Here is a 57,671-nt window from a genome sequence, read left to right as displayed (position 1 = left end):
ATTAAACTCTAATATCGAAATTATAATTAGCCATATAGCACCAAAACCCAAAGTTTCGATAGGGTTAAGAACAAATAAACTGTACACATTTGTATCAATATGAGTGTGATGTAGCTTATGGATAGGGTGGAACCAAGTTAATTTGTGTGCCAAAAAATGAAAGCAAAACATAAAGAAATCCATTAGGAAAATCAATAGAAGAGTATTCAGTACAATTGTGAAAAGCGAAGCAGAAAAATCTATTCTAATAATTTGATATTGATATAATTTATAACCTATTAAAGTTACTAGCGTATTACATAATAAGGTGCTAGTAACCCATTTTATATCAGAATTTTTGATTTTTGTGGCTTCTCTGTCAATTAATTTCCCAATAAGAATAGCCAGAAGCATAAGTAATAAATTTTCGATAAGAAAAAATATTATTACGGTAAATAGATTATAATAAGACAATAACTCAAGCCATTTCTGTACAATCATTTTATAGTTTTCTGTTTATTATTTTGTAGTTATTTCGGCTAGTTTTGTTTTTAATATTTCCATTCCTTTAGAAGCCACTTCGGGAATAACTTCAATTTTATTTCTCAGATTCGGAATTTTAATAGGTTTTGGATCAATATAAAAAAGCGGAGCGCTAGCAGGAGTATAAGAAATTAATCCTGCTGCAGGATATACTTGTAATGAAGTTCCTATTACGGCAAAATAATCAGCTTGTTCAGCAATGTCTATCGCTTCTTCTAGTGCAGGTACTTCTTCGCCAAACCAAACAATATGCGGGCGTAGTTGGTTTCCTTTGTCGTCTAGATGCGTCATGAATAAATCATCATTCCAGTCTAAAATGTAGTTTGGGTTTTGAGAACTACGCACTTTTAGTAATTCACCATGCAAATGTAAAACCTTAGAGCTTCCGGCACGTTCGTGCAAATCATCAACATTTTGAGTTATAATATGTACATCAAAATCTTTCTCTAATTCGGCTAAAATCTGATGTCCTAAATTAGGAGTCACTTCTTTGAGTTGTTTACGTCTTTGATTATAAAAATCAAGAACCAATTCGGGATTTTTGTACCAGCCTTCAGGTGTTGCTACTTCCATTACATCATGTCCTTCCCATAGACCATCGCTGTCGCGAAAAGTTTTTATTCCGCTTTCGGCACTAATTCCTGCACCAGTTAAAACTACCAGTTTCTTTTTCATTTTGGATTATTTCTAAAAAAATAAAAATAGTCAATTTTAGCTTAAAAACTAGCTTTGAATACTTGTTAAAATGATTTTATTAAAGTGAGTCTTTTTTAGTATTTTTACAAGTAACAATAACCAAGATAAGGATTTAGGTTACTGCTGTTTTGTGGATGAAAGTTTAAATAATGATAATTTTTAAATGATATTAATACAATTTACAGGTTTGTCGGGTTCAGGCAAAACCACATTGGCAGAAAACGTTGGACAATTATTATTGAAAAAGGGCTACAAAGTCGAAATAATTGACGGTGATGTTTATCGAAAAAGCCTTTGCAAAGACTTAGGATTTTCTAAAGACGACAGATGCGAAAATGTTCGTCGGTTGTTTAGCGTAGGGCAGGATTTTGTTAAATCAGAAATTATCGTTTTAATGTCGGTAATAAACCCTTACGAAGATTTAAGAAATGAAATTGGTCAGCATGAGTTTGTAAAAACAGTATTCCTAAATTGTTCGATTGATAATCTGATTAAACGAGATCCAAAAGGATTGTATAAAAAAGCATTATTGCCGGATAATGATAGTAATAAAATCAGCAATTTTACAGGAATAAGCGATGTTTTTGAAACTCCTTTGAAAGCAGATTTGACGCTTAAAACGGACTCAGAATCGGTATCAGTTTCTACCGATAAGCTTTATTATTTTATAATAGAAAATATACCTAATACTGCTATTTAAGTATTACTCATTTTCTATCAGGTTGTTATGTAGATTGTTTTTTGTAAAATGTATATATTTACGTTGCAATACTTTGGAAACTTAATAATAGATTTTATAAAAATGGAAAACGCAGATCATCCCCTTTTAAATTGGATTCCCTATAAATTAGTCGAAACAGATAATGATGTATATTTTGAATGGATTTATCTGGGAGATAAAAGGTATGTAGACCCTTTTTTTGAAGAAACCATTATAAAATGTAAAGTTCATTATAACAATTCAACAAGGTATAAAGTGGTGAGTAGTGCCGAAAATCTTATGGAATGGTCTGCAGGATTAGTCACAACAGAGTTAAAATCATTATTGTTTCATGTTTCCCGCTGTGGCTCTACAATGATGAGCCAGTCTTTATCCGTTTCTCCACAAAATATTGTAATTTCTGAAGCACCAATTATTGATCAAATCCTAAGAAGCAATCTTTTTGATTTTGATAAAAAAAGAGCTCTTATTAAAGCGGTAATTTCTTTATTGGGACAAAAACGTTTTCCTGAAGAAAAGAATTTAATTGTAAAATTAGATTCTTGGCACATATTCGAAGTTAATCAGTTGCGATTAATTTTTCCAGAATTACCTTTTGTATTGCTTTACAGAAATCCAACAGAAGTATTAAAATCTCATGCACAATTAAAGGGAATGCATATGGTACCTAATTTGTTGCCATCGTCTATTTTTGGAATTAGCGCTAAAGAGATTGAGGAAATTTCTTTTCATCAGTATGGAGCAGTTGTTCTGGAGAAATATTTTCAGGCGTACCTTGATTTTTATGCAACAGACAAAAATGTTTCGATGTATAATTATAAAGAAGGAATGAAATCTATTCTGGAAAGATTCTTGTCTTTTATTGATGCAGATTATTTTATTGAAGAGATTGATTTAATGTGCGAACGTTTAAATAGGCATTCTAAAAATGGAAATGTTGATTTTAAAGGTGATTCTTATGTAAATGATACTTTGGTAATCGATTTTACCAAGGCTAATGTCTTGTATGAAAAATTAGATGAGAGTTTAGCAGAACTAGCTCATAAAAATTAGATTGCTTTTTAAATCTTTCGACAGATAAGAATTTAAAGCTAACTGTTTTTCATAGCCTTAATTGTACTCTTTTTTAGTATTTTTGCCACAAATACTACTGAAATGATTAATATAGATTACCTCAATTTTCTTGAAAATATCCTAACCGAAAATCGAAAAAATAAATTTTTAAAAGTTCTCGAAAACCGTACTAAGCATTTTACTGTTGTTGTCGAAGATATTTTTCAGATGCATAATACAAGTGCTGTAATGCGTAGTTGTGAAGTTTTTGGAATCCAGGAACTTAATGTTATCGAGCAACGTTATGGTAAAAGAATCGATAAGGAAATAGCGATGGGAGCTCAAAAATGGGTTGATATTAATACATTTGATAGTATTACCAATTGTGTAGATACATTAAAAAGCAAAGGATATCAAATTATTGCTACCACACCACATGATAATGATTGTTTGCTGGAAGATTTTGATGTTACAAAACCTAGTGCTTTATTTTTTGGTACAGAAAGAGATGGCTTATCTGAAGAGATTTTGCGAAAAGCAGATGGATTTCTTAAAATTCCGATGGTAGGTTTTACAGAAAGCCTGAATATCTCTGTTTCGGCAGCGATAATTATTCAGAATCTAACAAACAGATTGCGAAATACAGATGTCGATTGGCATTTATCAGAAGATGAAATTCTAGAGAAGCGTTTGGCTTGGGCCAAAAACTCAATTAAAGATATCAAGCGCATCGAAGCCCGATATTTTGAAGAGAATTCTGAATAAAAAATCCCCCAATTAATTAGTATAATTGGGGGATTTTTTTGAGTTTTTAGTTTCAGTTTTCAGTCTCAAAATGTTAATTGAGACTGAATATACTGAGACTGTAGATTATTTAACGATAACCCATTCGCCTGAAGCGATTAAGCTTTCTGCTTTTTTAAATTTCATCGTTTCAACTGTTCCAGTAGCAACTTGTTGCACTGTAACGTTATCATTACGATTTATTTTAGGCATATCTCTAGTAATAGTTTCTGTAACTTGACGTTGCTGAGTTTCTCCAGCTTCGCGGTTGATATCTTCACTATTTTCGATTTCGTCTTTACTTAATTTATAATTTTCTTTCTGACGAACTTCTCTTGCTTCATGAATTTCCGGAACGTTTTGAGCTGGTAAATCACCTTTAAATAAGAATGAAATTACTTCTCTGTTTACGTTATCCAGCATTGCACGGAATAAATTAAAAGCTTCTAATTTATAGATAAGCAATGGATCTTTTTGCTCGTGAACGGCTAATTGAACAGATTGTTTCAATTCGTCCATTTTACGTAAGTGTTTTTTCCAAGCTTCATCAACGATAGATAAAGTGATGTTTTTCTCGAAATCAGCAATTAGTTGAGCACCTTCAGTTTCGTATGCTTTTTTAAGATCAGTAACAACATTTAATGTTTTGATACCATCTGTAAACGGAACTACGATACGCTCAAATTGATTGTTTTTCTCTTCATAAACTCCTTTAATGATAGGGAAGGCTTCTCTAGCACTACGTTCTGTTTTTTCAGTATAGAATGACAAAGCTTCTTTGTATACTTTTCCTGTGATTTCAATATCTGACAATTTGTTGAAATCTGCATCAGAAATTGGAGAAGTGATTCCGAAATAACGAATCAAATCAAACTCAAAAGTTTTGAAATCATTTGTTACTTTATTGTTGCTTACGATTAATTCGCAAGTATCGTAAAGCATGTTTGCGATATCTAGTTTTAAACGCTCTCCAAACAATGCGTGACGACGACGTTTGTAAACTACTTCACGTTGTGAGTTCATAACGTCATCATATTCTAATAAACGCTTACGAACACCAAAGTTGTTTTCTTCTACTTTTTTCTGAGCACGTTCGATAGATTTAGTCATCATAGAATGCTGAATAACTTCACCTTCTTGTAATCCCATTCTATCCATTACTTTGGCAACTCTTTCAGAACCAAATAAACGCATTAAGTTATCTTCTAGAGAAACATAGAATTGAGAACTTCCTGGGTCACCCTGACGACCAGCACGACCACGTAACTGTCTGTCAACACGACGAGAATCATGGCGTTCTGTACCAACGATTGCTAAACCTCCGGCAGCTTTAACCTCTGGAGATAATTTAATATCGGTACCACGACCAGCCATATTGGTCGCAATGGTTACTACTCCAGGTTTTCCTGCTTCTTCTACAATTTGTGCCTCTTGCTTGTGCATTTTAGCATTCAATACATTGTGTGTAACACCTCTCATTTTAAGCATACGGCTTAATAACTCAGAGATTTCTACAGATGTTGTTCCAATTAAAACTGGTCTTCCTGCTTTAGATAATTCAGTTACATCTTCGATTACTGCATTGAATTTTTCACGTGTAGTTTTATAAATGTAATCTTCTTTGTCTATTCTTGACATTGGACGATTCGTAGGAATCTCAACTACATCTAATTTATATATTTGCCATAACTCACCAGCTTCTGTTACTGCAGTACCCGTCATACCGCCTAATTTGCTGTACATTCTAAAGTAGTTCTGTAAAGTAACAGTTGCAAAAGTTTGAGTTGCAGCTTCGATTTTTACATTTTCTTTAGCTTCAATCGCTTGGTGTAATCCGTCAGAATAACGACGACCATCCATGATACGACCTGTTTGCTCATCAACAATCATAATTTTGTTGTCCATGATAACGTATTCTACATCTTTTTCAAAAAGTGCATACGCTTTTAACAGTTGAGTTAAAGTGTGGATACGCTCGCTTTTTACACCAAAATCCTGGAATAATCTTTCTTTGGCTTCAGCTTCAGCGTCTTTGTCTAATTTTTGTTTTTCAATTGCAGCGATTTCAGTTCCGATATCTGGTAATACGAAAAAGTCTGCATCTGTATCTCCTGAAAGGAATTTGATTCCATTATCAGTTAATTCAACTTGATTGTTTTTTTCTTCAATTACGAAGTATAAAGCCTCATCAACTTTATGCATTTCACGGTTGTTGTCCTGCATGTATTGATTTTCGGTTTTCTGAAGTAATTGTTTAATTCCTTCTTCACTCAAAAATTTAATTAAAGCTTTATTTCTAGGTAAACTTCTGTAAGCTCTTAATAATAAGAAACCACCATCTTTAGTATTTCCTTCTTTTATTAATTTTTTAGCTTCAGCTAAGAATCCATTTGCCAATTGACGTTGTAAACTTACTAAGTTTTCAATTTTTGGCTTTAATTCATTAAATTCATGACGGTCTCCTTGAGGAACTGGACCAGAAATGATAAGTGGTGTTCTTGCATCATCAATTAATACAGAATCGACCTCATCGACAATTGCATAATTGTGTTTTCTTTGTACCAAGTCATTTGGCGAATGCGCCATATTATCTCTTAGGTAGTCAAATCCGAATTCGTTATTTGTTCCGTAAGTAATGTCTGCATCATACGCTTTCTTTCTTTGTTCTGTACTTGGTTGGTGGTTATCGATACAATCAACAGTTAAACCGTGAAATTCGAATAAAGGTGCTTTCCATGTACTATCACGTTTTGCAAGGTAATCATTCACAGTTACTAAGTGAACTCCGTTTCCTGTCAAAGCATTTAAGTAAAGAGGAAGTGTAGCAACTAATGTTTTACCTTCACCTGTTTGCATTTCGGCAACTTTACCTTCGTGCAATACCATACCACCAATTAACTGAACATCATAATGAATCATGTCCCATGTAATTTCTTTACCAGCAGCATTCCATTTGTTAGCCCAAGTAGCTTTATCACCTTCAATAGTAACATAAGTTTTTGAACCTGAAAATTCGCGGTCTTTTGGAGTTGCAGTAACCTCGATAAAAGAATTGTCTTTAAAACGACGTGCTGTTTCTTTTACTACAGAAAACGCTTCTGGAAGAATTTCCAATAATGTTTTCTCTGAGATTTCGTAAGCTTCTTTTTCTAAAGTATCTATAGCTTCGTAAATGTCTTCTCTCTTGTCGATATCTTCAATGCTTTCTACTTCTGTTTTTAGAGAAGCGATTTTAGCATCTTTTTCGGCTCTTGCGTCCTTTATCTTTTGCTTAAAAAATACGGTCCTGGCTCTTAGCTCGTCATGAGACAAAGCGATAAGGCTAGTTTCGAAAGTTTTAATTTTGTTTAAATAAGGTTGTAAAGCTTTGACATCTTTTTGTGATTTATCACCTACAAAGACTTTAATAATACTGTTAATGAAACTCATGATCTGTTGGTATTTCTATAATTTATCTAAATGTGTAAATTTAAACAAAAAAAAAGCCTCTTTTTTGAGACTTTTTCTTTGGGGTTACTTTTTAATATTCATCCTCGTTCCAAAGATAATCTTCGTCTGTTGGATAATCCGGCCATATTTCTTCCATTGATTCATATATCTCACCCTCGTCTTCAATTGACTGCAGGTTTTCTACTACTTCTAATGGAGCTCCTGCTCTAATAGCGTAGTCTATAAGTTCGTCTTTGTTAGCAGGCCACGGTGCATCACTTAAATATGATGCTAATTCTAATGTCCAATACATGTTTTGTCAATTTAGTTTGTGCAAAAATAATTTTTTTACTGAGAAAGACAAGTAAAAAACGATTTATTTTAGTAAAATTTAAGAACGTCTCTTGTTAAAATCCAATATTTAAATTCCAAATCCCAAAAAGGGAAGGTAAAATCGCAATATTTTGAATTTTTAAACCCCAAAAATTAAATTAAAAATTCCAAAAGGAATCTAAAAATTCCAATATTTTGGAACTTTATATATGATTTAAATTCGCATAATTTTTAAATTATTTCTTTGGAATTTGGGATTTTAAAAAATTGGAATTTTAAGAAAGTTTACTTTCTCGGAATCCATTTCACTTCATCCGCTTTTAAGTCAGAAGACAACTTTCGTGCCAAGACAAAAAGGTAGTCAGAAAGTCGGTTTAAGTACTGTATTGCTATTTCCGGAACAGTCTCATTATGACTTAAATGTACTGCCAATCGTTCGGCACGACGACAAACGCAACGCGCGATGTGACAATATGACACGGTTTGATGTCCGCCTGGTAAAACAAAGTGGGTCATTTGCGGGAGCGATTCTTCCATGGTATCGATTTCATTTTCAAGCAATTCGATATCCGAAGGTACAATACCAAGATTTTTAAGACGTAATTCTCCGTTTTTTAGTACTTCTTTTTCTACCGGAGTGGCTAGAATTGCACCTACGGTAAATAAGCGGTCTTGAATTTCGATTAAAATGTTCTTATAATGCGCATTCATTTCCTGATCACGTATGAGACCTATATATGAGTTAAGTTCATCAACGGTTCCGTAACTGTCAATACGGATATGGTCTTTAGGAACGCGGGTTCCGCCAAAAAGTGCGGTAGTTCCTTTGTCTCCTGTTTTTGTATATACTTTCATTATTTTTAGGTACTGAGTTTCTAAGATTCTGAGATACTAAGTTTTTACTTTTTATTCGATTAAACAATTAACCAAATAAACAGTTAAACTATTTTTTAATAGTCGCGTCGCTTTCAACAACACCATCGCGCAAACGAATGATGCGGTGTGCATAGGCAGCAATATCCTCTTCGTGGGTAACCAGAATTACAGTATTTCCCTGTGCATGGATATCATCAAAAAGTTTCATGATTTCTACAGAGGTTTTACTATCTAAATTTCCGGTTGGTTCATCGGCAAGAATAATAGATGGTTTGTTAACCAATGCTCTTGCAATTGCTACACGTTGTCGTTGTCCTCCCGAAAGCTGATTCGGCTGATGGTCCATTCTATCGGCAAGATTTACTTGTTTTAATACTTGGGTAGCACGAACAACTCGTTCGGATTTAGAGTAGCCAGCATAAATCATAGGTAAGGCAACATTGTCTAGTGCAGTAGTTCTTGGTAAAAGGTTGAAAGTTTGGAAAACAAATCCAATTTCTTTATTTCTAATTTCTGCCAATTCATCATCTTTCATCTGGCTTACATCTTTTCCGTTAAGGATATAAGTTCCAGAAGTTGGAGTGTCTAAACATCCCAATAAGTTCATTAATGTTGATTTTCCTGAACCCGATGGTCCCATTAAAGCAACATATTCCCCTTTATTTATTTCTAAATCAATTCCTTTTAAGACATAAACAATTTCGTTTCCAAGTACAAAATTTCGTTTAATATTAGTGATTTTAATTAATGGATTTGCCATTGGAGTTTATGATTGTTGTCCCGAAGTTTCGGGATAAATTTTAGATTTTAAAAGTACAAAACGCTTTTGAATTAATCATAAGTAGTTTAAAATACATTTTTGTTACACTTGTTTATTGTTTGCAAGGTAACAGGATTGTCTTTTTTGAGTCTAAACTACAAAGCGGATAAAGTGTTTTATATAATTACTTTTTAAATTTACATAATTATCATATTTGTTTAGTTTTTGTAATTTTAATTTAATGAAATTCATAATATTTTGATAAATATTTAATTTTATTTAAAAAATGTGTTACATTTGGCAGATAACATTAACAATTGAGATTATGAAAAATACACAATTATTATTCGGAATAGCATTTGTTGCGATGGGATTTGTTTCATGTAAAGATGAAAAAGCAGCACAAGCAGAAAAAACTATTGATACCTATGTAGCGTATGTAGATTCAATAAAAAATGTAACTGTAGAAAATGCTAAAACCAATTGGAACACAATTGAAGACAAGTATAAAATAGAATCTGAGAAAGCAGAATTGGCTTTGGCAGACATCAAAGAAAATGCAAAAGCTCAGGAAAGAATTGAAGCTAGTAAAGCTAAATATGAGGCTTTTAAAGCAGAACTTACCGCCCTTACTGCCCCAAATCCAAAACAAAAAATGCGTGATGCTTTATTTGGAGAAGGAAAAATAGGAAATGACATGAATTTTGATTGGGTAAATGCCAAAAATATTCTTAGTGTTTATCAGCAATTTGTAGATACTGCCCAAAAGAATAAAGACAGTTATTCCCGAGAAGACTGGGATGAAGTTAAAATGATGTACGAAGCACTAGATAGTCGTAAAAATACTGTTGAAAAAGAAGGGCTTACGGCTGAAGATAATAGAAAAATTGCTGGGTTGAAATTGAAGTTTGCACCAATGTATACATTAAATAGAATGGGAGCAAAATCTGAAGAAACCGCTGAAGCGAAAAAGTAAGTTAATTGAGTATTTTATATTAGAATTAGGTTGAATTTTGAATTTTGAATGAAATGGCAGTCAGGAATGATTGCCATTTTTTTATGCCCTGATAATAAAATGTTCTTTTTCTTGTTCGCGTCTAAAAAATACGAATCCCCATTGAAACGTATCGATGGTAACTTTTACTCTTGGATGATCTTTTATAATTCCCCAAGCTTCTTCCATTTCTGGAGACCAATGTATGTCATCAAAAATCCAAACGGTATCATTAGTAATTGTTGGAAGTAAAAAATCAAAATAATCTAAAGTTGCTTTTTTAGAATGATTGCCATCAAAATAAACTAATTGATAATTAGTAGTTGATAATTGATAATTGTTCAGATAACTTTCAAATTCTGTTACAACCGATTCTACATTATTACAATTAAATTGTTGCAACCCGTTTCTGGCTACCAATGCTGTTGCAAAGCAACCTTCGAGTGTTGTAACTTTTGCTTTTGGAGCGCCTAAGGCTAGGGCAGAGGTTGCTAATCCTAAAGAAGTTCCTATTTCCAGAATAGTGTCAGGTTTAAAATAGGCTGTAATTCGGAATAGTAATTCGGCTCTTTTAGGTGAAATTCCAGCTGTTTTGGCAATCTTAGAGATTTGTCTGGTATTACTTTTAAAAACTCTGGAACCAGCGCCAAAGTCAGTCACTTCAAGCGTATTTTTATTTTGTAAAAAGGATTTGCGATAATTTTTAAGAATCGCATATTCGGGTTTTGTTTTTCTGTCATAAAAACATTTAGTCAATAAATTAAACACAAAAGGCGAATGCACAGCATGTTCATTTTTGGAATTCCAAAGGAATTTAAGGTATGATTTTATTTGAAATAACATAAGGGGTTTTGCAAAGTAGGTGCGAAGATACAAAAAAGTCGAAAGTCTAAAAGTCAAAGGTCATAAAGTTAGAAGTGAAAGGGGAGAAGTTGGAAATAAAAAGAGGAGACTTTATGACTTTCAAACTTTCGACTTTCAGACTATAAAAAGCCTATATTTGCGCACTTTTAAAATTGAGCTAATAGTAATACGCATTTTTTATGATGACGAAGGAAGAAATAGAAATTAAGAATACAATAACTTCGGAAGAAATAGACCGATGCATTGCTGTTTTGGCACAATTAAATACTGATACAGATCAAATATTTGATATCCCTAAAGAGCAAAGAATTTCTTTGCTTAAAGAAGCAGGTATGTTTTCCAGACCAGACAGAGGTGAGTTCTCCCGACGAATTAAAGACGGGAAGGAAGCTGCCAAACGTAAAAAGGAAAAGAAAGATAAAACGGCTCGTAAAGAAACCGGAATTCGTCATGCTCGTGAAGCGAGTATATTTGTTGCGCCAAAATTATTGGCTTATAATGATCTTGCTCATAAGGAACAATTGGAACTAGAAACGCCTAGAAATTGTTATGTATGTAAAACGGGGTTTACCAAGATGCACCATTTTTACGATACTATGTGTACCGATTGTGGCGATTTTAATTATGCCAAACGTTTCCAAACGGCAGATGTAAAAGGGCAAGTAGCTGTTATAACGGGCTCTCGTTTAAAAATTGGGTATCATATTACTTTGATGCTTTTGCGTGGTGGAGCAACTGTTATTGCAACAACCCGTTTCCCTGTAGATTCTGCCCTGCGATTTTCTAAAGAAGAAGATTTCATGGAATGGGGACATCGCTTAAAAATTCACGGATTAGATTTACGACATATTCCTAGTGTGGAGATTTTCTGTAATTTTATTGAGCAAAAGTACGAACGATTAGATATTCTTATCAATAATGCTGCGCAAACAGTGAGACGTCCGGCTGGATTTTATACACATTTAATGGAAAATGAAGAGCGTGCAATAAGTTCTTTGCCTAAACAAGCACAAGAATTATTGCTAGATCATACTAATTGTTTGGATGAATTGAAGGTATTGACTTCTGGAGCTTCTTCTAACCAGAATATGCCTGTAACCTGGCACGGACCTGAACCAGGTATTGGTTTACGTGCTTCGGCTAAATTATCTCAGATTCCTTATTCTTTTGATAATGCGCTTGTAGCAAATGAAGTTTTTCCGGAAGGGGAACTCGATGCTGATTTACAACAAGTAGATTTACGAAAAACAAATAGCTGGCGTTTAAGATTAGGACAAATAGAAACGACCGAGATGATCGAGGTTCAATTGGTGAATTCTGTTGCGCCTTTTGTTTTATGCAATCGCCTTTCGGAAGTAATGAAGAAAGATAATACGGGTAAAAAACACATTATAAATGTTTCGGCTATGGAAGGGAAGTTTCATCGCTTTTTTAAAGAAGACCGTCACCCGCATACCAATATGGCAAAAGCGGCCTTGAATATGTTAACGCATACCTCATCGGGAACATTGGCAAAACATGGTATTTTTATGAACGCTGTTGATACTGGTTGGGTAACCGACGAAGATCCTGCCGAATTAGCCAAAAAGAAACAAGAACTAGAAGATTTTCAGCCACCGCTTGATATTGTTGATGGTGCGGCACGTGTAATGGATCCTTTATTCGACGGAATCAATACAGGAAAACACTGGTGCGGAAAATTCTTAAAAGATTATAATCCGATTCCTTGGTAGAATTAGTTTTCAGTCTCGGTCACAGTCTCAGTTTTTTACTTCATAATGAAAAAGCCACAACAGAATTAAATTTTGTTGTGGCTTTTTTGCTTGAATAGATGATGCTCTCTAAATTACAATTTGTTATTTCTTGATTTCCAGTTTCATTTTTAAAATAGGATACTCTTTTCCTTCATCATCTTTGTCGGTTCTGTCGTATGGTAGAAAACCAAATTTGGAATAAAAATTAATCGCATTATGATTTTGCTCGTTAACATCCACTTTGTTAACATCAAGTTCATTGATAGCAAAATTCATCAATGTTTTGCCAAAACCTTTTCCTATATGTTCTGGAGCTAAAAATAACATCTCGATTTTATTCTCTGCAATACCAATAAAGCCAAGAACTGTATCAGCTTCTGTTAGACAAAATACGGGGAAAGAGTTAAAATCGATAGATGATACGATTTTTTTGTAATAATCAATATCAGATGGAACTAGGAAATCATGTGTGGCACGAACGGAATTTTCCCAAACAAGAATCATCTGTTCTTTAAATTTATCATTGTAAGGTTGTATTTCAGTCTTCATTTTATGTTTTTAGAATAGTTGTTTTATAAAATAAAACCACAACAGAATTAGATCTTTGTTGTGGTTTTGTTATTTAATTAAAGCTAGGCTTTTAGTATTTTTTTTCAGAGTTTAATAAATAAACAGTGAAGCAGTAACTTAGTTTATTGAAATTAATTTAATGTCAAAAATAAGTACAGAACCACCTGGGATAGAACTATAATCATTGTCTCCGTATCCTAAATGGGCAGGAACGATAAGTGTACCGCTACCTCCAGTTTTAAAATAAGGAATACCTTCTGTCCATCCTTTTATAACTTGATCTAAGCCAAAAGAAATTCCAGCGCTACTTTCGTCAAATACTTTTCCATCGATAAATGAGCCTTTATATGCTACAGTTACATTAGAGGTTGGGGTTGGCTGTGCTCCAGTTCCAGGTTCGTTAATTACATAATACAAACCAGATTCAGTTCTATGTGCATCCAATTTATTTTTAGCTACATAATCTTTGATTTGTTGCTCATTTTTGGCAACATTGTCAACAACAACATCAGTATTTTCTGTTTTTTTGTTTTTAGCACAAGAGATAAAAAGTGTTAAGGCTAATAATGCAGGTATAAGGTGTTTCATGGATTGTGTTTTTTTAAGGTGTAAAGATAACAAAATTTAGATGTTTTATTTTTTTGACTTATTTACAAATAATGTATTCATAATATGGTCTAGCTCCCATAGGCAGAACTATGAATGTACCTTTGTTAGACAATGTCATCGTAAAATAATTATCATATTCTTCATTTGTAACTGCATTATGGAATATGATTTTTCGTGTTTTTAATTTTTTAGATTGTATTTCTATGTCTCCAATTTCATAATTTTTAAAGACGAAAGGTTTATCTTTAAAGTCCCAGTAGGTAAATTCATTTTTACTAAAATCCAAATAGGACTCATTTTGGGAATCACAGAATTTCTGATGTTCTGCAATGTAGTTTTCGATATCTTTTTTGGAATCAAAAGGGATGAAAGCTGTATTAGGGTCACTATAGGCAACGTCATCTGTGTAATCATAAGACAATCCTACTAGCTTTTTCTTCTCTTTTGTAATTGCAAAATAAAAATTATAAATTCGTTTTCCCTCTACATCCATAGCTAATGCTCTGTAATTGCATTTATCTTCCAAAGCATGATGAGACTTAAAAACGCTATCCGAAAGGTTTACATAACCATTGTCAAAATCGGAAAGCTTGAACTTGTTTACATATTTTTCATAAAAAAAGCCTGTTTTTTCAAATTGGGTATCTCCTAAATATGTTGGGAATTTTTCAGAAGAAATGTTTGTATGGATTTTAGATTCAAACCATTCTATGTAATCCATTTTAGTGGTAAAAATTATTATAGGATATGGTCCGTCATATAGAAATTCGACTAGACCATCTTTTTTATCAATGAACTTATTTATCTCTTTTTCTTTATTGCTATTAAATGCTTTTATGAAGTCTTGAAAAAAGATATTTAATTCTGTTTCTGGTATTTCTTCAGGAGTTGTACTTATTTCTTTCGGAGTATTTGGTTGTGTTGTATTTGAGATAGTTTTTTTAGACGAATCACTTTTGATTAAAAAAAATAACAGAACAATGACTGCTAACGCAAAACCTATAATTATAGTTAATTTTAAAATCTTATTTTTTGATTCCATTTTTATATTATAAAGTGTTGTTAATCCTTGTTTAAGGCATTGGTATTTTGTTTTTACTTTTGCTAAAATAGGAATTTACTATTGTAAATAATTAAAAACGACTTTTGTTTTTTAGCATTATTTCTTGTTAATTTCTATTGGCTTTGAGCCAAAAAAAGAACCTCAATATTTTTAGTGTTTTTTACTAAAAAAATATTGAGGTTGTATAATATAAAATCTTGCTTTATTCCCCTTCGGGGTTAAGGAAATTACCCTTCAATCTTAGCAGAAAGTTCAAACCAGCGTTCTTCTTTTTGATCTATTTTATTAATGATGTTTTGCAACTCATTAGCTTTTTTCTCAATATCAGCGTCAGCTACTTTTCCGTCAGAGAACAATTGTTCAATTTTAGTTTTATCTATCTCTAAGTCTTTGATTTCTCTTTCTAGTTTTTGATATTCCTTTTGCTCATTAAAAGTTAGGTTTCCAGTAGGATTGTTTTGTTTCCAATCTTTCTTATCGGCTTTGTTTTCTTCTTTTTGAGCTACATCGGCACTATCTTCATACGCTCTAAAATCGGAGTAGTTTCCTGGGAAATCCTCAACAACACCTTGTCCTCTAAAAATGAATAAGTGATCTACAATTTTATCCATAAAGTATCTATCGTGAGAAACTACTAATAAACATCCAGGATAATCCAAAAGGAAACTCTCAAGAACGTTTAATGTTACGATATCCAAATCGTTTGTAGGTTCATCCAGAATAAGGAAGTTAGGATTCTGAATTAAAACAGTACATAAATACAAACGTTTTAATTCTCCACCACTTAATCTATCTACGAAATCATATTGTTTTTTTGCATCAAAAAGGAAACGCTCCAATAATTGCGAAGCCGAAATAATCTTACCTTTCATCAACGGAATGTATTCTCCGTATTCCTTAATAACATCGATAACACGTTGTCCTGGTTTTGGGTTGATTCCGCTTTGCGTATAATATCCAATCTTAATTGTTTCTCCAACAACAACTTTTCCAGAATCTAATGGAAGTGTTCCTGTCAATAAATTAAGGAAAGTCGATTTTCCAGTTCCGTTTTTACCAATAATTCCGATACGTTCTCCACGTTGGAAGTCGAAACTGAAATTATCTAAAATAACGTGATCCTTGAATTTTTTAGAAATTTTGTGAAGCTCGATGATCTTGCTTCCCATACGTTCCATATTAATTTCAAGCTCGACTTTGTTTTCGCGACGGCGACTTTGTGCTTTTTCTTTAATTACATAAAAGTCATCCTGACGAGATTTAGATTTTGTCGTTCTCGCTTTTGGCTGGCGACGCATCCATTCTAATTCTTTTACAAATAAGTTTTGGGCTTTATCTACACTTGAGTTTTCAGAAGCAATTCGTTCTTCTTTTTTCTCTAAGTAATAAGAGTAATTTCCTTTGTATTGGTATAATTTTCCGTTGTCTAATTCTATGATTTCATTACAAACACGCTCTAAGAAGAAACGGTCGTGTGTTACCATGAATAAGGTAATGTTTTCTTTAGCAAAATAACTCTCTAACCATTCGATCATTTCAAGATCTAAGTGATTGGTAGGCTCATCCAGAATTAATAAATCAGGACGGTTGATAAGAATAATGGCTAATGACAAACGTTTTTTCTGACCTCCAGAAAGACTTTTTACTTTTAGTTTAAAGTTTTCTAGTTTTAGTTTAAACAGAATTTGTTTGTATTGTGTTTCGAAATCCCACGCATTATGTTGGTCCATTCCGTCAAAAGCTTTTTGATATGCTTCTTCGTCTTCTGGATTTTCTAATGCTTTTTCGTAAGCTTCAATAACTTTTAAGGTTTCATTATCCGAAGCAAATATGCTTTCTTCGATAGTTAGTTCCTCTTGCAAATTGTTGTTTTGCGAAAGAAAAGCCATTCTGATTCCTTTTCTTAAAACTACCTGACCTGTATCTGGTTCTTCTAAACCATTGATAATACTCATGATAGTTGTTTTTCCAGAGCCATTTTTGGCAATGAAAGCAATTTTTTGATCCTTATTGATTCCAAAAGAAATGTTGTCAAATAAGGTTCTTTCGCCAAATGACTTGGATATATTTTCTACAGATAAGTAATTCATGGTGTTCTAGTGCTTTATGTCAAGCTTTTATGTTTGCTAAAATTATGAGGTCTCTAATTGAGTCTCTAATTTTAAATAGGAGTCAAAAACGACGGTGCAAAGATAGCTTTTTGAAGCAAACAAAAAAAGGCAATGAATGTTATCTACTTTGATTTAAATTTCCGAAATATGAAGAAATGGAAAATAAATGTAGATAAGAGAAATAAATATTACATGTGAAAAACAGGTAGTTTTACCTATACTATGGCTAATTCAATTAGTTACATTTGATAACGAGTTAAATGCTTTAGCTAATTAATATAATTTGTTATGTATTTGGATAAAATTGCGATTCTCTCCAGTGTTCGTTTTACCAGAATTCCGGGTTTTGATAATTCAGCAACACAAGGGGCTGATCAAATTTGCCTCGATTTGGCAAATGAGTTATCTTACGCATTTAATAATATACAACTTATTCAAAATTATACGACAAAAGAGAGGGTTTTAAATTCTTTAAAAGATGCAGCGAAAACATTGCGTCCTGGGGGATTATGCCTTTTTTACTTTCATGGACATGGAATAAGTCTTCCAAATCAATTTGATGCTGATAATGAATTAATGGATCAGGCGTTGGTATGTTACGATGGATTAATTTTTGATGACGAATTAGATCAAATACTCCGTACTTTTCACCCATCTCAAAGAATATTCACAATTATTGATAGTTGTAACTCAGAAACTATTGTTGAGTGGAACTATGAAAATACTATAGATTATCCACAAATAATACATTTAGCAGCTGCTGCAGATAATGAAATAGCACTAGCTACTGGGCTAGGAGGCTTAATGTCTTCAAAGATTCTAAATAGTATTTACGGATATGGCTATAGCAATTATACATTTTTAAGTTTTTGTAAACGAATTAAAGAATTAAATAACTCCACGGTTTTTCGATTTACAAAAGACATTAGTTCAACTTACTTAAATAGTAAATTATTCACCTAACCATCTAAATATATGAAGAAAATCTTTCTCCCATTAATTCTTGTTTCGATGATAATATTATCATGTGGAAAAAAAATGCTAGTTCAGGATAGTAAGGAAGTAGTGCCTGAAAAGTACAATAGCTTAATTACTTACAACCTCCCCAAAACACTTTTAAAAATTAAAATTCCAATTGAAATTTCGTCATTTAAAAAAGGATTAATCGATACAGTTTCTTCAGAAGAGCAGAAGATAATGAAAGATTTTGTTTTTGAAAATTATGGTTGGTTATCTTTAAAAATACCCAAAACAGACAAAATTTTTAGTATTGGAGATAAAATACAATTTATCCCAATTACAATACCCGATCCTTCAAAACAATTTACTATTTCTTACAGTGGTTCAAAAGCACTATCCAATTCGATGGGTATCACATTAAATAAGGATGGTATTATATCATCAGGTGAATTTGCGCAAGAGGATAAAACTTTTGAATATGTTACTAAAGGTCTTGAAGCGACAGCATCAATCGCTGGTAAATTTTTTGGTTTAGGCTCTACACAACAGGATTTATCTCAAATACAGAAACATACAGATTTTTCGACTCATTATAATAGATTTGTAAATCTTACCAAAGAGCTTAACTCTTTAAATCAAAGTAAAAGTGATCTTATAAAAAGTGCAACTAATGCTGTGCCAACAATAGATCCTACTAAATATAGGCTTGATCTTATTGATAAAAGAATAACCCAGATTAAAGATGAAATAATGGGCACAAATAAAAAAACAATTATCAATATTAGTCTAGTTTATGAGCCAGGCAAAACAATTTCAAAACCAAGAATATTACTGAAAATTGACCAAGAAAAAGGCTATATAATTGAAGGAGCGCAAGAAATTCCACTTTTGGAAGGTGCCTTACCAGAAAAAACAGATGGAAAATTTAAAAATCTTAGCATCTATATTGAAGAAGTTTATAAATCACAAAAAATTAAAAACGAATTTAAAACGACCGCTGAGTATGGAAAACATTTTTTAGTATATAATCTACCTGCAAAGTATAGTGTCCAGTTACTTTTTAACGGTAAAGCTTTAAAATCTTACGCTAATGCAGACGACGAAAAAGGCACTGATATTTATGAGATTTACTTTCCCCAAAAAGGAACAATGGGAGCAATGCCATTCGATTTTAAGGATTCAAAAGTTGTTTTTTATGAAGATATTGGCGCAATTAAAGAAATTAAATATGTAACTAATGCAACATTAAATAGTACAAGTATTAATCAAGGAAGTGCAGCTTTAGATTCGATTGTTTCTTTAAGAAATAAATATAAAGAAAGTAAAAAAGAAGAAGTTGCTATTGTAGAAGAAACGAAAGAGCAAGTAATTAGATTAATTATTGAACAAGCACAGCCTGTGGTAAATCCTATACCGCCGACAAATTAAATCATATTTTAATGTGTTTTTTTTAAAATTATGCAAATGATATGAAAAAAAAAGGATAGCCAGATAGCTATCCTTTTGACTGAATTTTCAATAATTCACTAACCTTGTATCTTTTTCTATTACTTAATGGTCTATATGCTTTAATTTTTCCAATATTTTCATACTTTCCCATTGTAGTTTGGCTTTTTATTCCTAAAATTTCCATTGCTTCTTTTGTACCCACATATTCGTTCATAAAAAATATTTTAACACAAGTGATTTTTTTATCCTCGTGATAATTGTATCCAAATTGGCAATATTAGTTTAGTGAAATTTTATTTTATTTAAAAAAAATATTAAACTTCAAATTATAGTATTATGGAAAACCGTAAAATCATAAATTTATTTATTAATATTTTTGAAGAGTAAATAATTGAAAATAGGAATAATTCGGATTATAAGATGTATATCTTTAAACACAGTTTATTTTATATAGATTTACGGTATAAAAAACACTATTAAAAAATAAAAAACTTGAGCGAAAAAATAATTGAAAATAGCTTATCTGTCGTGGATTTTTTTTGTGGAGCCGGTGGTTTTTCTGAAGGTTTTAGACAAATGGGATTCGAAATAACACATGGATATGATCACTGGAAGCCTGCCATCGATACGTATAATCATAATTTTAATTTAAATTGTGGAATTAAAAATATTTTGGAGTTTAAAAATTCTATTATTGAAATTAATAATATTCCAGATACTGACGTAATCATAGGGAGTCCTCCATGCGTAAGCTTTTCAAGTTCAAATAAATCTGGGAATGCAGATAAATCACTTGGAGTTGAGTTAACAGAAACATTTTTAAGAATTGTAGCTGTTAAAAAACATCAACCTAATTCTATCTTAAAAGCTTGGTATATGGAGAATGTTGTAAATTCAAAAAGATATTTGCAAACTTCATATACTTTTAAAGATTTACATCTAACAGATTGGGCGATTGAATATAGAATTAGTCCAAATCGAATAGCGATTGACTTATTAGAAAATAGTGCCATTATTAATTCTGCTGATTATGGTTCTATCCAAGCAAGAAAAAGGGTTATTTCTGGGGAAATAATTAAAAGGAGAAAATTAATTATCCCTCCTGTTTCTCATGAAGATAAGAAATTACAAGGGAAATTATCACCATACAACACTATAAAATTAATCAAATCGAATTTTCCTTCACCCTTTGAAAAGAAAAGTAAAGCTGTAGTTAAAGATATTCAATATTCAATTGAAATAGAGCAAAGTAAATTGACTGATCATTTTTATGATACTGGGGTGTATGAAAGTGAATGGAAATCTTCAAAGCACTTTAAAACAAATCATCCTTTTATGGGAAAAATGTCATTTCCGGAAAATGAAGACAAACCTAGTAGAACAATTACAGCTACAAAAATTTCAAATTCTAGAGAATCGATAATTTATATCTCGGAGATTAAAAGAAAAGGAGATGGAGAGTATCGATCTCCTACGGTTCGTGAAGCTGCTGTTATAATGGGATTTCCAATAACATATCAATTTATTGGTTCTTCTGAGGGCGCAAAATGGAGATTAGTTGGTAATGCTGTATGTTGCTCTGTAAGTCGTGCATTTGCTAAAATCACTTTAGATCAGCTAAAGATTAAAAATGATGCTAGACTGTTAGTTTGTGAGGAGCCAAAACTTACTGGTGTTAATGATTTGAATAATTATGTTTTAAAGAATTTTAACAACCCACCGATTAAAAATAAAGGATGTAGATTTAGGAGACATCCAATTAAAGATGGTAATTTGACAGTGACACTATCAAATTACGATATTGAAAGCAATTCCAAAGCAAATGGTAAATGGATAACTTCAATACAATATGGTACAGGTGAAGGATTTCCTATTCAAAAAGTTAGTGATGGTCATTATACTGATTTAGAAACATTAATATCAAAATCTGAAAAAGGAAAAAAATTTATCAAAATTATAAATAATGGGTTTTCTGAAAAAATTGCCAAGGGTAAACAGCTTCAGGAAATGTTTGAAGTTCAAAAGTCATTTGATGCTTTCCTGGAACCAACTAAGTTAATTGAAGAAGTTAAAAGAATTATTGATGAAATTGGACCAGATCAGGAACATTTTATACAAAATGAACTTGTAATATTTAAAAATAAACAAATCATTCCTACCAGGCAGTTATATGCATTATACGCAATTAACAAAATATCAACAATTGCAAATTCTTAATAAAAATGCCAGTAAAATTTTATCCAAATAATCCACTAAATGCCTTAGAATCTATAATTGTTAAGGAAGACGGATCACCTTTACATGGTGAAATCGATGTCTACAGAAAGCTAGCACAGGATCTGGATAAAAGCAATTTAGATTGGGATGTTTGGCATGACTTGAAATTACCTGAGCATTCAGACAGTTTTAATTACTATAAAAAGACAAGTTCACAAATAGATTTTTTGATTGTATGTAAACACGGGGTACTAGTTTTAGAAGTAAAAGGAGGGTCAATTTCAACCCAAGGAAATGCCTTTTATTATGGAAAAAATTTTGATACGCCGATGAAACAGAATCCTTTTAAGCAAGTTGAAGGATATAAATATACATTAAAAGATAATTTTTTAAATAATATAAAAGGCTGCTTCTTTTGTGAAGCGGTAGTTTTTCCTCATGTTGATTATCCATTTGATTCTAAGCTGATAGATACTAATTTACTTTGGACAAAGTATAAATCCGCTAGTTTCAGTGATTCAATAGAGAAGTTTTTATTAAATGTTTTTGAGTATACCAAAAATAAGCATAAAAGGCATTTTAGAAGTTATAATGATTTGTTGATAAAAGAATGTACAACAATAAAAAAAATTCTAAGTCCAATAATTGGAGATAAAAACAAATATAATACAATTGATACTTTATCATGGTTAGGTGTTCAAAATATTGAAATTTTAGATGGATTATATAAAAATCCTAGAATTATGTTAGAAGGTCCACCAGGATCAGGGAAAACAACAATTGCAAAAGCTTTTATTGATAAGCAACATAATAAAAAAGGAATTTATCTATGTTGGAATAATCTTTTAATGCATTATACTAAATCAGTATTCTTAGAAAGACAATCTTCCAGTGATATTGAAGTAACGACTTTTTTTAAATTTTTTCAAAAACTTAATCCATCGTTGAAATATGAAGACTTAAGTAAATTGGATGAAGAAGGTTTTTACTGTTTGGTTCGAGACTCCATTTCGAGAATTGATAGTGAAAAAACATATGATTTTATTGTTATCGATGAGGCGCAAGACTTATTTGACAGAGGTTTAGATTTATTTATTAATAAATTTTCAGGTTCTCAGGGTAAGGGGCTTTTAAATGGTAATTCTTTAATCATTTATGATATTGATCAAAGTTATTCATTGAGTAATAGAAGTGTTTTAGAAATAGCTGATTTAATGGCGGAATACTATTCTCATTATAAAATTAATGAGGTAAAAAGAAGTGCTCAAAATCCAGATATTAGAAAATTATCTGCTGAAATTTTGGAGGATCCTGATGTGCTCCTAGCTCAGGAATTTAGTATCTATTATTCCCAAGTGAAAATTGTAAAACATAATTCACTGCAAGAGGTAAAAAAGCATATTGTAAGTAATGTTTTAACTCCTATTAGAGAAAGTAATTCTTCCCTAATAGGACAAGATTGCATTCTTCTAATTGAGTCTACATTTCTAAAAGGAAGTTATAACGGAGATGAAGATATGAGAGAGTTATTAGTTATTAAAGATGTAGAGGAATTAACAGAGTCAAATGTAGGTCATACAGCAAATAAGTTAAGATATTCTTCAATCCTTAAGTTTAAGGGGCTCGAAAAGAAAAATGTATTTTTAATTATATCAAATCCCAGTGATTTAAATAAATACGAAATTTTTGTTGGAATCACGAGAGCAATGTTGAATTTGGAAATAAATATTGTTTTTTAATGGAATTGATTTATAATCATATTAATAACTATTTAGATTCTTTTTTGAAAGAGCCGGACTTTCAATTTAAAAGGGTAATTGACAATTTACACAATGATTTAAAATTGGAATTTTTACCGGTTTTGGAATATCTAAATGAACTATTAAAAGTTTATCCAAATATTAATGAGAAGATAGATGTTTTTCATTTACATTTTGAAAATAATTTTAATAATAATGTCAAAGAGCTTATAGCAGAATTTTTAATAGTGAAATTGTATTATGATTGTGTTGAAACAGATTTAGGAATTCAAACTGAATGCAATTTAGTACTGGCTGAAACTATTGAAAATTTAACAAAAAAGGTTAATTCAAGTTTATACTTCCCTGGTGGTATAACAAAACAAACAGAAAACAAAATTCGTCTTGAACGTAAATCTAAAAAATCCCTTCTTGCATTTTATAATAAGCTAGATAGTAATTTAAATATAATCCCAAAAAATTTATTCAATTTACAAGTAGTTTTAAATAATAATTTAAAAATATTATTTGAGTCACGACCTTTTGCAATTAAATTGGGAGACTACAATCTTAGCTATAATGTAATTAATACAAATAAATCTTTGTATGAGATTGATGAGTTTCAGAGTGAAATTATAGATAATTTACAATCTATAATACTTTTTGATTGCGGGAGAAAATCTGAAATGACGACATACTCATTTGAAGAAATACAAAAATGGAATAATGAATTTGGTACCAATTTTAGAAAATATTTGGTATTAACATTTGGCAAAGAAATTAAATCGCTTAACAATTCCCGAAGTAAAATAGAAGCGACAAAGGAGAAATTTAAAATTCCAAATAAGTCATCTTATACGATTTTTGCTTCCGAAATAGACTTTCTTTTGAATCGGAAAAAAGGAGGGAAAATTTCTAATAAATTTATAGGCCCTAAAAATTGCATTTTTTGGGATAATTTTTTGATGCAAACTAATGTTCTGGAATTATATGAACTTAGGTCAATAAAATTAATGAACATATATTCAATGTGTTTAAACGAAGAAATTAAAAATTATATTTTAGAGGATTTATTTTCAAATTCTGAGAGTTCAGAACTTATTAAAACTAAGCATGCCATACTTGAATTAAGAGAAGAAGATATTAGTCAGTTAAAAGATGCTCTTGCTGCTGTTTTAAGTTTAATTATTGATTTAGATTTTAAAACATTGATTAGTAAACATACAAACTATAAAACAGCTCTTGTTCTTGATGAGTCAATAATAAATAATCAGAGTATAAAGTCAAAAATTAATGCTGTTCTTTTCCCCTTAGGAGATACAAATAGGTTAATTTCTTGGTCAAACATTGACACATTTAAAAGTAATCCCTTACTAATACTCACCTATCGAGATCAGGGAAAATTTCCAAATTATTTTTATCCAAATATAGTTGAACCTGTGGGAGAGAATTATTTTTCAGTTTCTTCTATTAATTTAAGATTCTTTTTTGAACACCAGTATAATTGGGCAAAATACAATTTATATATTGATTTTCATTCACTTGGTGAGCATGTTGTTAGACTTGATTTTTTTCAATGGGAGTTATTAAAGTCATCCATTAAGAAAATGATTCCAGAATCTAAATTGACAATAGACTGGAATTTAGAATTTGAATATTCATATTCAGAAAACAGAGATTTATATAAGTTGAAATTAAAAAATCATAAAGCCAGATCGTTTAATGGTTCTGATTTATTTATATTTAAGGATTCACTAAGTAACAATTATAAAGTAATTAAAATATGTGATTTATTTACTTTTGAAATAACCGGTGAAAAATATTTTATTCAAAATCTTGATGATATTCAAGAAGATATTAATATTTATGAAAAAATTGTAGATATAAAGCAACAAGAAGATGAGTTAAAGGTCATTAGAAATCAGTTCAAAATAGAAAATGATGAAACTGGGAGATTATGGAAAATATTATTAAAACGTAAGGCTGAGACCAAGGGTGAAGAAAACTTTTATAACGAACTCAAGGCATATTTAGAAAGCAAGAAACTTAAAATTGTTTCTTCATTTCATTTTAAGAATAGCTGGATTAACCCACTTAGTGAATCTATTGCACCTCTTAACAAAAAAGTGTTTGTAGCGGTATGTGAATATCTTCAAATTCCCAAAATATATTTTGCAATAATTCAAAGAATAAAAAATACTTCAAAGCAATCAAGTCGTCAAAGTACAAGGCAAATGAATCAATTATTAAAAGATTTATTTAATGATGGCTGCTTTGATAGCGAGTTAAATACTAGAGATATTATAACAAATAGACTGTCGTTTTATAAGAAAAACCATCCTCTTGATGAACTGGGAATTGATGAGAATTATCTTCTTGATAGTTTGGTTACGTTAACAGAATTAATCCAGCCAGAATTAAAGCTTTTAGAAGTTGAATCTATTGAAAAAATAAATAATGAGTAAAAAAATACTAGATAAAAGAAATTCACTTGAAAGATTTATCAGGGAACAAACATTAGGACCAGGAATTAATGGTTATCGATATGTTGATTTGGAAGATGAATCTTTGGTAACTAAGAATCTTAGAACTGAACCAGCTATTGATTACTCTGCAGAAATTTTAGATATAGTGCCCGCCGCAATTTATAGCACTGGTATTTTATTTCCAGAAGATGCAAGTGGAAGTTGTATTGAAGGATTGGTGTTAGATAATAATGATCAAATCGAAAAAAAAGATGGTGAAGAAGGTGAAGATTTTCAAAATAAAAGTGAAGATGATTTTGATAATACTGATACTGTAGAATTAAATCAAATATTTCCAAGAACAATGGGTTTAACGTGTTGTCTTGACGAAAAATATTTGGATGAAGGAACTATAGAGTTTAAAGTAAAGCTACGATACTACAAGAAATTAAAACAAGATAAGGAGGGGAAGTTTAATGAAAGGATTGGTCTTTTGTGCGAAGTTAATAATTATAATTTTAGTGATTTTTTAAATCAAAATCATTTATTGGATTTTTCATTGCGAGTTATAAACCAGAACGCTTTTGTACTTCTTGCTAAATTAAAACAAGAAGAAATAACCAGTTTAAAAACAAGAATAAAGGAAATACAAAAACAGCACGCCGAAAGGTTATTTGATAAAATGTGTGGAATTATTTCAATTCCTAAACTTACTAAGGCTTCTTGTTATTTGAGTAACTTAAAATCATCATTGTATTACGAGTTAAAGAACGAAATTACCGATGAAGATATTAGGTTTAAGATATATGAAATAACTCAAGAAATAGAATTAATTGAAAGTATAACCGACCACTTGAGAAATTTACTAGACGTTAATTCTGGAGGCTATGGTTTGTGGCAAGCTGAATTAGTAGAAAGAACAATAAGAGTTGAAGATTTTTCATTTCCAAAATCTCAAAAAAAGAAGCTGATTTTGTATGCTGGAAATAGTGAAAAGATAACTATATTTCATAATAATGGTATTGAAACAAAAGGCTTAAAGGATTTATTTAGATTTGATTTGGACGAACAAGCAAAGGATTATGCTTCTATTTCCGCAAATGCTCAATTAAGTCGAGATTCAAGGAAAGCCAATAATAAAATCTTTTTAAAAATACAGCTTGTAAATACCAGTGCAGCATTTATAAAATCAAATGAAGATAGTAGATATTATTCAACATTCAATGAATTAGTAAATCAAAAAGCTTTTTTTGGTGTAAATATATCAGTTACAAATAAATTTATTGTTCCCTATAGTGATTGTGAGTACACTTTAAAAAATAATGAGTTCAATGAAGATACAACTACACAATTTATTTATGACCAATTCAAGGATTATGCTGTAGGACACGGATGTTCTGTAAAATGGGAAATTAAAGAATTTAAAAGAACCGTTGAAACGGAATATTTACCAAGTTGTGAAACACCAGATATCGATCCTGTTCCCAGAAATAAAAATAGCACTCCGGTTTTTAACAAAAAAGACAATTTTTTTGAACCACCTATTTTTTCGGAAAACACCAAAAGTCAAGAGTTTAAGTGGTTGTCTGTATTCTCGCACGCAGATGATACTGAAATTTTAAAAGGATTGACAGATTTTGTTGACTCATATGGAAATTGGATTTTAACCAAAAGAAAGGACGAAAAATATAAAGATAAATATGCAGAGATTGCTAAGCAAGAATTAGATAAATGCGAAAGTGATTATTTGAGAATGAAAACCAATATCCGAAATTTTCTTTCAGGAAATAAAAACCGGGATAATTTATTGTCTTTTCGTTTAATGAATGGCGCTATGTTCATGCAATTATGGCATTCAATTGAAGTAAAAAATGGTACAATAGCTAATTATTTTCAAGAAGAAACATTCTCAACATTTGATTTAAAATTTTATGAAAAAAGCGCTGATGATAAACTATTCTCTAAAACCGAATCAGCTACATGGAGAGCATTTCAGCTAGCGTTTATTATTTTGAACTTAGATGGCATATTCAAAGATGAGCATGATATTGTATGGGATAAAAGAAATAATTGGGTTGATTTAGTGTGGTTTCCAACTGGAGGTGGTAAAACAGAAGCATATTTAGGATTGATTGCTTTAACAATAATTAATAGACGCAGAATATTCAGAGAAAGAGGAGGGGGAACTGCAGCTATAATGAGATATACTCTTCGATTGCTTACCATGCAGCAATTTCAGCGTGCTACTTTAGTAATAATGGCTCTGGAACTAATTAGGAGATGGGATAAGTATGATTTAGGTGAAGAACCAATTAATATAGGTTTATGGGTTGGTAATGACTCCTTACCAAACAAATTAATGCATAAGTATACCGATAGAAATAAAGATTCATTATTGAATGAATTTCAGAAATTAAATGAAGGAAGAGAAAATAAAATACCTTTAAATAATTGCCCATGGTGCGGTTCCAAAATTATAGGTGAAACGGAAATTGATAAAACGAATTTAGTATTTCAGCAAAACAGATTGCATTTGAAATGCTCAAATACTGCAAAATGTTCCTTTTCTTTTGGAACTGGCAGGTCTTCGCATAAGAAACCATATCAAGGTCCTATTCCGGTATGTTTGTCTGACGAGATAATCTACCAGCATCCGCCAGCTTTATTATTTGGGACTGTGGACAAATTTGCTCAATTAGCTCATAAAGTTAGTGCGACAGACAATGGTCGAAAGGCAGATTCAAGAAGAATTTTTGGAAGAGGAAATTGGGAAATAGGAAAACCAAATAAAGGTTATCTTCCTCCGGATTTAATAATTCAAGATGAATTACATCTTCTTTTAGGACCACTAGGTTCAGCAGTAGCATTATTCGAGTCTGCTGTTAATCAGTTATGTACTAGAGAAGACGGAACAAGACCTAAAATTATTTCATCTACGGCAACAACAAGAAATACTCAACTGCAAATAATGGCATTATTTGATAGAAATGTCAATTTGTTCCCAAAGCCCGGTGTCGAATGTGATGATTCTTTCTTTGCATTTTATAGAAGAAAGTATTCTGACGATTTGCAGAAAGATGAAGAATATTTGTCTAATAGAAAATACATTGGTGTTTTACCTACTGGTAGAACTCAAATATGGATGCAAATGAGGTTATCAGCTATTATTATGACTCACCGCGCAATTTTCGAATTACAAGAGTTGGATGATAACAGTCCTATTAATTTTAAAAAATATAATGATTTTGAAAAAGCAATGGACTACTACCATACTGCCATATCTTATTTTAACAGTTTGAAAGAAGTAGGTAAAACTCAATCACAAGTGCAATCATATATACTTAAAGAGCTAAGAAGGGTCTTTTCAAGAGTTATAAGACCACAAAAATTAATTCATTCGTTATATACGTACGGGCCAATTAAAGAAGCTGAATTGACAGGACGACTTTCTGGTGAAGATGTAAAAAATGAACTAAGGAATGTTGAAACGAAATGGAAATCGGAACTTAGGTTTGCTAATTTACAAAATAATGAAACTATAAAAGGAACAATACCTCCAGAGTTTGTTGTTGCCACAAATATGATTTCTGTTGGAATTGATGTCTCTAGATTTAATACTATCATAATGAATTCGATGCCAAGAAATACAGCGGAATACATTCAAGCAAGTAGTCGTGTTGCAAGGAATAGCTATGGTTTAGTTTTGACTGTACACCATCCATTTAGAGCAAGAGACATATCACATTACGAGAAGTTTATTGAATTTCATGAAAAGATGTATAGCTACGTTGAACCAATTTCTATAACACCTTTTACCCAAAAAGCTGTAGAAAGATATATGGGACTTTATGTAGCTACAATGATCAGACATACTCAAAACCAGTTCGTTGAGCGTAGTTCAGCAGGCATAATATCTAGAATTAGTGAAGTTGAATTACAAGAGATAGTTGCAAGTATTACAAATTACTTTGATGAACGTAAATTGCGACTATCACAGCCAAATATTGAAAGAGTAGTAGCTAATTTATTAAAAGAAGAAAATATAAATCAAATAAAAAAATGGGTTATAGAAGCCTTTGATGATTGGATAAATTTAAAATATAATCTTGATTCATCAACAGACCTAGTTTTTAATAATAAAAAGAATTTACCAACTCAACAACGTAAACAGGAGCAATTATATGTTGATATTGAAGAATATGAAGCAAATATTCATAGTAAAAAATGGCAAGTTCCAATGTCACTTAGGGTAATAGCTCCAGAATCAGCCATTAAGATAAATGTATTATAATTATGAAAATACTAAAACAGAATCAATATAACCAAGGGATTGGTAAAAGTAAACTTCTTTCGTCTACTTCTGGAGTCGGAGCCATAATCACTACAAAATTGGGGTCATATGTTCTAATTTCAGACATCAATAAATGGAAGTTTATTATATGGGCGAATTCTAAAATAGAGAATGCTAGAAATATATATACTGAGGATAAAGTAATTTATAATTTAACTAAGCAAGAAATAATAAATAGAGGATTGGAATTTATAGACGATCAAAGATTTATTGATTTTATAAAACAGGAAAAAAATCTTCCAAATCTAATTTGCCTAATAGGAATACCCCACATGTCATTAAATGAAGTTTTTAATACTCCTAATTGGAATAACCATCCGATTAAAGATGCTTTAGAAAAGACTGGAGAAACTTCTGAAAATGTTGCTAATGATTACATGGTCGTAGGGACGTTATTTCCAAAATGGTTTAAGAATAAAAAAGGAGAAATAAAAAAAATATCTGATTGGAAAGAAATTTGGTTAAGCGTAGCGAAAAAAAACAACGGTATTCCTTCAATGTCAGATTTTGCACCTCCTCGTGATGGGAATGATTTAATAGACCAATTTATTAAAAAAAATTATGAAGGGCGGGAAGAGATTTATAAAGAATATCGCCCATTGGATCAAATTAACTTAATACTAATTTGCCCAAATGGTCATTTATCTGATATTCCCTTATCAAATTATTTACGTTGGAAAACCGAAAAATATCTCAATAAAAGACCAGATACTGATAAAGGTGAGGAATTATTGTCAATTCAGCAAAGTGGTTCGTGTTGCGGAAATGCAAAATTAGTGTGGACAGAAAGTAAAACTAAATCAGAGGGATACGGAAGTATTTTTATTCATTGTGAGAGCTGTGGCACTGGGGATGGAGGAAGAAAATTAGGAGTGAAAATGGGTGATTACAGTAATTTCCCAAAAATAAATTTTGAAGGTATTAATAGTTTACAACCTTTATGCACAGGTCAAAAACCGTGGGAGATAGATTTAAGTAACCCTGACTTAATCCCTTTTGAAAAATGCGAGAAGAGAGCAAATAGTTGTAATAAGTGTGGTAAAAATCATCATCAAGAGCATATGCAAGTTGCATTGGTAACAGCAAACAATGTTTATTATGCTAATGGATTTTCAAGTTTGTATATTCCTATGCACTTAGCGGCTAATAAATCAGGAGAATTGATTGAGGCTTTACGAATATTAAATGAGAGGTATTTTAAACGAAATGCTAGCTCATCTATTTCGAAAAATGATTTTTGGGATAGCAAATTAGCTAATAATTTTGAAGATTTTATATTAGATAATAATTTGAAAATTGTCGATGATAATGATTTCAAAGGTAAATTAGAAAGTGATTTTTTAAACGTTGAATTAGATGATAGTAGCGATCCATATGAGGAATATAGGTGGCAAGAATACCAGTGCTTCTCTGGAAATTCAATGTTGACAGACATAGATAAAAATAAAGGACTAAGATTTACAGATATTCAATTACCCAACGAACTTCAGCAGTTTTTTAAAAAAATTCAACAAGTTGAAGAGTTAAAGGTTACAAATGTACAATTAGATTTTACTAGAGTTAAACCTAAAGAAAGAATTGTTATAGATGGAATAGTTCAGGAATCCGTTGGTGGTAAAAATATATTTTCAATAAATCCTGAAGAACTCTTTTTATTGCCAGCAAATGAGACATTAGGAGAAGGTATATTTTTTGAATTTTCAAATGAACAAATTGATAAATGGATTTCACAAGATAATCAATTTTTAGAAGAGCGTTTTTCAAAATATATTATACAATTACCAGAGCAAAACACTCAAGGTATTGCGTCAAAAATGAAACTATTTAATAATCAATATAAACAGTTTTTGATTCATTCATTTTCTCATTTAATGATGAGGGAATTAGAGTTTTCTTGTGGCTATCCGACCGCAAGTTTAAAAGAACGTCTTTATATATCTAGAAATCCAGAAAAGACAATGTCTGGAGTTTTAATATATACAGCAGAAGGTTCAGAGGGTAGCATGGGCGGACTCGTTTCACAAGGAGAACCAGAAAAAATATCAGAAATAATTGCGAGAGCATTAGAACGAGCAATAAATTGTTCCTCAGATCCATTATGTTGGGAATCAGAGGGACAAGGGGTTTTTGATTTGAATTTGGCAGCATGTTTTTCTTGCTCTCTTGTTGCTGAAACGGCATGTGAGGAAATGAATTTGGGTTTAGACAGAAGAATTTTGATTGATGAAGAATTTGGCTTTTTTCGAACCATCATTTAGTAAATGATGAAAAGGCACAATTCAGACGCTTATTAACTTAATTTCATAAAATGTTTTAAGATTTTATTTCCATCTAATTATATGTTGAGTCAACTTTTTAGTTTAGTCATCTATAAAATTACTAGTAGAGCTTTTTGTTTATTAATTTCATAACTTTATATCTTGTTGATACAGTCGAATTACTGATTTGTATCACTTGTTTTAAAAAAGCTAAATAGTATATAACGTATAAATATCAATATGGATCAATCGCAAAACGTTACTGATTACCCAAACAATAACACTATTTTCATGGTTTGGAGTTTTAAAGACCAGATAGATATTAAGCCTGCATTCGAGAAACTTTGTTCATTGGTAAGTAATTTAAATAATTCTTATACAATAAGAATCCCAAATGGGCGAAGCAGTTGTGTAATGGGTGTGGGGCATGATGCATGGATAAGGCTTGGTTTGCCAACACCTTTGCCAAAGGAATTGGTTAATTTTGAGCCTATCATAGGAGATAAGCATACAGCAAAAGCTACTGGAGGAGATCTCCATTTTCATTTAAGAGCTCAAAATGTGGCTATTTGTTTTGATATGGCCATAGCTATTACAAATGTTTTAGAATCTGTGGCAGAATGTCAGGAAGAAGTTCATGGATTTAGGTATTGGGATGGTCGTTCTATAATTGGTTTTGTAGATGGTACAGAAAATCCGATAGGAGATGAAAGGCAATTTTTTGCAGTAGTAGGCGATGAGGATTCTGCTTATAAAGGAGGGAGTTATTTATTTGTTCAGAAATATTTCCACAACATGAAAAATCGGGAAAATTTATCAACAGAAGATCAGGAGAAAGTAATCGGCAGATCTAAAATGAATGATATTGAAATGGCAGACGATGTAAAACCTACAAATTCTCATAGCGCTCTTACTGCTATTACAGATGAAGAGGGTAATGAACTTAAAATTGTACGAGATAATATGCCTTTTGGAAATCCTTCTAAAGGAGAAGTTGGGACATACTTTATTTCTTATGCTAGTAAATTTAGTACTACCAGAAAAATGCTGGAAAATATGTTCATCGGTAATCCGCCAGGAAATTATGATAGAATATTGGATTTTAGTACAGCAGAAACGGGAACATTATTTTTTGTACCAACCTTAGATTTATTAGACCAATATTCTGCGGATTCTGATTCTTAAGATCTAGATTACTACTTTTTTAAATTGGGTTTTGCTTCAATATTTCTTTTGAAGTATTGAAAAATTTCTTCCCATTATTGTGTGTAATTTAGTTGTATATAAAAAAAAATAAAAACAAAAGCCACTCCGTAATAAAGTAGCTTTTTTGACTTTGGACAACCAGAAAAATGTTTTAATTTTTATACGATATTCTTATAAATCTCTTATTTTATTCAAATGTTGGATGCAATAATTAATTACCAACAAATCTAATTCATTACCTAATTAATCAAATGATTCAACGTGTCCATTATTATTTGGATGAAGTCTAGGATTACCCAATAAACCAACAGTATAACAATTTGTTTTTCTATAATACTCAGGAGTAGGAATAGCGTTTTCATCTAGATGCCAATTTGTCTTAATTTTATATTTTGTTGTGTCTAAATGTACAGTGACTATTTTTGATTTGTCATTTACTAATTGCCATCCTCGATTCTCAATAAACCAGCAGATACCAATTTCATCAGCTAACTCTGTAACATCGGAAATATTTAGTTTGGCATAACCGCTTTGCGGGACCTTATCTAATTTTTCTAAAGCTATAATTCTTTCATTTTTTGAATAATCAGTCAGTATTGTTATCACCTGTGTTTTATCCTTATTGTATAAAAACAATCGACCGCTCCGACTATGTGAATTACAATTGAGAAATAACAAAGTTAACAATAACAAAAAAAGAAAATTTCTTATATTCTTGAAGAATATTATCATACAATGTAGTTTTAATTATTAAAAAAATCAATTTGATCATCTTGCTTGTTAAGTTGTATTCCAATATTCCAACCGACTTTTTGTGCTTTTTGGCTAATTTGTGCCTCTCTTCTTGGTCCACCAATCATTTGAATTGTTGGGCCTACTTCAGTTTCAAGTAATTCAAAAGATGTATCTGTATAAGTTTGATAGCTGTCAAAACCCAATCTGGCGGCCTGCCATGAAAGTCCAAATCTTCCTGCAACTATTCCTGCACCCATATCTCCAAAATCTCTAGCTGACCCTATTTCTCCATTGGGTCCAATACTACCTCTGTATCTATGCTGCAGTTCAGATGTATTTGCACCGATTTTATCAATACCTCTATCTTTTAAATCATAGGTTTCACCGTTTCCAGCATTTCTCATATAAGTAACGATAAAAGGGCTTTTCTTAATAATTTCATTTTTTATAAAATTACTTCCTTCGTATGATTTTGTATTAATAATACCCCTGCAACTGCCTTACCTTTTTCATCAAGAAATGAACTATCACTTACTGATTTTCCAATAGTTTTTGAATTTTTATCATAATTACCGTTTTTATCGGCAATGTAAACATTCTTATCTCCGTCTGCTTTGCCACTTACAACTGTATATGTTCCATCTTTATTTAAGTTTACTCCAGTACTTTTAGCTTCCATACCATCAGGGTCAATAAAATAAACAGGATTATTAAGAGCATATGTATAAGGGCTAAATCTACGTGATTTTTCTGCTAATGGGTCAATATTCATCCATCTACCTAAAGCAGGGTCATAATTACGTGCTCCATAATCGTACAGATTCAGCGATAGCTCGTCTTGGAGTTCTTTTCCGTTGTATTTATACTTATATCCAAAATTTTAAAGCTAAAAAAGCATTCTCTTCATAATGAAAAAAGAAGCACCTTATACAATAGGAAGTTTTTTAAAACATCATTCTGGCGTAATTATAGAATTACAACGCTATGACTCGCAATTAGTTCCCAGTTTACATTTGTCTATAGGCACAGAAAATATTAAAAGAGTTCCTAATTACAATTATCTCTATGGTATTGAAGTTGATACAAAGAAGCCTATTAAAGGTCTTACCAAAGAATTCGAACCGATAAACTCATAAAAAAAGCAACTCGTAATTGAGTTGCTTTTTTCTTTTACTCTCTTTGTAGATGCTCTTTGCGATTGGGTTTTCAAGACCAATAGTAATAAAACCACACCAAAGCTATGTTACATAATGAGTTTATAGTTCTAGCGCTCTCGCGCTGCACTATAAACTCATTATGTAAAATATCCCCGTTTCTTTAAGACCTCTCTCAACCCCGCCGCTGCTGCCAACGCACTACGAATCTTTTTTTATTTGTTCAGTCGCCACATGGCTAGGCATTTTTTTTGAAATAATGCCACAAAACCTGTTTTCAGAAGAACATTAAACAAGGCATTATTTCATAAAAAATGCTGATTTGATTTTTATTTTAAGACATAAAAAAACTCGCATCACTGCGAGTTTTTCTGTTTTTATGCTTTGTCGATACTCTTTGAGCCACACGAAAGGATTCGTGCGGAAGCGGTGAGTGGTGGGGTCTCAGCTTAGAATTTCTTGCACATAATTATCTGACTTATAAAAATCACTTAATTTTTGACTACAAAATGGACAATATTCAATAATCATTCGCGTAGTTCCGTGATCATGTATATTATTTGTATAACCAGAAGTTATTACAAAACCTTTATCATTTGCCTTAGGATTAAGTAATAGCATTTTTTCTCTAATACTTCCTTCATACTTAATCACTCTAAAATTTAGCCCTATATTATTTTCTGACCGACCAAAGAAGCTTAACTTCTCACAACAAAAAATTTTATTCATTATTTTTTTTTTAAGGATTATAAGGTTTTGCTAAACTATTAATTTCTTTAACCAATTCTTTACCTATAAATTTATATTCTGTTGAAATTACATTAGAACCGGCTTTAATACCGGGACCAACCATTAATTGTCCAGAATGTTCTAAAGTATATAACCCGGAACTACTAATATCATATTTCATAAGTTCTCCACCATTTAGAATATAACTCTTAGCAACAGATACCTTATCTGTTAAAAAAATACTACTAGTTGTTGCTTCACTACCTGTAGTTCCTCTATATAATATCTTAACGGGGTCAAACTCACCTGAAGAAGATAAAATTTCCCCAAAAGCTGAACTACTAGATTCAGTCACACCCTTTGCAGCTGTTCCAAAAACACTGTTCCAAGCATGTCCTACCCCTTTAAAAGCCCATCCCCAAACAAAAGCAGGAGAACTAAATTCCATGGGTTCAGCAACACCTGGAGTAGGTCTAATATTAGTTGTTCGTAATATCCCTGGCTCCCTTGAGGTGTTGGTATAACCTATTTCACTTCCACTATTATAAATATTTTCGGTTATATTCTGAACTTCTACCTCATGAGTATAGAGAGTTTCTCCATTTTCTTTTTTAAAATTTAAATAATCTGTTGTATCACCGCCTTTATTGCTTACTTGTGTTGTTGCTCCAGTTACTAAATCAACATCATATTCATTAGCCATCATCCCATCAGGATCAATAAAATAAACAGGATTATTAAGTGCATAAGTATATGGACTAAATCTTCTTGATACTTCCGCTAGCGGATCAATATTCATCCATCGACCAAGCGCAGGGTCATAATTTCTAAAACCATAGTCGTACATCCCAAGTCCCAGCTCGTCTTGCAATTCTTTCCCGTTGTACTTATACTTATAATTACTGTTGTTAATTACTTCTCCGGCAACTTTCTGTTTTAAACCAAACGGATAGTAATTGCTTTCTTCTACTATTTCTAATTTAAGTGGCGTTGTACGGGCATCTTTGTAACTCAAGCGTACATTTCCCAGATGATCTTTGTATTGGTAAATATACTCAAAAAGACCATTGGTATGGTTAACATAGCCTTCTGCTGTTGGAAAAAACTTCAGAACTTCAGTTCCTGATCCTGTTTTCTCATACTGAAAACCTCCTGCATAATCAGTTGTTATATTACCGGCTATCTTTTGCTGTTTTACACCTGTGGCATCATAGTTATAATGAATAGTCCCTCCTGACATTTTGATATCTATCGGCAGGTTCAGATGGTTGTAAGTAATAGAGGTTATACCTTTATTATCATCTGTCTTCATATTCCCATTATCATCATAACTGTATTCCTGCGTAGAATGACTTGAGTCCTTAAACCCTTCGGTACTTCCCGAAGTATCTTCGACCGTATTTATTTTATTGCCTAAATAAGTATAGGTCAGATTATCCATTGCCCCAAATATGCTAACATTAGTATCCCTACTTCCGGTTCTGCTTAGATTGATGATATTTCCATTTTTATCATAAACCAGACTCTCGTTGTAACGGTTCGATAACGAATATATCGCTCCGATCAGTCGGTTTAAAGCATCATAACTGTAAGTGTAGTTTTTCAAACTTGGATCTTGGTTTTGGGTTTTCCAATAGGTTTGACTAATATTTCCGTTGTATAATGGTGTTCCCGTTGAAGGAGTATTGTAATTAATCTGAAAACCGAATAAATCACTACTCTCCATTGTAATAGCACTGTTGCTTGTATCTCCATCATTAATCCCTTTGAGCCAGCCACGAATATTATAGGTGTAATCTACGGTCTGCAGAGGGGATTGGTTGCTTTTTCCTCCTACTTTTTTCTTATATAGTTCTCCGAGTTCATTATATCCATTCTCAGCTATTAATTCCGGAGTTGTGGCTCCGTTAATAACTTGTGTTTGTTTGGTAAGCCTTTCAGCGTGATCATAGGTAAATGTATCGACGACTACAATATTTACGCTATTTCTCTGATGTGTAGATGTTACTTTGGTTACTTTTCCTATAAAATTAAGTTCTGATTTTACTTTATTGACAGTATTCAAAAAATTATTTTTACTGTAGTTATATATAGGTCTTCCTTTATCATCATAGTAAATTACATTGGTAATCCAATTATGAGTTCCCAAAACACGTATTTTGCTTCCAGTTACCAAACTTTTAGTTGCGGTACTTGGTGTAATTGTTCCAACAACTTCAGAAACACCTCCATCCAGATCAAAATCATATTTATCATAATAATTAATGGTATGAATTTCTAAAATACCATTACGTGGAAATGAATTATTTGTATAGCCGGTATTAATTCCATCTAATGGAACTGAACCACGAGCTTCAGAATGAATTATTTCTAGATTTAAATCGTTTTGTAAATCACTTCTATTTTTACTACTACTAATTAATCCTGTGTAAACAGGTCGGTTAAATACATCATATTTAGTAAATAACCATTTACCCTGAACTCTTAAATTATCATCCTGGGTTAAAACTGGGCGATCCAGTTTATCATATACGATATGCTCCCAGCCTTTTCCTGGTAATTTTTTTTCTACCAAACGGTTTGTTTGGTCGTATTTGTATTGGTAGTATAAATCATCTAAAATTGATTTATTGCTATTAATTACTGCTGAAAAAATACTTCCCTGTTGCGCATAGAATCCAGGTAATAGTCTAATAGAATTAGATGCGATAAGATTTAAGGTGTTTCCTGAAGTCACCGTGGCTGTTGAAGTCAAATCGGACTGTTGATTTGTACTATCAATGCTAAGGCCAGCTGCATTTGGTGGAATGACATAGGTCAAATTTCCGTAATCATCATATACATAATAAGTATCGTGCTGTGTTTCACTGGAGATAAGAAGTCCATTTATGTCTTTATAATCGGAATATGATCTTTTAAGGATAAGATGTCCTTCTTTATTCTTAAATTCTTCGGTAGTATTGTTTTTACCCGAAGTCCAATTTTCATCTTTGGTTATTGTTTTGTATAGCTCATTTGCATTATAAAAACCGTTATCTGTTAATGCTGGGGTATAAGTATTATTTGCAAAAGACAAACTGACCTTGTAATACTTGACTTCGATGTTTATGTTAGTTTGATAATCAAGTTTAACTTCGTGGCCACTGCCTAATTTCCAGTCATTACCAGGTGCTGCCTGTTTTAAAACTCTGTTAAGTGGCGAGGCCTCAAATTCCTTCTCTGAATAGGGATTTGTAGTGTTTTCGTATAATTGAGTATTATAAAATGCACCAATCTCGGTCAATGCAGTTGTCTTATAATCAAGTGAAGCCGAAGAACTAGGAACATATGGCAAATATTCTTTTACCTGACGTCCAAAAGCATCATATTCAATTTGGGTAACAATATCTTTTCCTGTCCCAGATTGTTGATGGGCTAATTGCTGCATTGGACGCCCCAAACCATCAAAATAGGTAACTTTTACTTGCGCCTGTGTGCTGGTGGGGTTTGAAATGCTGCTGGTTGATGGTGTTTTATAAGTCGTTGTTTTTATGTAATTTTCAGTTTGGGTCTGGCTTATTGCTAGAATTGGAAATAAAACCAAAAGAAGGTTTAGTATATTTTTCATATTACTTTTGGTTTTATTGTTTGTAATTGTATTGATTTTCAGAAAGAAGGTTGTTATCTTTATCTTTTACGAATTCCAGTCTTCCAAAAGAATCATAAGTGTAGGTAGTTTTATCTCCTTTAGGATCAGTAATGGTGCTAATTCCAACTAAAGGAATATAAGTATATGTGGTAACCATAGAATTGGGAAGATTAGCCCTTAAAGTATTTAAAGAAGTAATTAAATCAGCCTCAGTTCCTGTATTAGACAGATTTTGAAGATTTGCTATATATGATGAAATTTCATTGAAGGCTACATTATCAATTTTTGCAATTGGGTATTGTTGATTATATCCCCAAATGTAAACGGTATGCATACCCTCTGCTTTACTCACTTCCAATGGATTCCCTTTATCATCATAATTGTGGAATATTATTTGATTATCCATAGGACTTGAAGACGAAACAATTCCTTTAAGGCCCTTCAAATATTCAGGCTCTACTAAATTAGTCATCCATTCTTTGTAATTGGTACGTTGTATTGAGCATGCTATAACAGTACCAATTGAATCTTTAATTGTTGACTCCACCTGTAAGGGTTCAGTAATACGGTGTAATCCTGTTTCTTTAAGTTTGTCAATCGTCGCTTTTTCTGTTGTCGATAAATTCGGGATTAAAGAATTTACGCTTGAAATATCATCTGGATAAAACGTTCTAACACTAATTGTTTTTCCGTCACTAGTCGATTTTTCTTTACGGGTGAGTTGCTTATGCATTGGATTATCATAGAAAAACTCAGTATAAATCGTTACTGGATTGTTACCATTCGTATCGTAAATAGTCTCTGATGTACTCTTTGGATGCCACCATTGTGAAATATTATCATAAAATTGAATTGTTGGAGCTATAGGTAAACCATGTGTTTGAGCATATAGTAAATCTTCACAATCCCTATACTTAAACCCTTTTAAACTCCTGCTTTGATTTTCATCCATTTCATATTCAAATAATTTATCTTTTACCATTTCAAATGAATTTTGTGAAAATTTATATTGTGTCTCACTAGTCAACAGCCCATTTTCAGGTCTTCTCAAAGCTGGCATATTAGGCAAAACAAAATATAATTGTTCTTCAGATGAATTCATGTATCGATATTCTGTTTTCCCATTTTCTCCATTCTCCCCATTTAAAACGGTTACGAAAGAATATCCGATATTATTACCTTGTGCAGAAGTCCCCAATGTCACATTGGATTCAGAAGTTCTAGTCAAAACAGTTGTTTGAGTTGCATTATCATAACGATTACCATTAGAGTCATTACATTGTTCATAAAAAATTTTTTTATGGACAAATTCATTTACAACAGGAGTCATTTGAATTCCGCTAGATTTTTCGATTCCTTTATTGTCAAAATAATGATATTTGTAAATTTTAATAACATCCCCGTCATGTCGAAAACCATTATAATCAACAATTTTTGCAATCCTTAGGCCTCCTCCTTTTTCAATATATATATATCCGCTTTCATCTTCAACTTCTTTTTTATAAGACAAAAGTACATTTGCTATACTATATGAACCTGCAGAAATACTTATATTATAAGTCCCAGGAGGAACAGAAATTATTTGAAATTTACTAGAAGGAAAATCGCTACAAAGTATATTGTCTATAAGTAATCTTCTAATATTACTGCTCGGAGTGCTCCCAGTTGGAGTAAAAGTAAATCCGACATACCCGCCACCACTAACTTCGTTTTGAAGCTGTTGACAAACGATTGTACTTAATTGACCTGATAATGTAACATCATAAACAGTTGTGGATGAAAGTGAAATTGCTTGTTTTGCAACCAAACTACTGTCAATCGACTCTTCATTAGCAGGAACATCTGAGCCTACTGACTGTAATGATATATATTCAGTGATTTCTTTCTTTTTTGGAGGTGCATATTGTGAATAATCATTACTCTCATATTCAAAACTTGTAGTTCCGCCAGTAGGATATTTAATTTTTTTTAATGTTCCTATTTGTGCAAAATTTTCATCGACTTCTCTACTAGCACCATTATAAAACACATTTGTTGATTTATCGAGATATGGAGGAATTAAAGTACTTGTGAATCCCGTAGATGACAAGTTATCTAAAACTGATATGTTGACTTTACCATTAAAATACCCCCAATAATCTTTAGATTTAGAGTATTTATCTGGAATGTCACCTAAAGAATAATCTACTTTGATATATTCGAACTCATAAGGTGGTTTAATTTTGTCAGCTGCTTTTTCTGTAGCACTTAATAGCTTTAGTCTCTTTCCTGTATAAGTAGTTGGATAACTCATATTATGTCCACTTCCAGGGCCTTCGTAATTAAAATAGGAATAATTAAGATTGTATTCTTTTACTAACTCTTCATTAGATAAAGTACTGAATAATTTTATACGATCGAGTCGTTGTGGTTTAGAATGGTTTGGCGATACGGCTTGGATATCATCGCGATCTGATGTTTCAAATTTTAGCTTCCCGTTTTTGAAAACAATTTCTTTAAGATAAACATCATATACAATGCTCAAAGAATTATAATAAAAATGCTTATTAGCCTCACTAAACACATTATTACCAGGGCAAAACCCACTAGATTGCCAGGATAGTAAATGATTCCTACTTTCATTCAAACTCATAATTTTTTTACTCCCCCAACTACCTGAAGTATAGTTTAATAGAATTTCATCACCTTTTTGAGAAACAATTTTATCTAAATACCATGAAGAGATACTCAAACTAGATGGCCCCGCATTTAGCGGAAAATTTTCAGGTTTTGGTGCTACTTCTCTTTCAGAACCTCCTGAAGTAGTTTGAATTCTTTCTTCAGTTTCAAAATAATACTTTACTCCATCTGGTGTAATAAATAACCATTTCCATCCGGATAAAGCCCCAGACTTTCTTTCTAATTTAATAAGAATTTTTTCTTGAGACTCAATTATAAAAGAGTAAGGCTCATTCACAGATAACCTTTGTTCAATATAAAAACGTCCTGAATATCCAGCAAAATTAAAATAAAAAACATCAGGTTCAGTATCTTTTAAATTACCATTTACCTCACTCAAAAATGCGGCTTCACTATTAGAATAATATCCTATAGGATCAAGATTATGCTGTTCAATACTTGTTGGAAATTTGTAATCTGGATATCCTAAAAAATAAGACATATTTGTATCAAGTCTTAAATCATCAAGCCCTCTAATTGACCTAGTTATTACACCACCTGAAAATAATGACCACCCTAAACCTACCCAAGAAGCTTCATCTTCCACTTTAATTCCTGAAGCATGGTAACTTAAGCTAATCGGCAGAGTCAAACTTCCACTTTTGACTTCAAATAAAGGAATACTAATATTGGGTACTCCAGTATAAAGAGATACTGGAGTTTCTCCATATTTACCCAGTGAAGATGCATTAGGTGAAGGGGGGACTGTGTTTATCGGTGACGAAGGTATATTTTGAGACTTTATTTCAACTGTGAATAACACTAATACACCAAAAACAATTATAATTTTTTTTCTTAATCTCATAATTTTCTATGTTATTATTTTAATATTTTTTATTTTAATATAATTGTAGTAATTATATTGTTAGTTAATAGTTCTGTTTCATCTGTCAGAATCAAATACAAATATTTCTGGAGTCCAAAAGTTTTGGTATTAATTTTTGGATGCGTTTCAATGCCAGAATCTTCAATAACAAAATTGAGATAGTCTTGTTTTATAAATTTATCTTCTTTAGTATATACAAACATAATAGAGGTGGAGTTGCTCATACTGTACATTCTGGGATAAATAAAATCTGCTATGGCTACAGTATCTTTAGTTGAAGTATAAACATGTAGTTTTTTTCCATGCCAAAAGCTAAATTAGTAAACATTTGATTTGTCCGAATTTGACTTTATCTCCTACTACACTATTTAATAATTTCTGGTTGATTTTAGACATAGAAAGGTTGAAATATAGGTATTTACTATATTTTTGTCAGTTTAAAATTAATCATTCGACATTTGCTTTCATCAGATTTGCCTTTTTTTAAAACTCAGCTTTCTCTATTTTAGTTTTGCTATAACCTGTAATCAATTTATTAACATCAACATAGAATAATTGTGAATTTGACTTTGCATAGTAGATTGCAATAAGGCTTAATAATACTGCTGCAATAGCAATACATGTAGGTATTTTCTTCATTATTTTTTAACTGAAATTTTACACAATGTTAGGGTATTTATGTTAATTTAACAAGTTATTTAATGTTGTTTTTAGTAAAAATAATAATATTAGCATTTACCTTTTAAAACTGTAAATTTTCTGGATTAATATGTTGTAATTTAGGACATTTGAGGGATTGGAGCGTATTACTGTTATGTATTCCAAATTCCAGTTTTGGATGCTAATTGGGCGTATGTAGTAAAATCTTTTGGTTTTCTGCCAAGAACTTTTTCAATATCATTAGTAATATTAGAATTTCTTCCGTCGAGTACTTGCTCAAAGAGATAATTTACTAGCCAAATGTAATCTTCGGGTAATTGATACTCTTGTAGCATTTGATTGTATTGTTCTAAAGTCAAAGCTTCAAAAGTAATGTCTCTATTTGTTGCTTTGGCAATTTCGGCGACAGCCTGCTCAAATGTTAGTAGTTGCGGACCTGTAAGTTCATAGGTTTTTCCGTTATGTATATCGTGCAAAAGTGATTCGACTACTACATCGGCAATGTCATCTGCATCTGTAAAAGGTTCTAGTGCTTCGGCTCTGGGTAAGGCTACAATACCAGCAAGTATTGGATCCAGAAAAAAACTTTCGCTAAAGTTTTGATTAAACCAACTTGCTCTTACAATTGTCCAATGTTTGGCAGTAGCTTTTACAATTTCTTCACAAATTTGGGCTTCTTTTTCTCCTCTGCCAGATAATAAAACCATTTTTTGTACGCCATTTTGTACTGCAAAATTGGTAAATCTCCTGATTGTATCTTCTGCCGAGGGAATGGCTAAATCTGGTTGAAAAGTAATATAAACTGAATCGATGTCTTTAATAACTGCCGCCCATGATTCAGGATTTTCCCAATCGAAGGGGATTTTTTCATTTCGTGAACCCAAGCGGGTTTCTACGTTAGTTATTTTTTTTAATCTTTCGACTACTCTGCGACCTGTTTTTCCTGTTGCGCCAAGTATTAAAATTTTCTTTGTGTTCATATCAATATTTTTTTAAGTGAATACTGATACAAAGGTGTTTGTATTATAACTAAATCATTTGTCTTAAAAGAATTATGATTTGTTTGAAAAGAATTGTTGCTTTATTTTAATTCCTTAAAAACGGCTCCCATGATTTTTAACCCTTCAATAAGTTCTTCTTTATTTAAGGAACCATAACCAAGTCTGATGCAATTATAAGGTTGATTATCTAAATAGAAACTATTAGGAGGTACAATTTGAACTCCTTTTTGCTTCAGTAGTGCAATATATTGGATGAGGTTTATTGGCTCATTAAATTTTATCCAAAAAGCCAATCCTCCTGCAGGTTTATTAAAACTAATAGTGTCTCCAAAATTTTCATGTAAAGATGCTTCCATTATATCGCGTCTTTCTTTGTAAATAGCCACTACTTTACGAGAATGTCTTTTTATGGTTCCGTCTTCCATTAATTCGGCTATGGCGTGTTCCAAGATAGTATCTCCTTGGCGGTCAATTTGTACACGGAGGTTTACTAGAGATTCCATAAAAGCGGCTGGTCCAGTTACGTAGCCTACACGTATAGCTGGTGCTATGTGTTTGCTTAACGAACTGATGTAAATAACATTATCTGATTTTTCATTACTTGCCAATGCTAGATTATTTCCAGCTCCAAAATGGTATTCGTGGTCATAATCATCTTCAATTATGGCAAAATTATATTTTAAGGAAAGTTCGAGTAATTGTATTCTTCGTCCCGCTTTCATAGTAATCGTGGTGGGGAATTGATGATGTGGCGTAACATATACTGCCTTGATTTTTGTCTTACGACATAACTCTTCGAGTGCATCAACATTAATCCCATCTTTATCTATTTCTACAGTTTTTATAATTGCTCCTGTTTCGCGAAATATCTTTTGTACGGCATAATATCCGGGATTTTCGACCACCACTGTATCGCCAGGTTTAATAAGAACTTTGGCAACAAGATATATTGCCATCTGGCTTCCACGGGTTACACAAATGTTATCAGGATTTACATTAAGTCCTCTATCACGAGAAAGCATTACGGAGAGCATTTCCCGGAGTTTATAATCTCCTTTTTCGCTGCTATAACCTAGTAATCCCCATTTGCCTTTGCGTTGAAAGATACGTTTGTATGCTCTCGATAACTCGTTGAGAGGGACAAGTCGTGTATCTGGACCTCCTTCATTAAAAATAATTCGACTTCCTTCGAGGGCATGGTCGGTAAGATAAAATGGGTTGTAATGAATATGTTCAAAAGTGCTTGTCTTTTTTGAAGGAGTGGTTTGGTGTTTCTTTATTAACGGTAGATTCTGGGATATATAGGTTCCGGATTTGTGTTTGCTCTCTAGCCAACCTTCTTCGATAAGTGCTTCGTAAGCAAAAACAACCGTTTTTCGGTTTACTCCAATATCTTCGGCGAGGACTCTACTGCCTGGTAAAGGTGTTCCTCTTTCTAGTCTTCCTTTAATAATTTCTTTTCGGATTACTTCGCTTATTTGCTCTACCAAAGTTTGGTCAGAATTAAACGAAATATTAAAAATAGTCTTCCAGGTTCTTAGCATTTGTTCTTTTATTTATTAAAAAAAGGAATGGCCTTTTGGTTCAAAATTAGCCTTTTTATGGTTATTACGTATTTATATCTGGACCTATTTATTTGTAAAAACTGGACTAATTAAATACTCCTGTAATAAATGATATTTGCTCTTTTATAAATCATTAATAAAATTTTAAATTATGAAACACATTGAAATTGCTACGTTAGATCATTTGGATGAATTTGCAGAATTGTTTGATAGTTATCGTGTTTTTTATAGACAAGAATCGAATGTCGAAATAGGGAAAGCTTTTCTTAAAGAACGAATCAGTAACAATGAAACAACTACTTTTTTAATTAAAGCTGATGGGAAATTTGTAGGTTTTGCACAATTGTACCCTTTATATCATTATAAGGCATTGCAACGACAATGGTTGTTGAGTGATTTATTTGTTGCACCCGATTTTAGAGGTCGAGGTTTTTCTAAGGATTTAATTGATAGATGTAAGCTATTTTGTGATGAAACGGATGCTTGTGGTTTGTTATTAGAAACTGAAAAGACAAACGAAATTGGAAATATTTTATATCCTAAATGTAGTTTTGAATTAGACCAAGACCATAACTATTACAATTGGTGGAAGAACGCTTAATAAGCGTGTTGTATATAACATGTAAGTATAAAATGAGCTGTCTCTGAATAATTGGAGCAGCTCTTTTTGTATTTGTCTTATTTTAGAAACTTAAAATTTTCTTAAAAAAATAAAAATATCAATGTAACATAATGAGCTTAACCTCGTCATACTAAATAGATAAAGTGTTTATTATGAGTGCAAAAGAGATTAATACTAGCAGATTTGAAGATTTCAAGGTAAATGTGAGAATCAAACTTTCGGCTTTATGGGCTTCGGTTATGTTTTGTTATATATATGGGGATTATTTTTCTCTTTATGTGCCTAATAAAATAAAGGGTTTTATAAGTGGAGAAAATATGCTTGATTCTCCGATAAAATTGTTTGCCGCAACGATACTTATGGTAATTCCATCTTTGATGATTTTTTTATCGATACTATTAAAACCTAAACTAGCCAGATTACTAAATATAATCTTCGGAATTATTTATACAGGAATTATGTTATTAATTGCAGCAACTACACTTGCTCCGTGGTGGGCTTTTTATGTGTTTTTGGCGTTGGTAGAAAGTGTGATTACGGTATTAATTGTTTGGCAGGCTTATAAATGGCCTAGGCAAGTATGATTTGCAGATTAGACCTAACAGTCCCGAAGCTTCGGGACTGTTAGGTCTTCTTAAATTAAATACCTACAAGGTCAAAAAAAAGACCTTGCAGGATGAAGATTAATTAAGATAAATAAAGAAATATATGGAAAATCAGATAGAAGTTTCGAATAAGAAGATGGCAAGAATTGCAGGTTTATTGTATCTCGTTGTTGTCTTAACTGGGATAATTAGCTTGGCTTATATTCCGTCAAAATTGATTGTTTGGGATAATGCTGCGACAACTTTTAATAACATTGTAAATTCTCAATTCCTTTTTAGGCTTGGGATTGTGAGTGGTTTAATATGTTATACTTTCTTTGTATTTCTTCCTCTTGCTTTATACAGATTACTCAAACCTGTTAATAAGGTTTATGCTCAAGCGATGGTTGTTTTAGCGGTTGTAAGTGTACCAATATCTTTTGTAAATATGCTTAATAAGTTTGCTGTACTCTCGCTGGTTAGTGATCCAAGTCTTCAGAAAGTGTATACAAATGAGCAATTACAAAATCAGGTTTTGTTTTATCTTAACCAATATGATTATGGGAATTTAATCGTTCAGATTTTTTGGGGTTTGTGGTTGTTTCCTTTTGGTTATTTGGTTTATAAATCAGGATTTTTGCCTAGAATTTTAGGTGTTTTTTTGATGTTGGGTTGTTTTAGTTATCTCATAAACTTTTTAGGTTTCTCTTTATTATCTAATTATGCTGAGCTTGGAATTTCTTCTATTGTAAGATTGCCAGCAAGTATTGGCGAAATAGGAACTTGTTTGTGGCTATTGATAATGGGAGCAAAGAATAAACTTGTGATTGATTAATAAAAATGATTTAAGATTTCTCTTTGCAGACGCGAGTGCAATGTCATTAAGTTAAGAAAAAAAACTTTAATTCTGTGCCGAATAAATCTCTCGCAAAGTCGCCAAGCCGCCAAGTTTACACCTAAAATCTTTGCGCTTTTGCGACTCTGCGAGAAAATAATTAATCATCATTGGCTAAAAAAAAGCTTAACTTAATGACATTGCGCGCTAGCTTGCGGATTTTAGACTAACGATTTTTGATTTCAGAAGTATGAAACCTTTAATGCCAAATGTATTAGCCCAGATAGTAACGGCATCCTTTTCTTTGTTTCTTTAACAAAGAAAAGATAGAGTGTCCCGATAGCTATCGGGAAGCTGGGCACGAGCGAAGCGAACCGACGAAGTAAATAGCTCCTTAAAATGATACTTTATAAAACAAAAAAAAATCCACTTTAGGGTTAGTAAAATGGATTTTAGTTTATAAACTTCAGAGATTAATTTTTGGTCTTTTCGTTGTCCTTCATAAACTTCTGAAAATTCTCTTCGGATGCAAAATAAGCGACATTTCCTTCTTCGTTTAATGACACAATATATGCCGAGGCTTTATCGATTTTTTCTCCTGTAAATGGGTCTGTTGCTTTGCGAACGCTTTCGTCGCTCGGAATACGTTCTACGCACATGGCGCAACATCCGTAGTACATTTTCCCATCATAGGGAACTTCCATTTGCTTTTTCTCCATGTGTTTGTCATTAACCATACATACCTCATCGTTGGGAACGTGTTTTGCTATGTTAGGAATATCTTGTTGCACTGGTATTTCTTGCGGAGTTTGTGCGGTGATTTGTTCTTTGGCTTCTTTGTCTTTGCAAGAAATTAATACGGCTGCAATTGCGACTATAATTAGGTATTTGCTAGATGTTTTCATGATTTTATTTTTTAATTTTTGTTCCTTCTACAATTTCTTCGGTTGCTTTTAGGAGTATGTTATCGCCTTCGTTTAACTCACCAAATACTTCGATTTTATCCATTAATGGGCGTCCTTTTGAAACGGGAATATTTTTGGTCATTCCGTTTTCGATTCGGATTACGTACATACCGATATTACTTTCGACCAAGGCTGTTTTTGGTATAAAAAAAGTAGCTTCTTTTGCTTGCAACGGAATCATTGCTTCGACTACCATTAAGGGTTTTAGCTCTGGATATGTTTTCAATAAATCGGCTTCGATACGTTCGGAGCGGAGTTTAAAATCGAGCACTCCTGATTTTCGGGATATTTTAGCCATATATTTTTTCTGAGGAATCGAACTTACCTTGAAATGTATCGAATCTCCTAAATTTAAAAAGGCTGTATTGGCTTCGGGAACTGATAGGGAAACTCTCAATTTCTTGTTATCCTGAAGTATCAATAAAGGTTTGTCGGAACCTTTTCCCATTGGTCCAACATACGAGCCTAAATCGATATTTCTTTCGGCTACGATTCCGCTAAAAGGTGCTCGAATTACCAGATAATCATTCATGATTTGGATTTCCTGATAAGCTGATTTGGCTGCTTCTAGTTGCGCTTGGTCGGCTAGTTTTCTTGCCGTAATCTGGTCTAAAGCATCTTTGGCAATTGCCCCTTTTGTTTCATTGGCTTTGAACATTCGGTCGTAATTGGATTTTGTCGCAATATAAATCGCTTCCTGCGCTTTCCATTTTGATTTTGCCGATGCTAACTGTGCTTGAATTTCTGGTGCTTCGAGTACAAGAATAACTTGCCCTTTGGTTACTACCGAGCCAATATCAACCGGAAGTTTCTTGACATAACTATTCACTTTGGCATAAATAGCCGTTTCCTGATCTGAAACTAATTCTCCAGCTAGTTTTAACTGAACTAGTGGATTACTTTTCTTGATAAATGTTGTTTCAAAATTTGGCATCATCATCATTGGCATCGCGTCTGCTTTTTCGACCTTTTTAGTTTCTGAATTGCAGGATGCAAATACAATTCCGATAAGGATATAATAGATTAGTTTCATCTGTATTTTATTTTTTTAATGTTAACCGTTGAGTGTAATTAATTTTAACACATAGTCCTGAAGCTTCGGGATAGATTTTATACTCTCAAAAAAGTCGTTTCACTTAGTTAAAAGACACATAGCTATGTTAAAGAAATGTGTTTCTTTTTGTATTCTTTTAATGCATAAAAATCTATGTTTCTATGTGTTAAACAATATTTTATAAATTACATCGAAGGGTTTGTTGTTATATAATGTGTACTGTTTTCGTCTTCAGGGTCTAATGATGGGGATTGTGTCGATGCTTTGCCTTGTATCCATACAAATACTAATGGCAATAGTAGTAATACACTAAATGAGGACGCAATTAATCCGCCAATTACGGCTCTCCCTAATGGTGCAGCTTGGTCGCCACCTTCGCCATGACCAATAGCCATTGGTAACATTCCTGCAATCATTGCCAGCGAAGTCATGATAATAGGACGAATACGAAGTGATGCTGCCTGAATTGCCGAGCTTAGCGCATTCCCATTTTGCATACGCAATGTTTCGGCATTACTTATTAATAATACGGCATTGGCAATAGAAACTCCTACGGACATAATGATTCCCATATAAGATTGTAGGTTTAGGGTCGAGCCCGTAATTTTCATTAATAGCAACGATCCTAAGATTACAAATGGAACGGTTGTTAGGATTACAAACGAAACTTTGAACGATTGGAAGTTGGCTGCCAGCATTAAAAAGATTACCATAATGGCAATTAATAATCCCATTGCCAGACTGCTCATAGTTTCATCCAGAACAGGAACCATCCCCGAGATTTGAATATTTACTCCTTTTGGTAATTCTCCCAAGGAAGCAATCGCAGCTTGTACATCTTTTTGTGCGCGACCTAAATCGGCATTATGGATATTGGCCGTAACGGGAGTATAGCCCATTGTTCCTAAATTGTAACTTTCGCCTAAAACTTTTGTTGGTGTAATTGTGGCTACATCGCCAAGAACTGGTCGGTCGGAGTTTTTTCCTAACGGAACATTAAGCAATTCGTCCTTACTGTTTAATATGTTTTGTGGCGTTTGTACTTGTACATCGTAGGCAATTCCCATCATTCCGCCTACCCACATATTTTTGCTTGTATAGCGCGAAGATGCAGTAATTGGAACTAAGGAACGAGCAATATCCTGAGCGTCGATTCCTAATTGTGCAGCTCTTAATCTGTCGATATTAATTTCGAAAGCCGGATAGTTTAGCGATTGCGGAATTTGCTGGTCTCTTAAATAATCGATTTCTTTTAGTTTTTCCAGTAATTTATTGGCATACATAATGTTCATTTTTTTCATCATTCCCGAGAAACGAACTTCGATAGGCGTATTGGTTCCTTGACTAAGAATTTTTTCTGTCAGCTCGATTGGTTCGAAAGAAAAGTGCAATTCGGGCATTTTAGCTTTCATGTGGTGACGGATTTTTTCTTTTAAGTCATTGGTGTTTCCGTCAAAATCTTTTAATGCAATTTGCATCAAAGCTTCGTGTGGTCCTGCATTGTATAAGTAAATAGGGCTTACCGCAAATGAGGAAGGATGCTGACCAATAAATACCGAAGAAATTGCAATGTGGTCTTTACCAATTACGGTTTCCATTTCGTGTAAAACCTGCTTGATTTTTAGCTCTGTTTTTTCGATACGAGTTCCTTCGGGCGCTTTTATACGTACCTGAAACTGACTCGAATTAACGGTTGGCAATACATCTTTTCCTGTATTGCTGTACATTATGAAAACTCCCAATGCAACCAAGACAAAACTCGCAATTAATATAGTTTTACGTTTTTCCATTATGGATTGTAAGAACGTTACAAAACGATTTTTAAATCTATCAAATTTGTCTTCTTCATGTACGTGGTTTTCGTCTTTGGCTTTCATTAACCAGTTTGCCATTACGGGAACAAAGGTTTGTGATAGGATAAATGACAATATCATCGAAAATCCTATAGCAAGAGCCAATGGTATAAATAGAGAACCAGGGATTCCTGTCATCATAAATGCGGGTGCAAATACAGCCAGAATACAAAGCAGAATCAATAATTTAGGGAAGGCAATTTCGCGACAAGCATCCAGAATTGCTTTGGCTTTTGTTTTGCCCATTGCAAGATGTTGGTGAATGTTCTCGATAGTAACCGTACTTTCGTCAACCAGGATTCCTATAGCCAGAGCCAATCCTGATAAGGACATTATATTGATACTTTGTCCGAATAATTTCAGGAATAATACGCCTGAAATAATCGAAATAGGAATCGTTAATACTACAATTAAAGCGGCTCTGTTATCACGCAAGAATAACAATACCATTAATCCGGTAAGTAAAGCTCCCAATACACCTTCGAGAATCAAACTTTTTACAGCATTGATAACATATACGGATTGGTCAAACTCATAAGAAATAGTAACATCATCCGGTAAATTATTCTGAATCATCGGGATGGCTTTCTTTAAATTTTTCACCACGTCCCAAGTCGAAGCATTACCCGATTTTGCAATATTGATATATACGGAACGCGCTCCGTTTATCAAGGCATAACCAGTTGTAATATCGGCACCATCTTTTACAGTTGCCACATCACGGATATAAACATTATCGACTGTACCTTTAAAAATTGGAATATTTCCAAAATCGGCAACCTCTTTAATTGTATTGTTTGTAGGTGTTAGATAATTAATATCGTCGATGTAAATATTCCCTGATGGTGAGGTAATATTATTGCGGCTTATAGCTTCTACAATTTGCTCAGGAGTTAATTGATGGGTACGTAATTTATTTGGGTCGATGTTTATTTCGATTGTTCTCGGGCTTCCGCCAAAAGGTGGTGCGGTGGTTAATCCCGGAATTTTAATCAAAAAAGGTCGTGCCGTAAAGTTGGCAATATCCTGCAATTCATTATTGGTTTTCGAATTACTCTTGAAAACCAATTGTCCAACAGGTTGCGACGATGCATCAAATCGAATGATGAATGGAGGCGGAGCTCCCGGTGGTAAGAATACCTGGGAACGATTGGACAATGCATTGATTTCGGCAATAGCCTGTCCCATATCAGTACCTTCGTAAAAGTTTATTTTCATTAAGGTCAATCCCTGTGTATTCTTAGTTTCGATGCTTTCGATTCCGCTCGTAAACAGCATCATATTTACATACATCTTTGTAAAATAACCTTCCATTTGTTGAGGTGTATATCCATTAAATGAATGGGCAATATACACGACAGGAAGATTCATATCTGGCAGAATATCTACCTTTATATCTTTAGTAGCTTTAATTCCGAAGAATAAAAGCCCTAGCACCATCACCATAATCGAGATGGGCTTGCGCAAGGCAAAACGTATTAAATTCATAATTTAGGCTTTAGTATATCGCGTTTAGTAAAATAGTCAGGTCACCCTTGGCAGCAGCTTTAATCCATAAGGCTTGCCAGATATTGTTTTGTGCTATTTCATAGTCTATTTCGGCTCTGTTGAGCGTGTAGAAAGATTGTGTCAGGTCTACAATAGTCGTTAAGCCATTGTTGTATAATGCAGTATGTTGTTGGTATGCGTCTGTGGCGGCTTTTACTTGAGTTTTGGTTTCTTCAAAATTTTCAAATGCATTTTTTAATTTGTCATCTGCCAATTTTTGTTGCGCCACAAGTTCCTGATTCATATAATCATATTCCTTTTGCAAGGATTGCGTAATGAATTTTTGTTCTTTCTTTTTAGAAGACTGACGGTATAAATTTATCAAATTCCAACTGATACCTATGCCAACAATATAATTGCTTCGGTCTATGCCAATTCCATCTGAATACGATTTAGAGAAAGCTGAATTGTCCTGCACATAATTCCAATCAAACCCTGAACCACGCCCTTGTAGTATGCCAAATGATGAAATAGTAGGAAGTCCAAGTGCCGATTGTAATTTTTCTTGTTGCATGCTTTTTTGAACCGTACTATTTTGCCATTCCAGAATAGGATGTTTGCTCGTTTCTATCGAAGATTCAAGGAGTAGAGTAGGAGTTTTGTTGGTAAAAAGACTATCTAGTTTATACTTGCGATATTCTTCTCCCATCATAACTGCCAGTGCTTTGGAGTAATCGAGTTCTAAATCATAGGCTTTTATTACTGCCGATTTAGCATTGGCAACTTCGGCTTTCGCCAAAGAAAAATCGACTTCTGGAATCAAGCCGCTATTAGAACGACTCTCGGTTGTTGTGGCAACAACTTGAGCGCGTTCCAGATTTTTATCTTGTACAAATTTTACACGTTGTGCAGCAAGAAGGTTTAAATATGCAGCTCCAACTTTTACCTGATGTTGGAATTTTAGTTGTTCCAAATCTCTCTGAGCAACGGTTTCATCTGCTTTGGCTATGGAAACCTGACTTTTTATTTTGCCAAACGTAAATAGGTTCCAATTGATGTTTGCTAAGTAAAGAGAGCCAAAAGCGGCATTCCAGTTTTGCTCCTGCAAAGGCATAGAGGTCGATGCAACGCCCAAACCTCCGTAACCATATAAAGGTCCGTTTTGAGCATTGATGGTTCCATAACTTTGTTGTGCCATCAATGTGAAATCAGGCAAATACTGACTTTTTTGATATATTACATTTTCTCTCGAAGCAAGTACCATTGCTTCTTTGGCTTTTATTTTTTCAAAATTCTGAACAGAACGTTCAAGAGCATTTGGTAAAGTTACGGTCTGCGCCAAAAGATTTCCTGTGGCAAAACCGAAGAATACCAATGTAAAGAATTGCATTTTCATACATTAAATATTTAAAATTAAACAATAGAAATCCCGTACTATTCTTTGGAAACAGCACAGTTTATCAATTGAATAAAATCAAATTCGGTAAACGCAATAGTAAATGTAGAGTATTGTATTCCTTATAGGAATCGTTGTAAATACGTATGAAAAAACAGTGGTTTTTACTTGCGGAAGTTCATAGCCAAATACAACTTTAAAGAAGTGAAAAGGCAAGGCAACTCCCAAGTATTTTAAAGAAGGATTGTCAGGGGAAGCTTTTTGAGCCTTTTCTGTTATTTTTAATAATTTAGTCTCATGTTTGCAGCAATCCTTAAGTATTTTCCCGTCTTTACGATCGCATTTGGTGCAAGGTTGCCCTTCTTTATTGTTTGCAAAAAAGTAAGTTTCCTGTTTGATTCCTTTACAGATATGAGTATTCTGGGTAAAGCCAGATGACAATACCAAGTAGAAAAAGGAGAGAAATAGGATTAATGCTTTTTTCATATCAGAGAGCAAAGGTTGCTATCTTATTGTAAATGGTTGTTGCATAATTTTGGTAGATATTTGCAAGATTTACAAAATTTCATTTTACTGTTGAGTTTTTTTACCATTAAGAGATTAAGGAAAATTAAGTTTTAAGATGGGAATGCAGATTTAAAAAATTAGCCGCAAAGGGCGCAATCCCGAAGCCTCGGGATATGCAAAGGACGCAAAGTTTATAAATCTTTCTAATCCTTTTAATCTGTGGCGAGAAAAATTGATAGTGAAGAGTTCGCAAAGTTTCTTCCAATATTGTCATTCTGAGCGTCCCGAAACTTCGGGAGAAGAATCTCCGCAAGTAGCTCGATAATCTAGGACAAGTTTGTGAGAATATAGAGTAAAAACAATATTGAGTATATACTCTATAAAGGTATTGTCGGTTTCGTGTTTTTAAAATATTAGAGAAGATTAAGAAAATTTAAGTTTAGCTTTATGAAACTTAATATCTTAATGGTTTAATTTTTTATTTTAAAGTTTTTTTGAGATTATCGACCTAAATATGCACTCAAATCAACTTGATGAATTTGCTGAGGTACATTGAGTACAGGTTTTCTAACTAAAGCTTCATTGGTTAAATAATAATATAAACCATCTTCGGTTGCGATACCTTCAATTTGATGAAATGGCAAAGCAATCTTAATTTTTCGTTTATTACCTGATAAAAAATCATTGTTTTTATAATCGTATAAAAGATATAAAAATGGTTTCCCGATTTTAGAATACCCACAAAGAACAACCAGTTTTTTGGATGGCAAATAAGTAGCGCCAGTTACTAATCCTTTTACGTCTAGGGTTTCTTTTAAACTGGCAATATGATTTCCAGATGTATTGGGTAAAGCATAAATACTGGATTTAGAGCTCCTCCATTGTTTGGTAAACAAATAAATACTGTCGTTTGTAACGATAAAAGCTTCACAATCGAAGTTGGTTTTGTTTGCTTTTTCTCGTGTAAAATCCGTTTGGTTGGAATAAGAAAACGAAATGGTATCGATGACAGGTTTTCCTGCCAGAAATGATTCTTTTTCGATTTTCAGAATATGTAAATTGGTTCTGTTTCTCTTATAATTATTCCCAAAATCGCCTATGTATATGTGTGTGCTGTCTTGCGAAATTTCTTCCCAGTCATTATTGATTACTTTCTCCAGTGCAATTTTCTTTCTAATCTCTCCCTGATGATTTAGCCCATAAATGGTTTTGTCATGGTCGTCATTATGTGTCCACAATAACGAATTAAAAGCCATTAATCCCGATGTTTCTTTGATAGAATCACTTAGTTTTTTGGAGTATTCGGGTTTTACTTTTACTGATTTGTAAAAACAACTTCCGTCGTTCTGAGTAGCTTTCGGATTGTAGTTTTTAGATAGCGGGTCTGTACAACCTAAGATTTGACCATAAGTTGAAGTAATGCATAAAAAGAAAAGCAAAAGGGCTTTTTTCATTGGGATGAATTGTGATTATCAAAAGTAAAGGAATATTAATTCATTTTTATAAAATTAGCCCTTTGCCTTTTACTTTGAGTTCATTTCAATTTTTTCTAATCTTTTTTCTATAGC

General features: G+C 32.5%; 46 protein-coding genes (2 of these 46 running past the window's edge). 17 read left to right on the top strand and 29 right to left on the bottom strand.

The annotated features are described in order from the left end of the window. On the bottom strand, nucleotides 1-480 hold the 5' portion of the coding sequence (locus tag AC3IPI_RS23820; protein ID WP_489156261.1) for a sterol desaturase family protein. The gene continues 213 nt to the left of window position 1, outside the view; only the first 480 of its 693 coding nucleotides appear in the window; it begins with the start codon at nucleotides 478-480; its stop codon lies beyond the left edge, outside the window. An 18-nt stretch (nucleotides 481-498) separates the two neighbouring features. Continuing rightward, complete coding sequence (locus AC3IPI_RS23815) at nucleotides 499-1,197, bottom strand: SIR2 family NAD-dependent protein deacylase (protein WP_489156259.1); 699 nt, start codon at nucleotides 1,195-1,197, stop codon at nucleotides 499-501. A gap of 184 nt (nucleotides 1,198-1,381) precedes the next feature. On the opposite strand from AC3IPI_RS23815, the gene cysC reads away from it, so the two are divergent. The 3 genes from cysC (at nucleotide 1,382) to AC3IPI_RS23800 (ending at nucleotide 3,757) form a co-directional block, all read left to right on the top strand. Further along, a complete protein-coding gene (cysC, locus tag AC3IPI_RS23810; RefSeq protein ID WP_039117678.1) occupies nucleotides 1,382-1,918 on the top strand; it encodes an adenylyl-sulfate kinase in 537 nt (178 codons plus the stop codon). Nucleotides 1,919-2,020: 102 nt separating this feature from the next. Continuing rightward, nucleotides 2,021-2,992 carry a sulfotransferase family protein gene (locus tag AC3IPI_RS23805; RefSeq protein ID WP_489156257.1) on the top strand — a complete coding sequence of 324 codons (972 nt, stop codon included), beginning with the start codon at nucleotides 2,021-2,023 and terminating at the stop codon, nucleotides 2,990-2,992. Between the two features lie 102 nt (nucleotides 2,993-3,094). After that, nucleotides 3,095-3,757, top strand: coding sequence for a TrmH family RNA methyltransferase (locus AC3IPI_RS23800; RefSeq protein WP_489156255.1), 663 nt, complete (start codon nucleotides 3,095-3,097; stop codon nucleotides 3,755-3,757). Between the two features lie 105 nt (nucleotides 3,758-3,862). Here AC3IPI_RS23800 and secA read toward each other — a convergent pair whose 3' ends face one another. From secA to AC3IPI_RS23780, 4 genes are all read right to left on the bottom strand, one after another. Beyond that, complete coding sequence (gene secA, locus AC3IPI_RS23795; protein WP_039111245.1) at nucleotides 3,863-7,204, bottom strand: preprotein translocase subunit SecA; 3,342 nt, start codon at nucleotides 7,202-7,204, stop codon at nucleotides 3,863-3,865. Nucleotides 7,205-7,295: 91 nt separating this feature from the next. Further along, a complete protein-coding gene (locus AC3IPI_RS23790) occupies nucleotides 7,296-7,517 on the bottom strand; it encodes a DUF2795 domain-containing protein (protein WP_007138072.1) in 222 nt (73 codons plus the stop codon). Between the two features lie 305 nt (nucleotides 7,518-7,822). Then, complete coding sequence (locus AC3IPI_RS23785) at nucleotides 7,823-8,392, bottom strand: cob(I)yrinic acid a,c-diamide adenosyltransferase (RefSeq protein ID WP_039111244.1); 570 nt, start codon at nucleotides 8,390-8,392, stop codon at nucleotides 7,823-7,825. 88 nt (nucleotides 8,393-8,480) lie between these two features. Continuing rightward, nucleotides 8,481-9,173, bottom strand: coding sequence for an ABC transporter ATP-binding protein (locus tag AC3IPI_RS23780; protein ID WP_039111242.1), 693 nt, complete (start codon nucleotides 9,171-9,173; stop codon nucleotides 8,481-8,483). A gap of 325 nt (nucleotides 9,174-9,498) precedes the next feature. Here AC3IPI_RS23780 and AC3IPI_RS23775 point away from each other — a divergent pair, with 325 nt between their 5' ends. After that, nucleotides 9,499-10,149, top strand: coding sequence for a DUF6565 domain-containing protein (locus tag AC3IPI_RS23775; protein WP_039111574.1), 651 nt, complete (start codon nucleotides 9,499-9,501; stop codon nucleotides 10,147-10,149). Between the two features lie 81 nt (nucleotides 10,150-10,230). Here AC3IPI_RS23775 and AC3IPI_RS23770 read toward each other — a convergent pair whose 3' ends face one another. Continuing rightward, nucleotides 10,231-11,010, bottom strand: a complete 780-nt coding sequence (locus tag AC3IPI_RS23770; protein ID WP_489156250.1) for an O-methyltransferase — start codon at nucleotides 11,008-11,010, stop codon at nucleotides 10,231-10,233. A gap of 203 nt (nucleotides 11,011-11,213) precedes the next feature. Between AC3IPI_RS23770 and AC3IPI_RS23765 the strand changes: the two genes are divergently transcribed. Beyond that, complete coding sequence (locus AC3IPI_RS23765; protein WP_489159253.1) at nucleotides 11,214-12,764, top strand: SDR family NAD(P)-dependent oxidoreductase; 1,551 nt, start codon at nucleotides 11,214-11,216, stop codon at nucleotides 12,762-12,764. Nucleotides 12,765-12,887: 123 nt separating this feature from the next. On the opposite strand, the gene AC3IPI_RS23760 is transcribed toward AC3IPI_RS23765, so the two are convergent. The 4 genes from AC3IPI_RS23760 to AC3IPI_RS23745 form a co-directional block, all read right to left on the bottom strand. Then, nucleotides 12,888-13,334: a GNAT family N-acetyltransferase gene (locus tag AC3IPI_RS23760; protein WP_489156248.1), complete on the bottom strand. Its 447-nt coding sequence runs from the start codon at nucleotides 13,332-13,334 to the stop codon at nucleotides 12,888-12,890. Between the two features lie 138 nt (nucleotides 13,335-13,472). Then, nucleotides 13,473-13,943, bottom strand: coding sequence for an FKBP-type peptidyl-prolyl cis-trans isomerase (locus AC3IPI_RS23755; protein ID WP_039117681.1), 471 nt, complete (start codon nucleotides 13,941-13,943; stop codon nucleotides 13,473-13,475). A gap of 58 nt (nucleotides 13,944-14,001) precedes the next feature. Continuing rightward, nucleotides 14,002-15,006 (bottom strand): hypothetical protein, encoded by a 1,005-nt coding sequence (locus tag AC3IPI_RS23750; RefSeq protein ID WP_489156246.1) that lies wholly within the window; start codon nucleotides 15,004-15,006, stop codon nucleotides 14,002-14,004. A gap of 248 nt (nucleotides 15,007-15,254) precedes the next feature. Continuing rightward, nucleotides 15,255-17,117 carry an ABC-F family ATP-binding cassette domain-containing protein gene (locus AC3IPI_RS23745; protein ID WP_039111235.1) on the bottom strand — a complete coding sequence of 621 codons (1,863 nt, stop codon included), beginning with the start codon at nucleotides 17,115-17,117 and terminating at the stop codon, nucleotides 15,255-15,257. Nucleotides 17,118-17,426: 309 nt separating this feature from the next. Between AC3IPI_RS23745 and AC3IPI_RS23740 the strand changes: the two genes are divergently transcribed. Both AC3IPI_RS23740 and AC3IPI_RS23735 read left to right on the top strand, forming a co-directional pair. Further along, nucleotides 17,427-18,101, top strand: coding sequence for a caspase family protein (locus AC3IPI_RS23740; protein WP_489156245.1), 675 nt, complete (start codon nucleotides 17,427-17,429; stop codon nucleotides 18,099-18,101). A 12-nt stretch (nucleotides 18,102-18,113) separates the two neighbouring features. Next, nucleotides 18,114-19,526, top strand: a complete 1,413-nt coding sequence (locus tag AC3IPI_RS23735) for a hypothetical protein (protein WP_489156244.1) — start codon at nucleotides 18,114-18,116, stop codon at nucleotides 19,524-19,526. A 67-nt stretch (nucleotides 19,527-19,593) separates the two neighbouring features. Here AC3IPI_RS23735 and AC3IPI_RS23730 read toward each other — a convergent pair whose 3' ends face one another. Further along, nucleotides 19,594-19,761 (bottom strand): MerR family transcriptional regulator, encoded by a 168-nt coding sequence (locus tag AC3IPI_RS23730; RefSeq protein ID WP_489156242.1) that lies wholly within the window; start codon nucleotides 19,759-19,761, stop codon nucleotides 19,594-19,596. A gap of 278 nt (nucleotides 19,762-20,039) precedes the next feature. On the opposite strand from AC3IPI_RS23730, the gene AC3IPI_RS23725 reads away from it, so the two are divergent. The 6 genes from AC3IPI_RS23725 to AC3IPI_RS23700 all read left to right on the top strand — a co-directional run bounded on the left by AC3IPI_RS23725 (nucleotide 20,040) and on the right by AC3IPI_RS23700 (nucleotide 33,762). Next, on the top strand, nucleotides 20,040-21,764 hold the full coding sequence (locus tag AC3IPI_RS23725; protein WP_489156240.1) for a DNA cytosine methyltransferase: 1,725 nt from the start codon (nucleotides 20,040-20,042) through the stop codon (nucleotides 21,762-21,764). A gap of 5 nt (nucleotides 21,765-21,769) precedes the next feature. Next, nucleotides 21,770-23,503 (top strand): nuclease-related domain-containing DEAD/DEAH box helicase, encoded by a 1,734-nt coding sequence (locus tag AC3IPI_RS23720; protein WP_489156238.1) that lies wholly within the window; start codon nucleotides 21,770-21,772, stop codon nucleotides 23,501-23,503. Beyond that, nucleotides 23,503-25,968: a hypothetical protein gene (locus tag AC3IPI_RS23715; RefSeq protein ID WP_489156236.1), complete on the top strand. Its 2,466-nt coding sequence runs from the start codon at nucleotides 23,503-23,505 to the stop codon at nucleotides 25,966-25,968. The genes AC3IPI_RS23720 and AC3IPI_RS23715 overlap by 1 nt, the downstream gene beginning before the upstream one ends. Further along, complete coding sequence (locus AC3IPI_RS23710; protein ID WP_489156234.1) at nucleotides 25,961-30,259, top strand: helicase-related protein; 4,299 nt, start codon at nucleotides 25,961-25,963, stop codon at nucleotides 30,257-30,259. Before AC3IPI_RS23715 ends, AC3IPI_RS23710 begins: the two co-directional genes overlap by 8 nt. A gap of 2 nt (nucleotides 30,260-30,261) precedes the next feature. After that, a complete protein-coding gene (drmB, locus tag AC3IPI_RS23705; protein WP_489156232.1) occupies nucleotides 30,262-32,577 on the top strand; it encodes a DrmB family protein in 2,316 nt (771 codons plus the stop codon). Nucleotides 32,578-32,817: 240 nt separating this feature from the next. After that, nucleotides 32,818-33,762 carry a Dyp-type peroxidase gene (locus AC3IPI_RS23700; protein ID WP_489156230.1) on the top strand — a complete coding sequence of 315 codons (945 nt, stop codon included), beginning with the start codon at nucleotides 32,818-32,820 and terminating at the stop codon, nucleotides 33,760-33,762. Between the two features lie 264 nt (nucleotides 33,763-34,026). On the opposite strand, the gene AC3IPI_RS23695 is transcribed toward AC3IPI_RS23700, so the two are convergent. The 3 genes from AC3IPI_RS23695 to AC3IPI_RS23685 all read right to left on the bottom strand — a co-directional run bounded on the left by AC3IPI_RS23695 (nucleotide 34,027) and on the right by AC3IPI_RS23685 (nucleotide 35,338). Continuing rightward, a complete protein-coding gene (locus tag AC3IPI_RS23695; protein ID WP_489156228.1) occupies nucleotides 34,027-34,389 on the bottom strand; it encodes a hypothetical protein in 363 nt (120 codons plus the stop codon). Nucleotides 34,390-34,526: 137 nt separating this feature from the next. Further along, complete coding sequence (locus AC3IPI_RS23690) at nucleotides 34,527-34,922, bottom strand: hypothetical protein (protein ID WP_489156226.1); 396 nt, start codon at nucleotides 34,920-34,922, stop codon at nucleotides 34,527-34,529. A 41-nt stretch (nucleotides 34,923-34,963) separates the two neighbouring features. Next, entirely contained in the window at nucleotides 34,964-35,338 is a 375-nt protein-coding gene (locus tag AC3IPI_RS23685; RefSeq protein WP_489159252.1) for an RHS repeat-associated core domain-containing protein, read from the bottom strand. Nucleotides 35,339-35,426: 88 nt separating this feature from the next. On the opposite strand from AC3IPI_RS23685, the gene AC3IPI_RS23680 reads away from it, so the two are divergent. Then, on the top strand, nucleotides 35,427-35,654 hold the full coding sequence (locus AC3IPI_RS23680) for a hypothetical protein (RefSeq protein WP_489156224.1): 228 nt from the start codon (nucleotides 35,427-35,429) through the stop codon (nucleotides 35,652-35,654). 462 nt (nucleotides 35,655-36,116) lie between these two features. Here the strand turns inward: AC3IPI_RS23680 and AC3IPI_RS23675 are convergent, their stop codons facing one another. The 7 genes from AC3IPI_RS23675 to pdxR all read right to left on the bottom strand — a co-directional run bounded on the left by AC3IPI_RS23675 (nucleotide 36,117) and on the right by pdxR (nucleotide 46,778). Next, nucleotides 36,117-36,401 carry a hypothetical protein gene (locus AC3IPI_RS23675; protein ID WP_489156222.1) on the bottom strand — a complete coding sequence of 95 codons (285 nt, stop codon included), beginning with the start codon at nucleotides 36,399-36,401 and terminating at the stop codon, nucleotides 36,117-36,119. Between the two features lie 10 nt (nucleotides 36,402-36,411). Beyond that, a complete protein-coding gene (locus AC3IPI_RS23670; RefSeq protein ID WP_489156220.1) occupies nucleotides 36,412-40,008 on the bottom strand; it encodes a DUF6443 domain-containing protein in 3,597 nt (1,198 codons plus the stop codon). A gap of 13 nt (nucleotides 40,009-40,021) precedes the next feature. Beyond that, nucleotides 40,022-43,552 carry an RHS repeat domain-containing protein gene (locus AC3IPI_RS23665; protein ID WP_489156218.1) on the bottom strand — a complete coding sequence of 1,177 codons (3,531 nt, stop codon included), beginning with the start codon at nucleotides 43,550-43,552 and terminating at the stop codon, nucleotides 40,022-40,024. Between the two features lie 29 nt (nucleotides 43,553-43,581). After that, complete coding sequence (locus tag AC3IPI_RS23660) at nucleotides 43,582-43,797, bottom strand: hypothetical protein (RefSeq protein WP_489156216.1); 216 nt, start codon at nucleotides 43,795-43,797, stop codon at nucleotides 43,582-43,584. 259 nt (nucleotides 43,798-44,056) lie between these two features. Continuing rightward, complete coding sequence (locus AC3IPI_RS23655) at nucleotides 44,057-44,212, bottom strand: hypothetical protein (RefSeq protein WP_489156214.1); 156 nt, start codon at nucleotides 44,210-44,212, stop codon at nucleotides 44,057-44,059. Between the two features lie 173 nt (nucleotides 44,213-44,385). After that, nucleotides 44,386-45,213 (bottom strand): NAD(P)H-binding protein, encoded by an 828-nt coding sequence (locus tag AC3IPI_RS23650; RefSeq protein WP_489156212.1) that lies wholly within the window; start codon nucleotides 45,211-45,213, stop codon nucleotides 44,386-44,388. A gap of 101 nt (nucleotides 45,214-45,314) precedes the next feature. Then, the gene (gene pdxR, locus AC3IPI_RS23645) at nucleotides 45,315-46,778 is read right to left on the bottom strand and encodes a MocR-like pyridoxine biosynthesis transcription factor PdxR (RefSeq protein ID WP_489156210.1); all 1,464 of its coding nucleotides are present in this window, start codon (nucleotides 46,776-46,778) and stop codon (nucleotides 45,315-45,317) included. Nucleotides 46,779-46,950: 172 nt separating this feature from the next. Here pdxR and AC3IPI_RS23640 point away from each other — a divergent pair, with 172 nt between their 5' ends. The 3 genes from AC3IPI_RS23640 to AC3IPI_RS23630 all read left to right on the top strand — a co-directional run bounded on the left by AC3IPI_RS23640 (nucleotide 46,951) and on the right by AC3IPI_RS23630 (nucleotide 48,840). Then, nucleotides 46,951-47,400: a GNAT family N-acetyltransferase gene (locus tag AC3IPI_RS23640; RefSeq protein WP_489156208.1), complete on the top strand. Its 450-nt coding sequence runs from the start codon at nucleotides 46,951-46,953 to the stop codon at nucleotides 47,398-47,400. Between the two features lie 173 nt (nucleotides 47,401-47,573). Further along, complete coding sequence (locus AC3IPI_RS23635; protein WP_489156206.1) at nucleotides 47,574-48,005, top strand: DUF6326 family protein; 432 nt, start codon at nucleotides 47,574-47,576, stop codon at nucleotides 48,003-48,005. Between the two features lie 124 nt (nucleotides 48,006-48,129). Next, nucleotides 48,130-48,840, top strand: coding sequence for a DUF4386 domain-containing protein (locus AC3IPI_RS23630; RefSeq protein ID WP_489156204.1), 711 nt, complete (start codon nucleotides 48,130-48,132; stop codon nucleotides 48,838-48,840). 473 nt (nucleotides 48,841-49,313) lie between these two features. Here the strand turns inward: AC3IPI_RS23630 and AC3IPI_RS23625 are convergent, their stop codons facing one another. The 7 genes from AC3IPI_RS23625 to AC3IPI_RS23595 all read right to left on the bottom strand — a co-directional run. Beyond that, entirely contained in the window at nucleotides 49,314-49,745 is a 432-nt protein-coding gene (locus AC3IPI_RS23625; protein WP_489156202.1) for a hypothetical protein, read from the bottom strand. Between the two features lie 4 nt (nucleotides 49,746-49,749). Continuing rightward, a complete protein-coding gene (locus tag AC3IPI_RS23620) occupies nucleotides 49,750-50,838 on the bottom strand; it encodes an efflux RND transporter periplasmic adaptor subunit (protein ID WP_489156201.1) in 1,089 nt (362 codons plus the stop codon). A gap of 206 nt (nucleotides 50,839-51,044) precedes the next feature. Beyond that, on the bottom strand, nucleotides 51,045-54,200 hold the full coding sequence (locus AC3IPI_RS23615; RefSeq protein WP_489156199.1) for an efflux RND transporter permease subunit: 3,156 nt from the start codon (nucleotides 54,198-54,200) through the stop codon (nucleotides 51,045-51,047). Nucleotides 54,201-54,210: 10 nt separating this feature from the next. Next, nucleotides 54,211-55,596 (bottom strand): TolC family protein, encoded by a 1,386-nt coding sequence (locus AC3IPI_RS23610; RefSeq protein WP_489156197.1) that lies wholly within the window; start codon nucleotides 55,594-55,596, stop codon nucleotides 54,211-54,213. Between the two features lie 78 nt (nucleotides 55,597-55,674). Further along, nucleotides 55,675-56,082 (bottom strand): HYC_CC_PP family protein, encoded by a 408-nt coding sequence (locus AC3IPI_RS23605; RefSeq protein ID WP_489156195.1) that lies wholly within the window; start codon nucleotides 56,080-56,082, stop codon nucleotides 55,675-55,677. 521 nt (nucleotides 56,083-56,603) lie between these two features. Next, the gene (locus AC3IPI_RS23600; RefSeq protein WP_489156193.1) at nucleotides 56,604-57,557 is read right to left on the bottom strand and encodes a T9SS C-terminal target domain-containing protein; all 954 of its coding nucleotides are present in this window, start codon (nucleotides 57,555-57,557) and stop codon (nucleotides 56,604-56,606) included. Nucleotides 57,558-57,626: 69 nt separating this feature from the next. Next, a protein-coding gene (locus tag AC3IPI_RS23595) for a hypothetical protein (protein ID WP_489156191.1) crosses the window boundary here: on the bottom strand, nucleotides 57,627-57,671 show its end. The gene runs 1,434 nt beyond the window's last position; the window shows 45 of its 1,479 coding nt (coding positions 1,435-1,479); the start codon falls outside the window, past its right edge; its stop codon occupies nucleotides 57,627-57,629.

The organism is Flavobacterium sp. GL_143 (assembly GCF_057834355.1).
This window is presented reverse-complemented; position numbering and strand designations above follow the sequence as displayed.

Bases quoted from the DNA above. Each gene is read 5' to 3' on its own strand.
- AC3IPI_RS23815 (WP_489156259.1), bottom strand. From the start codon at position 1,197: ATGAAAAAGAAACTGGTAGTTTTAACTGGTGCAGGAATTAGTGCCGAA.
- cysC (WP_039117678.1), top strand. From the start codon at position 1,382: ATGATATTAATACAATTTACAGGTTTGTCGGGTTCAGGCAAAACCACA.
- AC3IPI_RS23805 (WP_489156257.1), top strand. From the start codon at position 2,021: ATGGAAAACGCAGATCATCCCCTTTTAAATTGGATTCCCTATAAATTA.
- AC3IPI_RS23800 (WP_489156255.1), top strand. From the start codon at position 3,095: ATGATTAATATAGATTACCTCAATTTTCTTGAAAATATCCTAACCGAA.
- secA (WP_039111245.1), bottom strand. From the start codon at position 7,204: ATGAGTTTCATTAACAGTATTATTAAAGTCTTTGTAGGTGATAAATCA.
- AC3IPI_RS23790 (WP_007138072.1), bottom strand. From the start codon at position 7,517: ATGTATTGGACATTAGAATTAGCATCATATTTAAGTGATGCACCGTGG.
- AC3IPI_RS23785 (WP_039111244.1), bottom strand. From the start codon at position 8,392: ATGAAAGTATATACAAAAACAGGAGACAAAGGAACTACCGCACTTTTT.
- AC3IPI_RS23780 (WP_039111242.1), bottom strand. From the start codon at position 9,173: ATGGCAAATCCATTAATTAAAATCACTAATATTAAACGAAATTTTGTA.
- AC3IPI_RS23775 (WP_039111574.1), top strand. From the start codon at position 9,499: ATGAAAAATACACAATTATTATTCGGAATAGCATTTGTTGCGATGGGA.
- AC3IPI_RS23770 (WP_489156250.1), bottom strand. From the start codon at position 11,010: ATGTTATTTCAAATAAAATCATACCTTAAATTCCTTTGGAATTCCAAA.
- AC3IPI_RS23765 (WP_489159253.1), top strand. From the start codon at position 11,214: ATGACGAAGGAAGAAATAGAAATTAAGAATACAATAACTTCGGAAGAA.
- AC3IPI_RS23760 (WP_489156248.1), bottom strand. From the start codon at position 13,334: ATGAAGACTGAAATACAACCTTACAATGATAAATTTAAAGAACAGATG.
- AC3IPI_RS23755 (WP_039117681.1), bottom strand. From the start codon at position 13,943: ATGAAACACCTTATACCTGCATTATTAGCCTTAACACTTTTTATCTCT.
- AC3IPI_RS23750 (WP_489156246.1), bottom strand. From the start codon at position 15,006: ATGGAATCAAAAAATAAGATTTTAAAATTAACTATAATTATAGGTTTT.
- AC3IPI_RS23745 (WP_039111235.1), bottom strand. From the start codon at position 17,117: ATGAATTACTTATCTGTAGAAAATATATCCAAGTCATTTGGCGAAAGA.
- AC3IPI_RS23740 (WP_489156245.1), top strand. From the start codon at position 17,427: ATGTATTTGGATAAAATTGCGATTCTCTCCAGTGTTCGTTTTACCAGA.
- AC3IPI_RS23735 (WP_489156244.1), top strand. From the start codon at position 18,114: ATGAAGAAAATCTTTCTCCCATTAATTCTTGTTTCGATGATAATATTA.
- AC3IPI_RS23730 (WP_489156242.1), bottom strand. From the start codon at position 19,761: ATGAACGAATATGTGGGTACAAAAGAAGCAATGGAAATTTTAGGAATA.
- AC3IPI_RS23720 (WP_489156238.1), top strand. From the start codon at position 21,770: ATGCCAGTAAAATTTTATCCAAATAATCCACTAAATGCCTTAGAATCT.
- AC3IPI_RS23715 (WP_489156236.1), top strand. From the start codon at position 23,503: ATGGAATTGATTTATAATCATATTAATAACTATTTAGATTCTTTTTTG.
- AC3IPI_RS23710 (WP_489156234.1), top strand. From the start codon at position 25,961: ATGAGTAAAAAAATACTAGATAAAAGAAATTCACTTGAAAGATTTATC.
- drmB (WP_489156232.1), top strand. From the start codon at position 30,262: ATGAAAATACTAAAACAGAATCAATATAACCAAGGGATTGGTAAAAGT.
- AC3IPI_RS23700 (WP_489156230.1), top strand. From the start codon at position 32,818: ATGGATCAATCGCAAAACGTTACTGATTACCCAAACAATAACACTATT.
- AC3IPI_RS23690 (WP_489156226.1), bottom strand. From the start codon at position 34,922: ATGAGAAATGCTGGAAACGGTGAAACCTATGATTTAAAAGATAGAGGT.
- AC3IPI_RS23680 (WP_489156224.1), top strand. From the start codon at position 35,427: ATGAAAAAAGAAGCACCTTATACAATAGGAAGTTTTTTAAAACATCAT.
- AC3IPI_RS23675 (WP_489156222.1), bottom strand. From the start codon at position 36,401: ATGAATAAAATTTTTTGTTGTGAGAAGTTAAGCTTCTTTGGTCGGTCA.
- AC3IPI_RS23670 (WP_489156220.1), bottom strand. From the start codon at position 40,008: ATGAAAAATATACTAAACCTTCTTTTGGTTTTATTTCCAATTCTAGCA.
- AC3IPI_RS23665 (WP_489156218.1), bottom strand. From the start codon at position 43,552: ATGAGATTAAGAAAAAAAATTATAATTGTTTTTGGTGTATTAGTGTTA.
- AC3IPI_RS23660 (WP_489156216.1), bottom strand. From the start codon at position 43,797: ATGAGCAACTCCACCTCTATTATGTTTGTATATACTAAAGAAGATAAA.
- AC3IPI_RS23655 (WP_489156214.1), bottom strand. From the start codon at position 44,212: ATGAAGAAAATACCTACATGTATTGCTATTGCAGCAGTATTATTAAGC.
- AC3IPI_RS23650 (WP_489156212.1), bottom strand. From the start codon at position 45,213: ATGAACACAAAGAAAATTTTAATACTTGGCGCAACAGGAAAAACAGGT.
- pdxR (WP_489156210.1), bottom strand. From the start codon at position 46,778: ATGCTAAGAACCTGGAAGACTATTTTTAATATTTCGTTTAATTCTGAC.
- AC3IPI_RS23640 (WP_489156208.1), top strand. From the start codon at position 46,951: ATGAAACACATTGAAATTGCTACGTTAGATCATTTGGATGAATTTGCA.
- AC3IPI_RS23635 (WP_489156206.1), top strand. From the start codon at position 47,574: ATGAGTGCAAAAGAGATTAATACTAGCAGATTTGAAGATTTCAAGGTA.
- AC3IPI_RS23630 (WP_489156204.1), top strand. From the start codon at position 48,130: ATGGAAAATCAGATAGAAGTTTCGAATAAGAAGATGGCAAGAATTGCA.
- AC3IPI_RS23625 (WP_489156202.1), bottom strand. From the start codon at position 49,745: ATGAAAACATCTAGCAAATACCTAATTATAGTCGCAATTGCAGCCGTA.
- AC3IPI_RS23620 (WP_489156201.1), bottom strand. From the start codon at position 50,838: ATGAAACTAATCTATTATATCCTTATCGGAATTGTATTTGCATCCTGC.
- AC3IPI_RS23615 (WP_489156199.1), bottom strand. From the start codon at position 54,200: ATGAATTTAATACGTTTTGCCTTGCGCAAGCCCATCTCGATTATGGTG.
- AC3IPI_RS23610 (WP_489156197.1), bottom strand. From the start codon at position 55,596: ATGAAAATGCAATTCTTTACATTGGTATTCTTCGGTTTTGCCACAGGA.
- AC3IPI_RS23605 (WP_489156195.1), bottom strand. From the start codon at position 56,082: ATGAAAAAAGCATTAATCCTATTTCTCTCCTTTTTCTACTTGGTATTG.
- AC3IPI_RS23600 (WP_489156193.1), bottom strand. From the start codon at position 57,557: ATGAAAAAAGCCCTTTTGCTTTTCTTTTTATGCATTACTTCAACTTAT.